Origin of the sequence: Flagellimonas alvinocaridis, assembly GCF_004916895.1 — a bacterium.
Classification (GTDB): Bacteria; Bacteroidota; Bacteroidia; order Flavobacteriales; family Flavobacteriaceae; genus Flagellimonas; species Flagellimonas alvinocaridis.
In genome coordinates this window covers 57672-110771 of the sequence record NZ_SNTZ01000009.1, presented here as the reverse complement: position 1 = coordinate 110771, position 53100 = coordinate 57672, and the positions used below count along the sequence as shown (strand labels likewise).

General features: G+C 40.9%; 32 protein-coding genes (1 of these 32 cut by a window edge). 15 read left to right on the top strand and 17 right to left on the bottom strand.

Annotated elements, in window-relative coordinates; translation table 11 throughout:
* Positions 1 to 3060, bottom strand: a 3060-nt coding sequence (locus EZV76_RS13640; protein ID WP_136567127.1) for a LamG-like jellyroll fold domain-containing protein, incomplete at its 3' end; no start/stop codon positions are given.
* Positions 3061 to 3242: 182 nt separating this feature from the next.
* Complete coding sequence (locus EZV76_RS13635; protein ID WP_136567126.1) at positions 3243 to 4901, bottom strand: glucosamine inositolphosphorylceramide transferase family protein; 1659 nt, start codon at positions 4899 to 4901, stop codon at positions 3243 to 3245.
* A gap of 342 nt (positions 4902 to 5243) precedes the next feature.
* On the opposite strand from EZV76_RS13635, the gene EZV76_RS13630 reads away from it, so the two are divergent.
* Positions 5244 to 6794: a pectate lyase family protein gene (locus tag EZV76_RS13630; protein ID WP_136567125.1), complete on the top strand. Its 1551-nt coding sequence runs from the start codon at positions 5244 to 5246 to the stop codon at positions 6792 to 6794.
* A 50-nt stretch (positions 6795 to 6844) separates the two neighbouring features.
* On the opposite strand, the gene EZV76_RS13625 is transcribed toward EZV76_RS13630, so the two are convergent.
* The 6 genes from EZV76_RS13625 to EZV76_RS13600 form a co-directional block, all read right to left on the bottom strand.
* Positions 6845 to 7975: an acyltransferase family protein gene (locus tag EZV76_RS13625; protein ID WP_161594423.1), complete on the bottom strand. Its 1131-nt coding sequence runs from the start codon at positions 7973 to 7975 to the stop codon at positions 6845 to 6847.
* An 11-nt stretch (positions 7976 to 7986) separates the two neighbouring features.
* Positions 7987 to 9003, bottom strand: a complete 1017-nt coding sequence (locus EZV76_RS13620) for an NAD-dependent epimerase (protein WP_136567123.1) — start codon at positions 9001 to 9003, stop codon at positions 7987 to 7989.
* 3 nt (positions 9004 to 9006) lie between these two features.
* Complete coding sequence (locus EZV76_RS13615; protein WP_136567122.1) at positions 9007 to 9600, bottom strand: sugar transferase; 594 nt, start codon at positions 9598 to 9600, stop codon at positions 9007 to 9009.
* Positions 9597 to 10805 (bottom strand): DegT/DnrJ/EryC1/StrS family aminotransferase, encoded by a 1209-nt coding sequence (locus EZV76_RS13610; RefSeq protein ID WP_136567121.1) that lies wholly within the window; start codon positions 10803 to 10805, stop codon positions 9597 to 9599. The genes EZV76_RS13615 and EZV76_RS13610 overlap by 4 nt, the downstream gene beginning before the upstream one ends.
* Complete coding sequence (locus EZV76_RS13605; protein WP_136567120.1) at positions 10795 to 11892, bottom strand: glycosyltransferase family 4 protein; 1098 nt, start codon at positions 11890 to 11892, stop codon at positions 10795 to 10797. The genes EZV76_RS13610 and EZV76_RS13605 overlap by 11 nt, the downstream gene beginning before the upstream one ends.
* A 115-nt stretch (positions 11893 to 12007) precedes the next feature.
* Positions 12008 to 18829, bottom strand: coding sequence for a PKD domain-containing protein (locus EZV76_RS13600; RefSeq protein WP_161594422.1), 6822 nt, complete (start codon positions 18827 to 18829; stop codon positions 12008 to 12010).
* 452 nt (positions 18830 to 19281) lie between these two features.
* On the opposite strand from EZV76_RS13600, the gene EZV76_RS13595 reads away from it, so the two are divergent.
* From EZV76_RS13595 to EZV76_RS13530, 14 genes are all read left to right on the top strand, one after another.
* Entirely contained in the window at positions 19282 to 21225 is a 1944-nt protein-coding gene (locus tag EZV76_RS13595; RefSeq protein ID WP_136567118.1) for a polysaccharide biosynthesis protein, read from the top strand.
* A 23-nt stretch (positions 21226 to 21248) separates the two neighbouring features.
* Entirely contained in the window at positions 21249 to 22025 is a 777-nt protein-coding gene (locus EZV76_RS13590) for a polysaccharide biosynthesis/export family protein (RefSeq protein WP_136567117.1), read from the top strand.
* A gap of 26 nt (positions 22026 to 22051) precedes the next feature.
* Entirely contained in the window at positions 22052 to 24439 is a 2388-nt protein-coding gene (locus EZV76_RS13585) for a GumC family protein (protein ID WP_136567116.1), read from the top strand.
* A 263-nt stretch (positions 24440 to 24702) separates the two neighbouring features.
* Positions 24703 to 26040, top strand: coding sequence for a UDP-glucose dehydrogenase family protein (locus tag EZV76_RS13580; RefSeq protein ID WP_136567115.1), 1338 nt, complete (start codon positions 24703 to 24705; stop codon positions 26038 to 26040).
* Positions 26041 to 26260: 220 nt separating this feature from the next.
* Positions 26261 to 27790 (top strand): MATE family efflux transporter, encoded by a 1530-nt coding sequence (locus tag EZV76_RS13575; RefSeq protein WP_136567114.1) that lies wholly within the window; start codon positions 26261 to 26263, stop codon positions 27788 to 27790.
* The gene (locus tag EZV76_RS13570; RefSeq protein WP_136567113.1) at positions 27783 to 28754 is read left to right on the top strand and encodes a glycosyltransferase family 2 protein; all 972 of its coding nucleotides are present in this window, start codon (positions 27783 to 27785) and stop codon (positions 28752 to 28754) included. The genes EZV76_RS13575 and EZV76_RS13570 overlap by 8 nt, the downstream gene beginning before the upstream one ends.
* Before the next feature lie 7 nt (positions 28755 to 28761).
* Positions 28762 to 29757 (top strand): glycosyltransferase family 2 protein, encoded by a 996-nt coding sequence (locus EZV76_RS13565; RefSeq protein ID WP_136567112.1) that lies wholly within the window; start codon positions 28762 to 28764, stop codon positions 29755 to 29757.
* A gap of 3 nt (positions 29758 to 29760) precedes the next feature.
* On the top strand, positions 29761 to 30858 hold the full coding sequence (locus tag EZV76_RS13560) for a glycosyltransferase family 4 protein (protein WP_136567111.1): 1098 nt from the start codon (positions 29761 to 29763) through the stop codon (positions 30856 to 30858).
* A gap of 9 nt (positions 30859 to 30867) precedes the next feature.
* Positions 30868 to 31986, top strand: coding sequence for an O-antigen ligase family protein (locus EZV76_RS13555; RefSeq protein WP_136567110.1), 1119 nt, complete (start codon positions 30868 to 30870; stop codon positions 31984 to 31986).
* 62 nt (positions 31987 to 32048) lie between these two features.
* Positions 32049 to 33146 carry a glycosyltransferase gene (locus EZV76_RS13550; RefSeq protein WP_136567109.1) on the top strand — a complete coding sequence of 366 codons (1098 nt, stop codon included), beginning with the start codon at positions 32049 to 32051 and terminating at the stop codon, positions 33144 to 33146.
* A 49-nt stretch (positions 33147 to 33195) separates the two neighbouring features.
* Positions 33196 to 35052 carry an asparagine synthase (glutamine-hydrolyzing) gene (gene asnB, locus EZV76_RS13545; RefSeq protein ID WP_136567108.1) on the top strand — a complete coding sequence of 619 codons (1857 nt, stop codon included), beginning with the start codon at positions 33196 to 33198 and terminating at the stop codon, positions 35050 to 35052.
* 39 nt (positions 35053 to 35091) lie between these two features.
* Positions 35092 to 36243: a glycosyltransferase gene (locus EZV76_RS13540; RefSeq protein WP_136567107.1), complete on the top strand. Its 1152-nt coding sequence runs from the start codon at positions 35092 to 35094 to the stop codon at positions 36241 to 36243.
* Between the two features lie 12 nt (positions 36244 to 36255).
* Positions 36256 to 38157, top strand: coding sequence for an asparagine synthase (glutamine-hydrolyzing) (gene asnB / locus EZV76_RS13535; RefSeq protein WP_136567106.1), 1902 nt, complete (start codon positions 36256 to 36258; stop codon positions 38155 to 38157).
* A gap of 26 nt (positions 38158 to 38183) precedes the next feature.
* Complete coding sequence (locus EZV76_RS13530) at positions 38184 to 39863, top strand: N,N-dimethylformamidase beta subunit family domain-containing protein (RefSeq protein ID WP_136567105.1); 1680 nt, start codon at positions 38184 to 38186, stop codon at positions 39861 to 39863.
* Positions 39864 to 39906: 43 nt separating this feature from the next.
* Here EZV76_RS13530 and EZV76_RS13525 read toward each other — a convergent pair whose 3' ends face one another.
* The 9 genes from EZV76_RS13525 to EZV76_RS13485 all read right to left on the bottom strand — a co-directional run.
* Positions 39907 to 41628 carry an efflux RND transporter periplasmic adaptor subunit gene (locus EZV76_RS13525; protein WP_136567104.1) on the bottom strand — a complete coding sequence of 574 codons (1722 nt, stop codon included), beginning with the start codon at positions 41626 to 41628 and terminating at the stop codon, positions 39907 to 39909.
* A 1-nt stretch (position 41629) separates the two neighbouring features.
* Entirely contained in the window at positions 41630 to 45316 is a 3687-nt protein-coding gene (locus tag EZV76_RS13520; protein WP_136567103.1) for an efflux RND transporter permease subunit, read from the bottom strand.
* Between the two features lie 128 nt (positions 45317 to 45444).
* Positions 45445 to 46614, bottom strand: coding sequence for an OmpA family protein (locus EZV76_RS13515; RefSeq protein ID WP_136567102.1), 1170 nt, complete (start codon positions 46612 to 46614; stop codon positions 45445 to 45447).
* A gap of 119 nt (positions 46615 to 46733) precedes the next feature.
* Positions 46734 to 47183: a hypothetical protein gene (locus EZV76_RS13510; RefSeq protein ID WP_136567101.1), complete on the bottom strand. Its 450-nt coding sequence runs from the start codon at positions 47181 to 47183 to the stop codon at positions 46734 to 46736.
* Positions 47184 to 47186: 3 nt separating this feature from the next.
* Complete coding sequence (gene bshA / locus EZV76_RS13505; protein WP_136567100.1) at positions 47187 to 48329, bottom strand: N-acetyl-alpha-D-glucosaminyl L-malate synthase BshA; 1143 nt, start codon at positions 48327 to 48329, stop codon at positions 47187 to 47189.
* Between the two features lie 29 nt (positions 48330 to 48358).
* Positions 48359 to 51271, bottom strand: a complete 2913-nt coding sequence (locus EZV76_RS13500) for a serine hydrolase domain-containing protein (RefSeq protein WP_136567099.1) — start codon at positions 51269 to 51271, stop codon at positions 48359 to 48361.
* A gap of 92 nt (positions 51272 to 51363) precedes the next feature.
* Positions 51364 to 51846, bottom strand: coding sequence for an ABC transporter ATPase (locus EZV76_RS13495; protein WP_136567098.1), 483 nt, complete (start codon positions 51844 to 51846; stop codon positions 51364 to 51366).
* Between the two features lie 2 nt (positions 51847 to 51848).
* Entirely contained in the window at positions 51849 to 52634 is a 786-nt protein-coding gene (locus EZV76_RS13490; RefSeq protein WP_136567097.1) for a (Fe-S)-binding protein, read from the bottom strand.
* A 10-nt stretch (positions 52635 to 52644) separates the two neighbouring features.
* A protein-coding gene (locus EZV76_RS13485) for a 4Fe-4S dicluster domain-containing protein (protein WP_136567096.1) crosses the window boundary here: on the bottom strand, positions 52645 to 53100 show its end. The gene runs 867 nt beyond the window's last position; only the last 456 of its 1323 coding nucleotides appear in the window; its start codon lies beyond the right edge, outside the window — the gene reads right to left on this strand; it ends in the stop codon at positions 52645 to 52647.

Genomic DNA, 53100 nt, shown 5'->3' with positions numbered 1-53100 from the left:
CGCCAAGGTGGAGCTGCCACCGTCGCCAAAGTCCCAACTGTGCGACACCACCCCCACATCGTCCGTGGAGCCACTGCCCGTAAAACTGACCTCCAATGGCGCATTGCCCGTCAAAGGGCTCGCCGTGGCAACCGCTACCGGGGCCGAACTACCACCTTCTGAAGTTACTTGCAACGTTAAAGTCACTGTACACCCTTCACTACTGGTAAGCAAATAATCACCACTATCCGAAATATCTACATTGCCTAAATTATAATCATCCCCCACAACCGTACCACCGGGCAATGTAATGGAAACTCCCAAGGTATTGGGTAAAATACTCAACATCACCTCTGTACCTTCTTCCACAGTAATATGATCGCTTCCACTCAGCCACTCGCCATTTATCCTGTATTCTTGAACTACTTGCGTTGTTCCGGGTGGGCAATCTGTAGAGGGGGGTATTTCCGTGTTCAGATTCACTACCGTTGGACATCCATCTGCTGTGGTAAGAACAAACTTTCCATAATTGGTAGGGTCTACCAGTCCATTATTTCTTTCAGGGTTGCCAAAATTATAGACATAGGTATCAACCTGATATGCATTGAAGGCATTGTGATTTGACAAATCGTCCACAGAACTGAATGTAGGTCCATCTTTCTGGGGAGTGGTCAAAAAGTATTCCCCGGAATAGCCCTTGGCTCTAATATATACCGTTTCACCATCAGAAACCTCAATGTTATTTCCTTCAATCCAAACACCATTATTTCCTATCATGTATTCTGCAACAATGCTGTTCTGGGAACAATCTGCAAGATTGGGATTGTTTTGTAATTGCCCTTGTAGGTATTGGGAAACAATCTCGTTTCTTGAAAGAACGCGATTGTATACCTTAAGTTCGTCTATTCGTCCATCCAACTCATCCGTTACGCCACTACCATTATAATTACCGGAAGGGTTCTGTAGTCTTTGATAAAACCCAGAAGTTGTAAAAGTGGAAAAATTGGACTCATTTGGATTTAGAATGAAATTTCCCTGAACGGGCATGCGGCTAATTTCTACACCATTGGCGTACAATATGGCATTATTTCCATCGTACGTAGCCGCAACATGAACCCATTGACCTGGAGGTGAATACCCTGCATAGCAGCTTGCCTCTCCTCCCGTATCTGTTGGAAACTCCCATTTGTAGAGACTATTGTGGAATCCAAAGAAAATGGATGGGTAATCATGACTGAAAATGCCCACGTTGTGCTGCACTTCATCTCTATTCACCCATGCCATGAGGGTAATTTTATTGGTTAGCGCACCCATTGATTGCGAATGTGAAACTTCTCCAATAGTATTGCTTTGAAACTCATATCCATCTGTTTCCATTGCTCCACCAAACAAGCCTTGACCCCAATTGTCGCTACTTGGGTTTTTAATGCCCAAGTTATTATCCGTATCAAAAAATGAGAGGTCATTTCCGAAACTGGAACGATCAAAAGACATTGTGCCTTGACCTTCATCAAAACCAATATCCAAGATTAAGCTCTGATCTTGATTATTGGCCACATTTGCTCCAATTTGTATGGTTTCGGCTATGGAGGGAACCCCATTACCATCCATTGCAAAAAGCATATAGTACCCTGGTGGCAGAAGGTTGTTTCCTGGAATATTGACATTGTACGCCCCTTGGGATTGTGTATGGCTAACTGGAATTCTTCTCTGCTCATTATTGGTGCTATGTGTAGCAGATGAAAATCTAATCAAACAGAATTCTTGAATATTGGCACTTCCTGAAACATTAATTCCTGTATTGTAATTTGCTTTGTCCGGAGCACTAATTATGGGCCTGGCGGCCAAAGAGCCATTACCATTGAAAAGATAAGGTGGACTGTAGATCTCTGCATCAAAATGGTTTACACAACCCGGAGTACTGTCACAAAGACCTCCGCCCCCAACAAAGACCCGACCATCTGTCATTAAAATAGCTACGCTATGATAGGTCCTAGGCGTTACCATTCCGGCAACCGTACGCCACGTATTGGTTGAAGGATTATATAATTCAGCAGTAAGTCTTGACCCTATATCTGAAAACACTTCTGCCCTATCAAGTCCTCCGGTGACCAAAACATCACCATTGGGAAGGACTGTGCTGTTGTGCATGGTCCTGGAAAAGGAAAGCTGTCCAGCACTTGTAACATTGGGTGCTGTGCCATAAGGAACGTTTATATCGATGACATAAGCATTATTTTTGGCTGGATGACCACTGGAATAAGATTCAGAACCACCCACTTTCAAAATTTTGTCCACATCGAACATTACCGTGGTTCCTTTCATGGAATACGAATCATTGGATCGTTGACCCGCGCTTACGATACTCCCATTTCCCGAAACATCGATCCAATGCATCAACTCGCTCGGTCCAGCATGAAAAAGACCTCCATTGGACGCAGGCCATAACCAAGCATGGTTATCCGCTCTGTAAACACCTTCCGATTCAGTGGAAAGATCTCCCCCTGTGTAAATGTCATCACCATCGATCCCAGATAACACAACCCATCCTGTACTCTCCGTCCATATTTCAGCATCTCTTGCCCCAGAGTTTCCATTACCGCTCCAAGAACCTCCCAACGTAAAAACAGAACCGTTGGACAAAGTGACATTACCTTGATATCCTCGAGGAATATTCATATCGTCTGCCACTTCCCATAGGCCTGTTACGGGATCATAAATGCTAGTTCGTTCACTGGAAGAACCTCCTGCCGATAAAATCCGACCATCTGGAAGATTGTTGATCCCCGGGCAAAACATGTCATGATTTGTGTTGGCTGTAAATTCGCCCAATGCCTGTCCATTGGCACCCAAAAACGGGTCGAATATTTCCGTGAAGGTAGCCCCATCTTGTCCCCCAAAGGTATCCCTGAATTTTGAAGACCAGGTAATGAGCCTGCCGTCGGGCAAATTGGCCACAGCCACAGGCACAATTCCAAATCCTACGGGATCACTCCATTGACCGTCTTGAGCTGGATTTTGGGTATAGACAAAATGAAAGCTGCAGATAGCAAGAATTGCTATATATGCACTCTTTTGCATGGTTGAAAAGGTTGATTTAGTTTAAAAAACGGGGAATTTTCTTAAAGCTACTCAATAGTCGAGCGCATAAAAATCCAGCAGTTGCAAATTTCGACAAAACACCAGTTTTATCGTTAAACGGATTTCAGGGATTACAATATTATGAAAACAGTTTCGTTGCCCTTATTTCCCAAAAAAGCATACTAAAACCTATTTCTCTTGATCATTGCATCAATGATTGTAAGTCTGCTTTTGGAATTAAGCGTGTGTGTGGCCAAGAGGTCTTTCTCCCAATTGGGGTAAATGGATTGCTCTTCCATTTCTTCATATTCCGTCTCTGTTAGTTTGGTGATCTTGCTCAATGTCATTCCGTGGCCATACCTTTTGGCACAATTTTGACCCGGTCTGTACAGATTTCCTTGGTACTCAATAACATTACCTGCCGGCCTTGCTTTTTTCACATCTGAAACAACGGGATTCATTGGATGCTCCTTCCATTCATCAAACAGGCCGTCTGCATAGAACAGGAAAAGCTCATCCCATGTAGAAGCTCCTTCATTGGTTCTGACATTGGCAAACATCCAATATTTTCCATCATATTGAAAAATTGTGGCATCATATGCACTGATGTTATCCAGAAGTACTTTTTTAAGTTTCCATTTTAGTGGGAATTCTTCGCACTCATAAAGCTCAACAGTGTTGTTATCAGCACTTTCGGGAATCATGTATATTTTGTCCCCATCTTCAAACAGGAAAGGGTACGAAAGATGGTAATCGGTTTCCAAAACCAATTGACAGTCCCCTACCATTCCCTTTTCATTTAACTCTATAACAGATATTACTCCTTTTCCTTTTTTGTATATGTATTCCTCCAGAAACACAAAATACTTATTGTCCTTTACCGCAATGAAAGGATCTGCCCAAAAACGATCTCTAGGAGGAACCAACCTCTTGAACCTAAAAAAAGACTGTGATATCTTATCCTGCTTTTCAAACTTATAGAGTAAAATCCACTGATCCAAAACAAAAAGTTCCCTTATCTTTTCTTTGATGGTATGCCATACTCTTTTTGTTATGTATTTCACCATGGTGAAATTCCCTGGAGTTATAAAAAGCTCATTATAATAAATGCTGGGCTTGTTGTTAAGTGGTGAAACACTTTTAAAAAAGTCTTTTTCCCCCATTTCATACAATTCTTTCAACTTTCTTGGGATAAAAGATTTTGCTTTCCAATAATAGTTGTTCCTGTTCCTTTGGATACTGGACTTATCAGTGGATGAATAGGATTCAAAAAGTTTCACTCCTCCATCCAAATCTTCGGTAAGTATCTGCAATATTACCCCAGTTTCATCCCAGCCTTTAATAACTTCCCAAACTCCCGCGGGACCGCCCCTATTCACATTGTTGTCCCCATGATGGTAAGACCATACACCATACTTGGAGCATTTTAGGATGTTGCCCCTTAAAATTCTAAATCCGAAGCGTAAGAAGACATCCAACTTGTAGTCTTTTATTTTGGCTATGTCTTCCTCTACAACCCTATCACTAAAAGCGGTTTCGGTGGTCTCAACTGTCAACTCAGGGACAGAAAGGGTTTCCCTAATGTCTTTGGGTTCAAACGCATCCGGAGAAAGGCTTATCAACCTTTGCTCAAGTTTCATGTATTGTTCATACAAAAAAACCCGACCGTATTTCTTTAATTTCTGAGAGAATGTATCTTGGGTTGTTTTACCCACCTTTTTTTTTACCAATACGGTTATCTCTGCATAAGGAGAGTTCACCAATTCTTGTAGTATGCTGTTTTCCCAAGAGGAAATTTGGTATTGGTCTATCAACACACCAATCTTTAGTTTTTGCTTCATTTTTTGGTTGGTCTCTTATTGAAAGTATGGTTTAAGGCAGTGGTTGTTTGGCTAGAATTATTAATTGTATTGTGCCAATTTCAATTAAAAATTTAGTGTAGTTCATCGAAAAACACATGAAAACTGTTAAATAAAGTTAAAAGGAAAATCCATAGTTCTTAATCGGTTCGTACAAGGCTTTGTTCACAATTTTTAGTAACAAAAAGACAGTTAAAAAGTTAAAAAGGGTGGTGTGCTGTGCATTTCATCGAAAAATCATGTGTTTTTATCGATTTAATTTTTTTACGAATTAAATTTACGCCCCGTGATGAAGTCTCGAACACCCCACAAATCTAGTTATTTATGAAAAAACCTCAAAGATTACTGATGAGCATTTTCTTAACCTACTTTCTGCTTATTACTTTTTCATCATGCCAAAAGGACGAGGATTTATTTACTCAAGCCATTGACGAAGAAATAGAAGAGACTGTACAGGAAGAAAATAAAGATGACAATACCGTAGACGAACCGGATACAGATTCCGATACTGACCCCATATTGGATGACGAGGTTTCTTATGGTGTTTTGGCATTCCCTTCCGCCGAAGGAGCCGGTGCTTACGCTACCGGTGGCCGTGGTGGTAAGGTTTTAGTTGTAACAACCCTTGCGGATAGTGGTGAGGGATCTTTCAGATGGGCCGTTCAACAAAGTGGTCCCAGAACTATTGTTTTTAATGTTTCCGGTGAAATTGAACTACGTAGCAGTATTGTGCTTAATGGTTCTGAACACAGTAATTTAACCATCGCAGGACAAACTGCCCCGCAAGGAGGAATCACCATCAAAGGAGCTCCGTTACAGTTTTACAGTGTTCAAAATGTTGTGATACGATATCTAAGGGTTAGACCTTTCAATTCGCAAGGTGCTGGTGAAGGAAATGATGCCATTACCTGTATGGGTTGCCGTTATGTGATCTATGATCACCTTTCTGTTTCAGGAGGTGGAGATGAAACCATAGATTTTTGGCACTTTGGAGGTTCACAATCTGGCAATGTTACCGTACAACGGGTTCTAACAGGCGAAAGTCAGAATGGAGGTTTGGCCGGTGGTGAGCAAAATCCAGATGTTTGGAGAACTCTGACTTATTTTTCATCGCACCACAATCTATCCATTCACGGATATAATAGAATGCCCTCGAATGCGGCTGGAGGTACCCACGAATATGTAAACAATCTTATTGGCAACTGGAAATTTAAACTTATCAGTGCCGAATGCAATGCAAGGGTAAATCAAATCAACAATTACTATAGACCTGGAGCCACTTCCAATACCAGTAAAGGAAATGGACTTAACATGTTAAGTGTAAAATCAGGTCACGACGTAAAAGTTTATGCCTCGGGTAATTACTATGAAGGTATGAATTTTGCCAACCAAGATAACCGAGATGGATGGACGATAACCATAAATGGACAAGCTGTAAGCCCTCCCAACCCTTGGGAAAGTTATTTTCAAAGCAGTCCGTTTAGCATAGAAGGGGTTCCTGTTACCGTAACTTCTGCCAGTGAAGCCGTAAACGATGTGACAGGCGATGTTGGAGCCAATAAATACCTAAAAGCTGATGGTTCTTATGGGACTTGGCAAGATGATTTGGATAAAGAATACATAAGTGATTTCCTAAACGACACCTACACCAACTGCAAAGGTTGTAGTGGATTTGTCTGGTATGATGGTGGAAGCTATGCTTACCCTAACATCCCAACCAACCAAAGAAGCAGTGATTACGATTCTGATTTGGATGGTATGGCGGATATTTGGGAAATGGCCAATTTTGGAACCTTGAATACTGGGGCCAATGATGATGCCGACCAAGATGGCTATACCAATTTGGAAGAGTTCTTGAACATGGTTGATAGATAGAAACTAAAAAAAGATTTTATTATTCCATCAAAAATAAAACTAAAGGAGGCTTAAGCCTCCTTTAGTTTTTTAGTATTCTTTTTTCCAATCTTCCCATACTTCTGGCTAAGTACCATAAATGGTTTTTCCACCAAAAGATAGTATCCTGTAATCACTACAATTGAAAGAGGAACAAAAATCAAAGCTTGGGAAATAAAGGTAAATTCATAAGAATCAATAAAAGTAAGTCTATCCGAAAAGATCTTCATCACCAAATGGTAAAACGGAAAGTGAAGCAAATACAATGAATAACACATTCCCCCTATGACCGTGACCCAATTATTGGTCACTACCTTTTTCAAAATAGATAGGTTAAAGGATGAAATCAATATCAAGAACAAGCTAAGTGTCCTTAGCATCCAATCGCCAAAAACAAAGAAAAACAGGAACAGGTTTACCACAAAAAAGATATCCCATACCCAAAATCTTTCAAACTTAACATTCTTATATACATCCGCTGCTATTATCCCGGCAAGGAAATACCTCAAGTAGTCATTTAAATCCAAATCCGGGGTAACATCCAAATGCAAAGAAAGCATCAACATTAAGAAATAGAGGAAATAACGCCAAACTGCTTTGTTCATCAAACAGAAACCTAGAATGAAAATTGGCATTAACAGATAGAACTGCACCTCAATTTCTAAACTCCATGCCGGAGGAAGAATGTATGAATAGGAGTGGTAAGCTAGATTGTGCACATAAAAAAATGAGGCTACATAACGATCCCATAAAAAAGCAAAGTCATGTTGTCCCATTATAAAAAGGTGCACCAAAAAGAACACTGAGATCGCAATAAGATAGGGCGGTTCAATTCTGATAAGTCTACGCAGAAAATAACTCCTAAAGTCCAACTCCTTTATTTTTTTCCCAAGAAAAGGAAGTGCAAGGATAAATCCACTAATACCAAAAAACAGTTCTACTCCCAGATTTCCTTGATACATAACATACCGAAGTAAACTTTCACTTTCAATCAGCTCGCGATCAAAATTGGTGTTGTATTCCAAAAAAGCTTGGCTACAGTGCGCAAACATTACAGGAAGTATGGCAAAAAACCGTAAAGCATCGATCTCTGGGATAAATCTTTGTGAAGATTTCCTTCTAAGAAGATCAATGGCGTTTTGTCTAAATAGTTTGAACTTCATGACACTTGATGTTAGATTTTGTAATAGGCCTTGAACCATTCCACAAATCGTTTAATCCCAACGGAAATACTTGTGTTTGGTTCATAATTGTATTCACTTACCAAATCATCTACATTGGCCCAGGTTTTTTTAACATCCCCTGGTTGCATGGGCAAATACTCTTTTTTGGCCTCTATGTTCAACTCCTTTTCTATAGTTTCAATAAAATCGGTAAGCTTAACTGAGTCATTGTTACCGATATTGAAAATCTTATATTTTGGCTCATCATCCGCAACTGGTTTTTCTATGATCCTTACAACCCCATTCACGATATCGTCTATGTAGGTGAAATCCCTTTCCAAATCCCCATTGTTGAATATTTTTATGGGATCGCCTTTTAGCATGGCATTGGTGAACAGAAACATGGCCATATCTGGTCTTCCCCATGGGCCATACACTGTAAAAAACCGTAGTCCAGTAGTCTTAAAGCCGTAGAGATGGCTATAGGTGTGTGCCATAAGCTCATTACTTTTCTTGGAAGCGGCGTAAAGGCTAATTGGGTGGTCCACATTATCAGTAGTCTCAAAAGGAACCTTTTTGTTCAACCCATATACACTGGAACTACTGGCATATACCAAATGCTTTATTTCATGGCGCTTGCAGTTATCCAAAATATTGAAGAACCCCACAATGTTGCTTTCAATATATGCAGAAGGGTTTTCCAAACTATATCTTACTCCTGCCTGGGCCGCTAAATTGCAAACTATTTCAAATTTATGCTCATTGAATAGTTTGTCCATCGAAGCACTATCCTCCAATCCCAAACGAATGAAGCTAAAATCTGGGTATGTACCGCTCTCTACAATAGTATTGAAATTTTTGGCCTTGTCTTCTTCAATACCCAACTGCTCCAGTCTTGAAAACTTAAGACTACGCGGATAGTAATCGTTGATATTGTCCAGCCCAACGACCCTATGTCCTTTGTCCAACAAAGATTTACATACATGGTATCCAATAAAGCCGGCGGCTCCTGTGACTAAAATGTTCATGAACTATTGTTTTTTTATGATAACGGTTATGGTTTTGAATATAATGGACAAGTCTTTGAACATGCCTTTCTCGGCAATATATTTTTTATTGAGGCCTAATTTGATGGGCATTATTTCCTCAATGTATTTTTTTTCGGGGTCTTCGGATTCTTTTAAAATATCATTTTCATTCCTGAAGGCAATAGAAGCATAGTCGGTTATTCCTGGTCTAACGGAAAGAACTTCCATATCTGATTCGGAATAGTGCTCAACATATTTTCTCACCTCCGGTCTTGGTCCTACCAAACTCATTTCACCCGTAAAAACATTAAAGAGTTGAGGAAGTTCGTCCAATTTGAATTTTCTTAGATAATACCCCACCTTGGTAACCCTAGGGTCTCTACCTCCTACTGTGAGCAGTCCTTTCTTGTCCGAACCAGTATACATGGTCCTAAACTTAAAAATCCTAAAATCCTTGTTTCCTTTACCAACCCTCACTTGCCTAAAAAAAACAGGTCCTTTGGATGAAATCTTGACCAATATGGCAATGAGGACAAGTATTGGCGACAATACAAGTATCCCAAAAGAAGACAATATTATGTCGAACAATCTTTTCATTTCAGGACATTTTCCACAGTCTCGGAAACCACCTTTACTATATAGGCAATATGTTCTTGGGACAATTGTGGGTATATGGGCAATGATATTTCATTTGTGTACATCTGCATGGCCATCGGATACGCTTCTTCTTGATATCCCATTTGTTTAAAAAGCGATAATCTGGGCAATGGCTGAAAATGCACGTTTACGGCCACCCCTCTTTCTCCAACTCCTTGAATGATCAAATCTCTTTGTTCTTCGGTTGCTCCTTTGATTCTAAGCGGATACAAATGGCAAGACGATTGTTGGTCGTCCGTACGAAAATGTGGTTCAATGGCCCAATCCTTTTCCTCAAAAAAGGAATTGTACTGCTCAAAAATCTCTTTTCGTTTTGGCAATATGTCATCCAAATACACCTCCATTTGACCTACACCAATTGCAGCCAAAACATCAGGAAGATTAATCTTAAGCCCTGGGTAAATAATATCGTATTTCCAGCTCCCTGCTTTGGATTTGGCCAAAGCATCCTTGGTCTGTCCATTTAAGGAATAACATCTCAGGGTACGATATAACTCATCGTTATTGAATGGCTCTGGAAGATTTAAGCATATTGCCCCACCTTCTGCTGTGGTGACATTCTTTACTGCATGTAATGAAAAAATAGTGATATCCGTTAAAACACCCGTGCTTTTACCTTTATACATCGCACCTATGGAATGTGCAGCATCGGCCACCACCAAAATACGACCCAGTTTTTCCTGAACTTCACCTTGTGGAACAAACAATTCCCTCTTTTTGGACACCAAGTCATTGATTCCATCATAATCGCAAGGCCAGCCCGCAAAATCAACAGGGATTATGGCCTTAGTTCTGGGCGTAATTGCTTTTTCAATGTTCTCAATGGCAATATTAAAATCTTCACCAACATCTACCATAATTGGTCTCGCCCCTGCATGAATCACAGACATGGCCGTGGCTGCATACGTATATGCCGGTATGATCACTTCATCACCTTCACCTACTCCTAACCATTTTAAGACCAAAATGGCACCAGAAGTCCATGAGTTTACACAGACTACTTCGGGAGCATCTGTTGCTTCCTTGATTTGTTCTTCAAGCTTGCGTACTTGCGGACCAGTGGTTATCCACCCTGAATCCAAGGATTTAAGGACTTCCTCTTTTACTTTGTCGTTAATAAACGGAGGCGAAAAATCAATTTTCATATGCTTTTTGATATAGGTCTGAATAGGCTTTACTTACAACTTCCATGCTGTAATTCTGAACATTGAGCAGCGCATTCTTAGAAAGTTCGTCCGCTAACGTTTCATTTTCATATAAGGCAATTATGGCTTCCGCCAATGCCTCAGAATCCTTTGGTTTTACAATCAACCCTTCTTTCATGTGCCTTGCGATATCGGTAACTCCGGGTACATCTGTGGTCACCAAGGGTAATCCATATGCAGATGCTTCCAACAACACCCTTGCAAAACCTTCGCGATAGAAGGTAGGCAGCACAAAGACATCAGATCCCAATAGCAGATCTGGAACATCACTTCGTTTTCCCAACCATTCTACATATGGCGCATATTGGTTTAGGATTTTCTCGTTCAGCTTTTCTGAATTCTCTTCCAATGGGCCAACCAACAAAAACTTAAACCCAAATCCTTTGTCAGCACACATTTTAGCGGCTTCCAAATACTGGATGATTCCTTTGGCATAGACCAACCTTGAAACGCAAATTGCGGTAAAGGGGCTTCTGCTCCTGGCAGCCTTCTCTTTAATGCTTTTTAAATCTATGCCACTACCATAGATCATGGAATGGTTCTTTTCTGTTACCAACGCTTTTTCAAGAAAAAAGTTGCGATCATCCAAATTCTGGAAGGTAGTACAGAACACCCTTTTTCTGGCCAATGTATGCAAGAAAACGTATACGGATTGGGCAATACGTGTTGATAGACCTTTGGAAACAAATAATTTTCCCAAACCAGTTATGGTACGTACCACCTTGTGGGGTTGTCCAAACGAAGCCAAGGGTACCAAGAAAGCAGGTTTGGTATCAAAGGTTTGTACAATATCAAACTTATGCTCCTTGAAAATTTTTCTGTATTGGAAAATGGATGCTATATCCGAGAACAGGTTCAATTTCCTGTTCAGGTTATATTTTATGAACTGGATATGTTCTGGGTAGTCATAATCCTTGGTGCCCAAAATGGTAATCTCAAAACCATGTTGAAGCAAATAATTTGAAAGCTCGATTCTTTTATGGGCGTCTTCCCCCCCAACCAAACATAATTTAATTTTTTTCTCCATTTGGATTTTTATTCTCTAAACTATTCCTTGATTGTTTTATCTGAAGAGCTTCAAAGGTATTGCAGGGCTGTCCAGAACATGGACAGCCTGCTTACTTTTTTAATTATTCCTGTTATTAGTTTCGAACAATGAGTCTTAAAGGTACTGTGTCCCCACTGTTTAGAACCAACTGCACTGTATACACGCCATTTGAAACCGCAAATATGGGCAGCTCGTATCCTCCGTCAACTTCTACTTCGGAAGGAACATAGGATGTAATATATCTTCCACTAGAGTCATGCAAATGAATTTGCGTGACTGTTATTTCATCAGCTGCAGTATCCACATATATCCTTGCGGTTCCTGTTGCAGGGTTAGGAGCCAAAATGGAAACCATTTCCGCGGATGGTTCTACCACTATGGTTATTGTGGCTGTATCCGTTAAACCTTCGGCATCTTCAACAGTCAATGTTACTTCATAGGTTCCTGAAACCTCAAATATATGAGTAGGATTTGCTTCGTCTGATTGGCTACCATCGTCAAAATTCCAAGCGTAGGATACCACTTCTACATCGTCCTGTGAATTTGATCCAACAAAATTGACTTCCAATGGTACGGTTCCGTTTGCAGGGTTGGCATCAATCACTGCAACCGGCGGCTGGTTTTGGTTCGCAGCGGTAACCGTTACCTCCAATTGAACTTCACAGCCCTGGTCTGTAGTGAAGGTATACACGCCAGCATCGGCTTGCGCTATATCCGTTAGTACCAAATCATCCGTACTCAGAGCTTTGTTATTTCCATTGGGGCCTGCTAAGGAGAAGGTAAGTCCATCAGGGAAAACACCCAAGGACAATTGGTCACCTTCCTCTACGCTAACTGTGGCCTGTCCTACAACAGCCGTATCACCGTTCAGGCTATACTCGGTCTGTAATCCTAGTGAAGTACAAGGATCGCTTACAGTAACTTCCAACTGGACTTCACAGCCCTGGTCTGTAGTGAAGGTATACACGCCAGCATCGGCTTGCGCTATATCCGTTAGTACCAAATCATCCGTACCCAGGGTTTTGTTGTTTCCATTGGGGCCTGCTACGGAGAAGGTAAGCCCATCAGGAAAAACACCCAAGGACAATTGGTCACCTTCCTCTACGGCAACTGTGGCCTGTCCTACAACAGCCGTATCACCGTTCAGACTATACTCGGTCTGTAAGCCTAGTGCAATACATGGATCGCCTACAGTGACTTCCAACTGGACTTCACAGCCCTGGTCTGTAGTGAAGGTATACACGCCAGCATCGGCTTGCGCTATGTCCGTAAGTACCAAATCATCAGTACTCAGGGCTTTGTTGTTTCCATTGGGACCTGCTATGGAGAAGGTAAGCCCCCCAGGGAAAACACCCAAGGACAATTGGTCTCCTTCCTCTACGGCAACTGTGGCCTGTCCTACAACAGCCGTATCACCGTTCAGGCTAAACTCGGTCTGTAAGCCTAGTGCAATACATGGATCGCCTACAGTGACTTCCAACTGAATTTCGCAACCCTCAGCGGTAGTGAAGGTATAAATTCCAGCATCGGCTTGCGCCATATCCGTAAGTACCAAATCATCCGTACTCTGGGCTTTGTTGTTTCCATTGGGACCTGCTATGGAGAAGGTAAGTCCATCAGGGAAAACACCCAAGGACAATTGGTCTCCTTCCTCTACGGCAACTGTGGCTTGTCCTACAACAGCCGTATCACCGTTCAGGCTATACTCGGTCTGTAAGCCTAGTGCAGTACAGAATTCAACTACATTCAAGTCCAATTGAACTTCGCAGCCCTCTGCGGTAGTAAAGGTATATGTTCCACTATCAGCAAGAGTAGCGCTGCCTAGTACAAGGTCGGTAAGATCCAATGGTTTTGTATTTCCGTTGGGGCCAGCCACAGAGAATGTACGTCCGTCAGGAATAATTCCAAGCGAAATGTTATCTCCTTCGACTACAGAAACTGAACTAGATCCAGTAACTGCCGCCTCGCCATTGAGGACGTATTCAGTTTCCAAACCAATGGTAGAACAGAAGGTGTTGACCGTTAAATCCAACATGACTACACATCCGCTACCTGTTGTAAAGGTATATGTGCCACTATCCGCTGTGGTTAAACTTGGAATAGTCAAGTCATTGACTCCCATAGGTTTGTTGTTCCCATTAGGTCCATCGATTGAAAAAGCTGCGCCAAACGGTTCTATGCTCAACACAAGATTATCTCCTTCAATGGCCTCCAAGGTACTTGCTCCTTCTACAAATGGTCCACCATTTAAACTGTATTCCGTAACCACACCATAGGTGGCACAATCAACCGGATTTACAGTTAAATCCAGCGTAACCTCACACCCACTACCGCTTACAAATCTGTACAGACCACTATCTGCAGGAACTAACGTAGTAATGATAAGATCATCAAAATCGAAGGGTTTATCATTGCCATTAGGTCCGATAATGGAATAAGGCAATCCTTGAGGTTGAATACTCAATTGCAACTTGTTTCCTTCATCCACCGTAAGCTCGGTTGCTCCTTCAAAAAATGAGTTATCATTTATACTGTATTCTGTAACCATACCCAAAGTACCACAGTCCACTGGGTTCACAGTAAGGTTGATTGAAACCTCACAATCTCCGCCCGCAGTAAAGGTATATGTTCCAGAGTCTGCGGGAACCAAGTTGGAAATGGTTAAATCATTAAAATCGAAAGCTTTATTGTTTCCGTTTGGTCCAGTGATAGAAAACGGTAGATTAGGAGGCAGGATACTTAGAAAGAGAATATTGCCCTCATCAACGGTAACATCTGTTGCTCCCTCGATGTAGTTTTCACCATCCAAACTATATTCTGTGACCAATCCAAGTGTGCCACAATCAACATCATTTACAGTAACATCCAGGGTAACAAAACAGCCACTTCCTGTAGTAAATGTATATGTACCACTATCTGCGGGAGTTACATTGGGAATAATAAGGTCATCAGCGTTCAAGGGTTTATCATTACCATTAGGCCCTGTAATGCTATATGGAATTCCTTGTGGTTCCGCTCCTAAATAAAGAACGCTGCCTTCGTCAATGGTAATATCCGTTGCGCCTTGCACATAGTTATTTCCATCCAAACTATATTCGGTGGTCAAGCCCAATGCTACACAATCCACTTCATTAACGGTCAAATCCAAAGTGACGAAACAACCGTTACCTGTAGTAAATGTATATGTTCCACTATCTGCCGTAGTTAGGCTAGGAATGGTAAGATCGTTTAAATCATAAGGTTTGTCATTGCCATTAGGCCCTGTAATGGTAAAGGGAAATCCGCTGGGTTCTATACCCAAGATAAGAGAAAATCCTTCATCCACTTCCAGTTCACTAGCCCCTTCTACATAAGTATCCCCATCCAAACTATATTCAGTGACCAATCCAAAGGTTCCACAGTCTACTGCATTTACCGTAAGATCTAAAGTTACAAAGCAGCCATTACCTGTTGTAAAGGTATAGGTGCCACTATCTGCCACTGTAAGGTTTGGAATGGTGAGATCTGCTTCATTAAAAGGTTTGTCGTTTCCGTTGGGTCCTGTAATTGTGAATGGGTACCCCCCTGGCTCAATACCCAATATCAATGGTAATCCTTCATCCAAAGTAAGCTCACTTGCTCCTTCAACATAATTGTCTCCATCCAAACTATATTCGGTGACCAATCCCAAGGTAACACAATCCACTGCATTTACGGTAAGGTCCAAGGTCACAGAACAACCATTGCCCGTGGTGAACGTATAGGTTCCACTGTCCGCAGGAGTTAGACTGGGGATGGTCAAGTCATTTTGATCAAAGGCTTTATCATTGCCGTTGGGTCCAGCGATTGTAAAGGGATATCCACTAGGCTCAATACCCAAAATTAGCGTAAGACCTTCATCCAAAGTAAGCTCACTTGCTCCTTCAACATAATTGTTCCCGTCAGTACTATACTCAGTTACAAGACCAAATGTACCGCAGTCTGGTGTAGTCACTTCAATCTCCAATGTTGCAGTACATCCTTGTAATGAAGTAAATATATAGGTACCTGCCTGAATTGTAGAAATTGGACCTAAGTCGTAATCATCTCCCACCTCTGTACCATTGGGGAGTGTTATGGTAATATCCCCAACTTCATTAGGTGCTGCACTCAATACCACGGTGGTGCCTTGCTCAACTTGGATAGTTTCACCCGACACACCATCACTCCAAACACCATTTAACTGATATTCAGGATAAATAGGGGTATCTCCAGGATCACAAGACCCGGCAACATTTAAATTAATTACCGTTAAACAACCTTCTGCCGTGGTAAGTACGTATGTTCCCTCATTTCCGACACTTACCAAACCGTCATTCTTTTCAGGATCCCCGAATGGAAAAATATTAGTGTCTATCTGATAAGCGGCATCTGCATTAAATCCTGGTAAATCGTCCACCGAGCTAAAGGTTGGTCCATCCACTTCCATGGTAGTGACAAAATATTCCCCAACATAGTCTTTTGCCCTAATGTATATCTCACTGCCTTCTACGGCATTAATATTGTTGCCTTCCGTCCAAGTGCCGGCAGCACCTACTTTATATTCTGCTACAATGGGGTTTCCACTACAGTCCGGAATATTAGGGTTGCCTGTCTGTACGCCTTGCTGATAATACGCATCTATTTCACTGGGTGAAAGCGCAATATTAAACACCTTTAACTCATCAATTCTACCATCCAATTCATCGGTTACACCACTATCATTGTAGCTAGGGTCAGGGTCGGGATTGGTTTCATAAAATCCAGATGATGTAAATGACGAGAAATTAGGATCTACAGAATTCATGTTGATATCCGAGGTTATCTCCACGCTGCAAATCTCTACGCCATTGGCATAAAGCTTGGCGGTATGCCCATCATAGGTTGCGGCAATGTGTACCCATTGGCCCGGAGGGGTATATCCTGAGTAACATGAAGCTTGTCCTAGAGCAGTCATGAACTCCCATTTATACAAATTGTTATGGAATCCAAAAAACATGTCTGGATAATTATGACTAAACACCCCGGCATTATGAACCACTTCGTTTCGATTTACCCAAGCCATCATGGTGATTTGCTGCCTTATTGTGGACATAGACGAAGAATACGGCACCTCAAAAATCGTGTTACTTTGGAATTCAGCACCATCAGTTTGCAAAGCTCCTCCAAATACACCTGTACCCCAATTGTCAGTACTAAGTACTTTGGTAGCGGCGTCATTATCTACATCATAAATGGTTCCGTTGTTTCCGTATTGTGAATCATCTGCTGCTGTAGAGCCTGAACCTTCATCAAACTTAACATCCAAAACCAAACTTGGGTTGTTGCTAAGAGGAATATCCGATCCTATCTGAACGGCCTCAGCTACAGAAGGAACTCCATTGGAATCGATGGCAAACAACATGTAGTAGCCTGGAGGCAACAATTCCCTTCCAGGAATATCAACCGAATAATCTCCGGGAGTTCCTGGAAAAAATGTAACCGGTATTCTTCTTTGTTCATTATTGGTACTATGTGTGGCAGCCGAAAATCTAATCAAGCTGAATTCTTGAATATCAGTGCTTCCTGTTACATTTATAGAAGTATTGTAATCCGCAGTGGCTGGTGCACTTATGGTTGGCCGTGCGGCCAAAGACCCATCCGGATTGAACAAATAGGGCGGGCTGTAGATCTCAGCGTCGAAGTGATTGTAACATTCATCCAGGTTAGATGAATCACACAAACCACCACCACCTACAAAAACTCGGCCATCTATCATCAAGATGCCAACACTGTGATAAGTTCTAGCCATTTGCATCCCGGCAACGGATCGCCAGCTATTTGTGGTCGGATTATAGATTTCAGCCGTAAGTCTGGCCCCATCATCCGTAAATACTTCTGCGTGGTCCAAACCTCCAGTAACCAAGACCTCTCCATTAGGCAAAACCGTACTGTTGTGCATGGTTCTGGAAAATTCCAAATTATTGACTGTCTGGGTTACTGTTGGTGTACCCCCATAAGCCACCCCGTTCAAGTCAATCACAAAGCTGTTGTCCTTGGCAGGAGGCGCTCCCACCAAATCACTATCCCCATACGATTCGGCACCGCCCACTTTCAATATTTTTCCGATATCGAACATTACGGTGGTGCCTTTCATGGAATAAGTATCATCTGCCCTAAGGCCTGCGTCCACGATAGAACCTGTCCCCGAAACATCGATCCAGTGCATCATTTCACTAGGTCCTGCATGGAAAAGGTATCCGTTGGGTGCTGGCCAAAGCCACACATGGTTGTCCACTCTATACAAGCCTTGTAGTTCCAAGGCCAAATCGTTGGCGGTATAAATATCCTCCCCTGTAATTCCTGGCAAGGACACCCAGCCCGTTGCTTCTGTCCAAAGTTCTGCATCTTTACCGCCATTGGTTGCAGGTGTATCCGCATCGCTCCAAGAACCCCCAACTGTAAAAACGGAGCCATCTGTCAAGGTTACATTACCCTGATATCCTCTGGGGATGTTCATTTCATCAGCCACTGCCCAATCTCCTGTGACCGGGTCATATATACTGGTACGTTGACTGGTAGTACCTCCTGCGGAAAGAATTCTTCCATCAGAAAGGTTATTGATTCCTGGACAGAACATATCATGATCTGTATTGGTGGTAAATTCACCAAGCGCCTGTCCATCAGGTCCCATAAATGGGTCGAAAATTTCAGTAAAAGTTGCTCCATCACCAGAACCCGTCCATGTGTCCCTAAACTGTGACGACCACGTTATCAAACGTCCGTCGGGAAGGTTGGCCACCGCAACTGGTACAATGCCAAATCCGATGGGGTCGCTCCATTGACCTACTTGATCAGGAGACTGAGCCTTGAGGTTGGTTGCAAAAAAGGTGAAAAAGCAAATTAAGATAAGTGAGATTGAAGGGGTAATTTTTTTCATTTCCATTTTTTTGAACAACCAAAGTTAACTTTAACAAAAAACTCTTCTCTATTAATACGTCAAAAGCGTTCAATTCTTCGATTAAAAACCACCCCAAAAGAAAAACCGCATTTCATCGTCAAAAATCTCAGGATGAAACTCATTGGCATTCAGTTTAGGTACCAAGTGGTATCCTTTTCAACCTTTCCTTACTACTTTACAACCTCTAGTACATTTATTGAAAGAAGAATCTTATATCTCTTGGAGTTTTGTTGGATTCCCATGAAAACAAAAGCTTAAAGCTCCATTCATTTGCAAACAGATTTATCATTATTCTTAACCAAGGCTTTAGGATTTTTTTTGCACTTAAACGATAATATCTCGGCTTTAACGAAATTACATTTCAAACTTAATCAGGAGAATTGATCATTTGTATCTTCACCATGGCTTAACCCAAAAACCCAATCAAACAAATGATTTCAAAACTACTTGCAGAAACCACTAAAAAGCATATTTCCAAGTGGCTGGTATTAGTTATTGATTCCATAATAATCTCATTCTCCTTTGTCTTATCCTACATCATCAGGTTTAATCTTACCTTGGATTTTGATGTACAGCAACTTTTCTATCAGCTTCCTTTGGTTGTGTTGATTTCATGTGCTGCAATTTTGATTATTGGGTCTCACAAGGGAGTTATAAGACATACTGGTGTAAAGGATGTGTATAATTTGTTCAACGCAACTTGCTTGGCAAGTATTTTCACCATCTTTTTTGTGGTATTGATCAAGCAGTACGAGTTTGTGGAAGGGTTTACCATTCCGCTATCCATTATTATTATACACAGTCTTATCTCTTTCATGGGATTAACGGCATCGAGGTTTCTTTTCAAGTATTTGCACCACCAATATCAAAGCAGGAACAACCTCAAAATCACAAAGAACGTTCTCATCTATGGTGCCAGCGAATCTGGGATCATAGCCCACAATGTTATCACCAACAGTCCTTTGAACACTGCCCGTGTCATAGGATACATTGACCACGATGGCAGAAAAGTTGGGAAACAGATCAATGGTGTCAAAATTTTCGGTAAAGAAGAACTGACGGAAAGCTTTATCCATAAAAACAAAATTTCCGAAGTCATCTTTTCCATACAAAAGATTGGACCAAATGAGCTACGGAAAGAAGTACAAGAATTGGTAAATCTACCTATTCAAGTAAAAATTGTTCCACCCGTGGAGGATTGGATCAATGGTGAGTTAAAGCCTTCCCAGATCAAAAAGGTTCAGATTGAGGATTTGTTGGACAGGCCACCCATTGACACCAAGAACAACAAAATTGGCGAAGCGCTTAAAAACCAGACCATTTTGGTGACCGGGGGCGCTGGATCCATTGGAAGCGAGCTTGTTAGGCAAATTTGCCTGTACGATTATACGTCGTTGATCATTATTGACCAAGCGGAATCGGCTTTGTATGACCTTCAGCAGGAATTGAAACAAAATGGTCACCACAACTATATTGCCTTAGTGGCCGATATCAGGGATAAAAATAGGATGAGCATGCTGTTCCAAGAGTATAAGCCAACCATGGTTTTCCATGCTGCCGCTTACAAGCATGTTCCGCTAATGGAATATAATTCTTACGAGGCCATTAAAATAAACATTGCAGGAACCAAGGTAATTGCAGACTTGGCCATTCAGAACAATGTGAGCAAGTTTGTTTTTGTGTCTACGGACAAAGCGGTAAACCCAACCAACGTCATGGGTGCCACCAAGAGAATTGCTGAAATGTACATCAGTTGTCTTCAACAAGAGAACAAAACCAAGTTCATCATAACAAGATTTGGCAATGTTCTGGGATCAAATGGGTCTGTAATTCCATTGTTTAAAAAGCAGATTGAAAAAGGTGGTCCGCTTACCGTTACCCATAAAGATATAACCCGTTATTTCATGACCATACCCGAAGCCTCGCAACTGGTTTTGGAAGCAGGGTCCATGGGCAATGGAGGTGAAATCTTTATTTTTGATATGGGAGAATGTGTAAAAATATTCGATCTGGCCAAGAACATGATAAAACTCTCCGGATTATCCTATCCGCATGATATCGACATAGAAATCACAGGTCTGCGCCCTGGTGAAAAACTTTATGAAGAGTTGTTGGCCAATGGCGAAAACACAATGCCGACCTACCACAAGAAAATATTGATCAGCAAAACCAAATGTATCGATTATAATGCTGCAAGAACCAAAATAGAGGAGCTTTGCCTTACCAATATGTTCTTTTCGGGGAATACCGTTAGATTAATGAAGGAAATCGTACCCGAATATGTCTCTAAAAATTCTAAATTTACCCAGCTAGATCAAGAAAAGAAATTGGACACCCCCCACTTGTCCGATGTCAAAGAAAAAAACCTTACGTGAACTTTTACTAAAAACCTTACTTCATGCACAAAATTAAATCTTCAATCAAATGCTTAGGCATCACATTAGTCATTGGTGCCCTTCTTGCTTCATGCGCTTCTAAAAAAGATGTAGTCTATTTTCAAGATGCAAAGGATTTTGAAACTTTGGTGAGCAAGAATACTTTTTCATCCAAGTTCAAGGTAGACGATGTTTTAAGTATCCACGTCTCTACATTGGATCCGGAAGCAAGTGTGCCCTTTAACCTTTTTAAAGGTGCTGAGGAAGGTGGTTTTACCCCACAACAAGTAGATTATATTGTTGATAAGGAAGGAAATATTGACTTTCCCGTTATAGGAAGTGTAAAAATTCAAGGGCTTTCGCCGGAAGAGGTAAAAGTCTTATTGAAAGATAGGCTCAGCGATTATTTGAAAGATCCCATCATAAACGTCAGGTTAAAGAATTTTACCGTTACCGTATTGGGCGAAGTCAACAGACCTGGCACTTATCCCGTAGTAGGTGAGCAGATTACCATTTTTGAGGCCTTGGGATTGGCCAATGACCTTACCATTAAAGGTATGCGGAACAATGTTCTTGTTATCAGGGATTTTAACGGTACAAAAGTCTACAACAGAATAGATTTAACCAAGAAAGATGCCTTGAACTCCCCTGTGTACTATCTTACACAAAACGACATTGTCTATATTGAACCCAATCAATCTGCGGTTACATCGTCTACATTGGACAATAGGGCCGGTATTGCAGTATCCATTGCATCCTTGTTGATTACATCTACGGTTCTTATTCTTACAAGAAATTAATTTTACCCCCTCATCTTTTATAAAAAATGGACAAGACGTATTCTTCACCATTAGATAAAAAAACAGAATTGTCAGAAATTGTTTCCAGTTATACCAAACATTGGAAATGGTTTGCTCTTTCAGTGTTTATATGCTTGGTAGTTGCCTTCCTTTACTTGAGGTATGCAACTCCGATTTTTTCTGCCAGTGCACAGATTCAAGTTCTGGATGAGAATGCAGCCTCATCTGAATTGGGCGTTTTCAGGGAACTGGAAATATTTACCGGTGGCAACAAAACCAAGGTTCAGGACGAAATCGACATTTTTAAATCCCGTTCTAATTTTATTGAAGTTGCCAAACAACTAGGGCTTAACATTAGAATGACCGTACTTGGAAAAATTGCCGATACGGAAATTTATAATGATGCTCCTGTAAACATCAATTTTATTCCATCAGACTCCATAGTAGAGCAGTCCAAATTCAGTTTTTTCCTTGATTTGAGCAGCGAGACCCAATTTGGGCACAAAAGTGAGGAGAACGAATCGTTTAAATCGTATGTGTACGGAAAACAGGTGTCCACCCCAATAGGCAATATGGTTATTACACCCAATGATAACTTTAAAAGATACAAGAATGAGAATTTAAGGGTAGATATAATGCCTATCCACGAAGTGGGCCAAAATTACATGAAGAAAATCAAGGTGTCCATGAAGGATGAGTTCTCCAACGTACTCAGCATAACCATTACGGACCCTAATCAAGATAAAGCCGTAGACATTCTTAATGCGCTCATCAACACCTATAACAACAATGCTATTGCGGACAAAAAGGCTGTAGCCGATAAAACTTCGCTTTTTATTGATGATCGTATTGCGGACATTTATTCAGATCTTTCATCAGTAGATCAATCTGCAGAGGATTTCCGTACGGATAGGGGAATTGCAGACATAGCTTCCCAATCCAACATCAATTTAAATGTAAGTGCCACTGGCGAACAAGAATTGAGGGATGCCAATATTCAATTGAATATTGCTTCTTCTATGCGGGATTTGATTGAAACCCAAGAGAGTTTTGACATTATTCCATCCAATATTGGACTTTCAGACCCTTCCATTGCCAATGCAGCAGCCAAATACAACCAGCTGGTCGCGGAGAGGAACAGACTTCTTAAAAGTTCTAATGAAAAAAACCCTGTAATTGTAAACCTTGACGAACAGTTAAGAGGACTGAAAAGAACCATGCAGTCCAGTTTAAACAGTGTGGAAAACAATCTAAACCTACAGGTAAATGATTTGAGCAAACAGCTCTCCAGGGTGAACTCCAGAATTTATTCTGCTCCAAAAAATGAAAGGGCGTTAAGGGATATTACCCGTAAACAGCAAACAGCAGAATCGTTATACTTATACTTGCTTCAAAAGCGTGAAGAAGCACAAATATCTTTTGCTTCGTCCGCACCCAAGTCCAAGGTAATTGATTGGGCCTATGCAACCAGTTCCAATCCAGTTGCGCCCAAATCAAATATTATTCTTTTGGCCTCTCTCCTATTTGGTTTGGCCATTCCATTCTCTATTTTGTACACAAAGGATTTGCTGGATTCCAAAGTCCATAACAAATCAACATTGGAAAAGTTCATCCGTGAGGTTCCCGTACTGGGAGAGATTCCAAGATTGAAAAAGAACGAGTTGAAAATCATCAACGACCAAGACAGGTCTGTACTTGCCGAATCGCTTCGTATTTTAAGGACCAATTTGGACTATCTCATCAAATCCAAAAAGAACAAGTCCAAAAACAACATCATCTTTGTCACTTCGGGTGTTCCCGGAGAAGGTAAGACCTTTGTTTCGTCTAACTTGGCCATGGTCTTGGCCAGTACCAATAAAAAGGTCATTCTTATTGGTGCGGATATTAGGAACCCAAAAATTTACTCTTTCTTCAGCGGTGCAAATGTTGATAAGTTGAGTTTAGGGAAATCACAAGATGGAATTGGTCTTTCGGAATTCCTACATGACCATAGCATTTCTTTATCAGATATGATCAATCCCATGTTGGCCTATTCCAATACCATTGATGTGGTATACTCCGGAAAAATTCCGCCAAACCCGGCAGAATTGTTAATGAGTGAGCGATTAAAGGAACTTTTTGATGAAGTTTCTGAAAAGTACGATTATGTAATTGTGGATACTGCCCCCCTTATGGTGGTTTCAGATACTTTATTGATAAGCACCTTTGCAGATTTCACAGTGTATGTAACTCGATCTGGAATGACAGAAAGAACTTCACTGGAGTTTCCCCGAAACCTTCAAAAAGAAGGTAAACTAAACGGATTGACATTTGTTGTAAATGGGGTTAAGCAATCTGAACTTGGATATGGTGGCAGATACGGATATGGGTATGGCGCTACGGTAAAAAAATGGTGGCATTTCTCAAGAACCTGATACTTTATACAAAATCTACACTTAACACCTATTCAGAAACGGATTCGAAAACGATAAAAGCGTATCTAAAAACAAACAAGGTGATTAACCATGTTTTTTCATAATAATCCAACATTCACGGCGTTTACAAAGTGGTCCACAAGTATAACCCACATTAGTAGAAGGGCAATCTTGGTGTTTTTTAGACCAAAACAATGGACAGAACTTTCTTATAGCCTTGAACACAACAATAGTGCAATAATTTTAAACGATAAAAAATCATTATGAACTTGACTGTAATTGGTACCGGTTATGTAGGACTTGTAAGTGGAACCTGCTTTGCCGAAATGGGCAACAAAGTAACTTGTATCGACATAGATAAAGCTAAAATTGAAAAGCTAAATGGCGGTATAATCCCCATTTATGAGCCTGGTCTGGAACCCATGGTAAAACGTAATATTGAAAACAAAACCCTTTTCTTTAGCACAGACCTTTCCAGTAACCTACAAGGTTGCGATGTGGCCTTCATAGCCGTGGGCACACCAATGGGTGAAGATGGTTCGGCCGACCTTCAGTACGTTTTGCAAGTTGCCAAGGAAATTGGTCAAAACATGGAGCACAGCATTATCGTTGTTGATAAATCCACTGTACCTGTAGGAACTGCTGATAAGGTCAAGGAGACCATCCAAAAAGAATTGGACAAAAGAAACAAGGACATCGAATTTCATGTGGTGTCCAACCCCGAATTCCTTAAGGAAGGCGATGCCATAAACGATTTTATGAAACCCGACCGCGTTGTGGTTGGTTCGGACAATGAAGAGGCTTCCAAAAAAATGAGAAGTCTTTACAGCCCGTTTTTTAGAAGTAGCACAGACCGTCTAATTACCATGGATGTCCGTTCTGCTGAAATGACCAAATATGTTGCCAATGCCATGTTGGCCACCAAAATCTCATTCATGAATGAAATTGCCAATATCTGTGAATTGGTAGGTGCCGATGTGAACAAGGTAAGGATAGGGATAGGTTCTGATAGTAGGATTGGCTATAGCTTTATATATCCAGGAAGTGGGTATGGAGGTTCTTGTTTTCCAAAAGATGTAAAAGCACTTAAGAAAACCGCTGAGCAAAACGGATATTCCCCAAAACTCATTGGGGCCGTGGAAGATGTGAACAATAAGCAAAAGCTGGTGATTGCCGAAAAAATCATTGAACGCTTTGGTGAAGACCTTTCTGGAAAAACATTTGCTATCTGGGGACTCTCATTTAAACCAGGTACGGATGATATGAGAGAGGCACCAGCTATTTACATCATTAAGGAGTTGACCAAAAGAGGAGCCAAAATACAGGCCTATGATCCAAAAGCCATTGAAGAGGCCAAAGAATTTTACCTGAAGGATGTAGAGGGAATCACCTATGTCAACTCCAAATATGAAGCTCTTCACGGATGCGATGCCATGGTATTGCTAACCGAATGGAAAGAATTCAGAGCACCTGATTTTGGAGAATTGAAAAAACAATTGAAGGAGCCGCTCATTTTTGATGGAAGAAACCAATACAATGACGAAATGCTTTTAAGTCAAGGCTTTGAATATCATCAAATTGGCAAAAAAAGAGTCGGGTAGATTGATGCTACGTTACAAATCGGAGACGTGAAATCAACCCGTATAAACCTTAAACCCTGAAAACGATTTCCACATACATTTAAAAAGGATATTTTTTTCAGGGTTTGGTTTTATTATATGAATGAATGCATAAGTAAAAAAATTGCAGCATATTTTGGAGAAACCCTTACCCCGAGAGGATTTAGCCAATAGACCACCAACTAAACCATAGAACTACCGAATGTCCAGGGTAAAACATGCTTTAAAGAATATCAAGGTAAATCTCATATTTTACCTTATCTACACTTTTGTTGGTTTTTTCAGCAGAAAAATATTCCTTGATTATCTTGGTGATGAGTTCGTTGGCTTGGTAGGTACTTTACAGAGTATTCTACGGTTTCTGAACTTAGCGGAACTGGGTATAGGTACCGCTATTGGTTTTGCACTTTATAAACCTATTTTTGACAACGACAGGGAAAAACTGAACAAGATTGTTTCCCTTTTGGGTTATCTCTACAAAAGGGTGGCCTTGATCATGTTGGGGGTTGGTATTGTTTGTTCATTTTTCTTTGGCCATTTTTTCGAGGAAACCACATTTTCCCTTTGGCTTATCCTCTATTGCTTTTATGCATTCCTTTTTTCTTCCCTATTGGGATATCTGGTCAATTACCATCAAAGTTTGCTTCAGGCCGACCAAAAAGAATACTTGGTTACCTCATATCTGCAGACCTCGAACATCATACGCCAAATTATACAGGCTTGTGTGGCCTATTACTTCCAGAACCTATATTTATGGGTAAGCTTGGAACTTTTCTTCTCCATTGTATACAGTATTATTATACGAAGAGTAATCAAGAAGCAATATCCGTGGCTACATCTTAACCAAAAAGCAAGTAAGGATATTTTAAAGGAGTTCAAGGAAATCATCACAAAGGTCAAGCAGGTGTTTGTCCATCAAATATCAACCTTTGTTACCTACGGTACTGACCAACTCCTAATCTACTATTTTGTGAACATCCAAAGTGTGGCCTATTTTGGGAACTATTTCCTGATCTTTTCCATGATCCAGAACATTGTTGGTAAAATGTTCACAGGAATCAATGCGGGAATTGGAAACTTAATTGCGGAAGACGACCAAAAGCAGATTGAAAAGGTTTTCTGGGAGATGATGTCCCTCCGATTTTTCTTGGCGGGTTTCACCACATTGAATATTTATTTTCTGATCCATAGTTTTATATCCATTTGGGTTGGAGACAAATATTTGTTGGACAACGACATCATAATCTTCATGGCGCTAAATTATTTTGTCCTAATAGCAAGGTTGCCCATAGACAGTTTTCTCCATGCCTATGGTCTCTATAAAGACACTTGGGCCCCCATGGTAGAAATCGTATTGAACCTTGGTATATCGCTCATTTTTGGAAGTCTTTGGGGCATTAAGGGAATTGTGTTCGGAACCACCATCAGCGTAACTACTATTTTGATTCTTTGGAAACCCTATTATCTATATACCTCTGGGTTCAAAAAATCGCTACGCAAAGATTTCTGGCCCCATTTCCTAAAGCTGATACTGGTCTTTTTGGCCTCGGCATACATCACCCATCAATTAAAAAACATGGTATTGGACTATACTCCAGTAAATTATTGGGAATGGTTCCTATATGCAGTAAAGTTGAATGTAATCATCATTCTTGTATTTGTTCCATTGATCTATTTCTTTGGAAAAGGCTTTAAAAGTTTAATCGAAAGAATAATTAAACGAAATGGTTGATCAAAGTCCTAAAATTACCGTAATCGTTCCTGTTTATAAGGTAGAAGACTATCTTGAAAGATGTTTGGACAGCATAATTGCCCAAACCTATAAGAACTTGGAAATCATTGTGGTAAATGATGGTTCTCCCGATGGTTGCGGTGAAATTTGTGACCGCTATGCAAAAATGGATGATCGGATAACGGTTCTCCATCAAGAAAATATGGGGCTTAGTATGGCCCGAAACAATGGAATGAAATTGGCCACAGGTAAATACGTTGCCTTTGTGGACAGTGATGATTACATTGAAAAAGAAATGTATGAGTCCATGCTAAAAGTAATGCTGGAAAACAATCTCAGGATGGTAGAAAGCAGTATGAACCTAAGTGGGGAATTCTTTTTTGAGCAAGACCCGAACGCCTTTTTTATCCAGACCATAGATGATGCACTGGAACGTGCCAAGTATGCCGGTTTCAACAGCGCCATCAACAAACTATACGAATACGACCTCATCAAGGACATCCCTTTTAAAAAGGGCAAATTATACGAGGATATTATTTTTAATTCAGAGGTTTGGCAGAAACTGGACAAAATAGGTTTTGTTCCCATGGGTTATTATGTTAACCCGCAACAGGGAGAGAGCATCCAGCGTAGCGGATATAGCCTAAAAAAAGTAGAGGGACTTTGGGTTATCCATGAAGCCAACCAAAATTTTATGGCCATGGCCAGTACAGAAAAGGCAAAGGAAACCCTCAGAAGTAACTTCATGAACGCCCTTCTTTTTCATTTTCATTCTCTCTTGGAAGTAAAGCACCTAGATCCAGATAGAAAAAACCTGAAGAAAATGAGAAAGCTCATCAAAAAATATTCAAGGTTTAAATTTACGAACATATACCTTCTCTTGATCAACATATTGCCGTTACCCCTATACGAATTGTTTTTTGCAGTCAATTTGTACAGACAAAAATTGTTTAACCAGCAATAAGGATACAATGAAAGAAAAAAGCAAACATGCAGACCTGCCAAAAATAACTGTCATTGTACCCATATACAATGTTGAGCCTTATCTGGAGCGCTGCGTTAACAGCATTTTGAATCAATCTTATCAAAATCTGGAGATTATTTTGGTTGATGATGGTTCGCCGGACAATTGTGGCGCCATCTGTGATGAGTTTGCCAAAAAAGATGACCGAATTGTAGTTATCCATCAAAAGAACAAAGGCCTGAGTGGTGCCCGAAACACAGGCTTGGAAAATGCAACTGGGGATTACATAGGATTTGTGGACAGCGATGACTGGATAGATAAAGAAATGTATGGAGAGATGATGGATGCCATGCTCCAAAATGATGTAAACCTTGTAGAATGCGATTTTATCTTCAGGACCGAATATGGTGAGAAAGAACCTGAAGAGGGAACCTTGGAACATCAAACTAAACTACAGGCCCTACAGCGTATTTTGCGTAGAAGACAATTTTCTGTTTGCAAAAGGCTTTATGAAAAAAGCCTGTTGGATGGATTGAAATTTCCTGAAGGTAAAATTTCTGAGGATGTATATTTTACCAGCTATGTCTTTAAACGGGTTGATAAGATTGTTTACCTGAGCAACCACTTCTACAACTACTACCGAGCTTCGGAAAGTATTACTAGGGGGCCCTACAATCCAAAAAACCTAAAACAGTCCATCGAGGCAGCATTCTTTTTAAGGGAAAATATTGGCTCAGTACAGCAAGACCCAGAATTACAGAGACTGGCCAATACCTTTTTAATGGACATTCTCCTTTACAATTATAAGTTGTTGCACCACAACCATGACCAAGATGATAATTTTGAGCTACGCATTTGGGTAAGAAAATTGTTCAAAGACATCAATGGTTCACTACCCATACAACATTCCATGGCTAAATTATTGCCGGTACGGTTATACTATGGCCTCATACGGACTTATACTGGACTTAAAAATGTACTCTCCTCAAAAAACCAAGCATAGCCTATGTCCAAAAAACAATCCATAGCCTTTCTTTCATTTAACCTCACTTCTGGAGGGGCCGAGCGGGTATTTTCCAATTTGGCCAATGAATTTAGTGCGGATTATCCCGTAAGTATGATCACCATTGAAAAATGTACCCCTTTTTACGAATTGGACCAACGGGTACAGCGATGGGATTGTGGTCTCAGTATAGCCAAAAAAGGACCTGTTAGCAGGTATTTCAGCTATATTACCACTGCCATAAAACTGAGAAAACTTATAAAAGAGAAAAAGATAGATTTAGTGGTGAGTGCTTCGCCAACGGTAAATGTGTTTGCCATTTTGGGTTGTATGGGGACCAATACAAAGTGCGTTATCAGTGAAGTGAACAATCCAATCGTAGACCCACCCAATCTATTTTGGAAAACATGGAGAGACTTGCTCTACAACAAATCGGATTGCCTTATTTCCCAAACACAATCCAGCAAGGATTTCTTTTCCAAAATCATGGACAACAACAAAATTGTGGTACTGCCCAATCCATTGAACCCCGATTTTCAAAGTCAGCGTGTACTTCCCATCAAAAGGCCTGGAAATAAAACTATATTGACCGTAGGGAGATTAGATTCGAACAAGGCGCAAGACATACTGATTCGTGCCTTTGCCAACATTCCCCACAAGGATTGGACCGTTAAACTCTTGGGAGATGGGGTGGAAATGGAAAGTTTAAAGCAACTTTCCGAAGAATTGGGAGTTGGTGAGCAGATTCACTTTGCGGGCAGACAGTCCAATGTGGCCAACTATTACAAAGAAGCGGATATTTTTGTGTTCACCTCTAGATCGGAAGGATTGCCCAATGCCTTGATTGAAGCCCAATATTTTGGATTACCTTGCATCTCAACGGATTGTCCATTTGGGCCTTCGGAAATTATAGAGGATGGAACCAATGGATATCTCATTGAAGTTGATAGTGTGGAGCAACTCGAAGAAAAGCTTGTCCATCTTATCAATGAGCCCGGCGTTAGGGACACTTTCAGTGAAAACTCCATTAAAGCATCGAAAAAATATGAAATGGGTTCTGTGAAAAAACAATGGGAAGAATTGTTCAACTCCCTAGCATAATAAACATCTGTGGCGAAAGTTTTAAAATATATCATCCTTATACTCACTATACTAAATGTGCCCTCCACTTTTTTCTTTTATGTGAATCCGGCCATCAGTACGGTATTGAGCTATCTTATATATGCCCTTTTAATGGCCTATTTTATCGTTGCCGAAAAACATCGCCCCAATCTTTGGATGATTGCCATTGGGGTTGCCTACTTTGCCATAGGAGGACTAAACTTTGCCGGCGATAAAGAAAGTGACTATTTCATCACCTTTACCAAGTACATTATAATGATCATCTGCGGAAGTGCTTTGGTAAAAAAGGTAACCAAGGACGATATTTTCTTTTTATATTTTTTGGGTTCCATCAGTATTATTGTCCATGCGGTGGCCTTTCCAGACAACTATGGAAGGTACAGTGGCTTTTACATTGACCCCAACCAAGCTGGTTTTGTGTGTTTAATGGCCTATGCCCTGACCTTTAGAATAAAAAAATTCCCTTTCCGGACGCTACTACAGGTTATTATTACCGTAGCAGGAGTTTTTACCTTTTCAAGGACCTTTATTCTCATCTGGTTGTTGATCAATCTATTGTCCGTTAAAGTAGAGTTCAAAAATATTAGAATCATTGGTGTGGGTGTTGGTCTGATTATTCTTATTGCCGCGATCGGCCCTCTCTTAAAATTGAACACGGACAGATTGGAAACATTTACTGCCGTGGTGAACCAAAACGAAGGTGCATTGCAAAAAGCAGGGGAAGCATCCCGATCAGAGACCTGGTCCTATTACTACGAACCTTTGAAGGAAAGCCCCATTTTAGGAAATGGTTACGGTTCATTCATGGGTGGTGTCTTTCAGACTTTTGGAGTACACAACACTTATATTTTGGTGCTGGGTGAAGCAGGTATCATTGCCTTTATCCTTCTCACCTCCCTCTATCTATATTTTTTATACATGGGAGTGATCATGTTCAAAGAAGAGCACCATGTCTTAATGCAAAGCATAGCCTTGTTCCTGTTCTTATTGACATTTCACAACTATTTCACCACAGACCATGTTTTGATAGCATCTCTGTGGATAGCCAACCAAATTTCAAATTACAAGAAGAAAAAAAGAGCCGATGCCCTACCCCAACCATCTTAAACTGCCAACAAATTCTATGTTGTACAAAACGAGAAGTATGTTAAAAGACAGTTGCTCAAAATATGAAGAGTAAACGTAGTATGGCAAACCAGAAAATAAAGATTTCCATTTTTTTACCAAGCCTAACCGCTGGCGGTGCAGAACGAATAATGTCCTTTATTGCCCAAAAGCTGGACCGTTCCATTTTTTCTGTGACCCTTGTAGTGACCGGTTCAGAAAATGAGGTAAAGTATGATCTTACTGGGGTAGATGTAGTTTTCCTTAATAAAGACAGGGTCCTTTTTTCCATCCCCAAAATCATAGGATACCTGAGACGCTCCAAACCAGATATTTGTTTTAGTGCCATACGTCACCTAAATATTGTCATGGGTGCAGTGGCCTTTTTCTTCCCGAAAATAAAATTTGTGGCCCGTGAAGTAAACGTCATGAGCGTCCTAAAGGACTACCCAGAAGAGAAAACCAGAAAATATCCTGCATTTATCTCCAAAATGAGTTTTACCCAATTGGATGCAATCATATGCCAATCCAATGACATGCTCAACGATATTCAATCTGAGCACCCTAACTCAAAAGAAAAGCTATTTGTAATAAACAATCCAATCACAGATGGTTTTTTACCCAAAGAGGAGCGCACAATAAACACCCCTCCTTATAAGTTCATTACAGTGGGAAGTCTTGAACCGAGAAAGGGTCATCAAAGAATATTAAAAGGTCTTGCCAAACTTGATATGGATTTTGAGTATACCATGGTTGGAAGCGGATCACAAAAGAAACATTTGGATGGGCTCATTGACCAGCTTGGACTTGGAGGTAAAGTAAGACATGTCCCTTTTACCAAAACGGTAGGTAACTATCTAAAGGAAAGCCACATCTTTATACAGGGCTCATATGTAGAAGGATTTCCCAATGCGTTGCTGGAGAGTTGTGCAGTAGGCACTCCTATAATCGCCTTTAGGGCGCCAGGTGGCATCAATGAAATTGTGGAGGAAGGCATAAATGGATATACTGTGGACAATGTGGAAGACTTGGTGAAGGCTATCCATAAAATCCTAGAATTGGATTTAGACCCAAAAGAAGTGAGTCAGTCGGTATACAAGAAATATGATTCCAAGATTATTTTGGACAAGTACCAAGACTTTTTTGTAGAGCTAATGCGTTAAAAAAAACCATAACCCCAATAAAAAACACTAAACACCCAACTATAAACACATGTGCGGAATATACGGATCAACCATAGGTTACACAGAAAACCAAGTAAAGGAAAAACTGGAAAGAACCAATTTTAGGGGGCCCGACAAATTGGATTGGAAGATCATTCCAACCCAAAGTGGAAATGGAAAAGTTGCATTTGGCCATAATAGGCTATCCATTATCGACTTGGACCCCAGATCTAACCAGCCTTTTAATTACCAAGGTTTGGTGGATATTGTGTTCAATGGGGAAATCTATAACTTCAAAACGATTAAGGAGACCTTGATCAAAGATGGTTTCGAGTTCAAGACCACCAGTGATACCGAAGTGATATGTGCCGCCTATCTAAAATATGGGGAAGAGTGCGTACAGCATTTAAATGGCATGTTTGCCTTTGTTATTCTGGACAAACAAAAAGAGAAGCTCTTTGGCGCAAGGGATAGATTGGGGCAAAAGCCATTCTACTATTATCACAATGGCCTGGATTTTGAATTTGCCAGCCAAATTTCATCCATACAACTTTATAACGATAAACTATCCATATCGCAACGGGCCATTTTAGAGTATTTAAAATGGGGAGCTATTCCCGATCCTTTGTCCATTTTCAACGAGGTGAAAAAATTACTGCCTGGACATCAGTTTAGCTTCGACCTAAAAACTGGTAAACTTTCAACTCGAAAGTACTGGGATATTGATTATTTGACACCTCCAAGTTATAAAGGTTCGTACAATGATGCCTTGGCAGAACTGGAAGATTTGTTAAAGGATGCTGTCAGTACCAGAATGTATGCCGATGTACCGATCGGAGTGTTTTTGTCTGGTGGCGTGGATTCTTCATTGGTTTCCGCCTTGGCTACAAAAACAGTCGCCAATAAGGTCAAAACATTTTCGGTAAAGTTTGATGAAAAAGGTTTTGATGAAAGCGGATATGCACAACAAGTTGCGGATCACCTACAAACTGATCATACCGTAATCCGCTGCAATTATGAGGAAGGCTTGGATTTGATCAGCAATTTTAGCCATTATTATGATGAGCCTTTTGCAGACCCATCGGCAATTCCATCCATGTTGTTGGCCAAATATACCCGAAAGCACGTTACGGTGGCCTTGTCTGGTGATGCAGGGGATGAAAGTTTTATTGGTTATCATCGGTATAACTGGATGAAGAAGGTGAAATTTTTATACTCCATGCCAAGTGCAGTCCGAAAACTAGGGGCCAATATTGTAGAATTGGCACCCAACTATAGGCTAAAAGCCATCGCCAAAGGTTTACGACATGAAAGTTTAGAGTCGCTATATATGGCAACCTTGACCAATATTGATATGTCATGGATAGACCATCAATGGGACGAAAAGGACGTAATGGAACATGAATACCTGTTCCATAATAAGAAGAATCTGTATGAACGTATTTCAGATTTTGATTTAAAAGCATATCTCAATTGGGACATTAACACAAAAGTGGATAGAGCCACCATGGCCTATTCATTGGAGGCAAGGTCTCCCCTTATTGATCATAGGGTAGTCGAGTTTTCAAGATCGCTCCCAACAGAATTTAAATTTAAAGGAGCCAATCAAAAAAGAATCCTAAAAGATTTGTTGTACCAGCATGTGCCAAAAGAGATTTTCCAAAGGCCCAAAGCAGGGTTCACCATGCCTTTTCAGGAGTGGTTCCGTGGCGAACTAAAAGATATGGTCCTCACAGAACTCAATGAGCAAAGCCTTAAGGAAATCCCAGGGATAAATCCGCCGAAGGTTAAAAAAATGATTGATGAGCATTTGAGTGGCAGTTGGAACAGATACCCCACCATATGGAAATTATTGGTCTTAAAACAATGGTTGAACACCAATGGTAAGGGACTGTCCATAAAATAAGGCAAGGGATTTTTGACAACTTCAAAAAACATGATTTAAATGGATTCGTCCAAACCAAACCTCAGCATACTTGATATAAGTTTTACCAGTGGCGGTGCTGAAAAAGTCATTAGCCTACTGCTCAAGGAACTTATAAAGGATTACAATGTGACCCTCATTCTTTTTTACAATGAGATTCACTTTCCCATTCCCAAAGAGGTAGATACCATACTGTTGTCCCAAAAAGGACCGGACCGCAGATACTATCAAAAAATAGCGGATTTATTTCGATTTATCTTCAAATACCGATCTATCGTTAAAAGAAAGCAAATCCAATATGCAGTATCTTTTCTTCCTTTTCCCAATTTGGTGAACGGAATCATAGGTATTTTTAACAGGAATGTGAAAATTCTGATCAGTGAGCGGGGGTTTCCTTCAGACAATACCACAAGTAAGTTGTCTTTGGGAATAGCCAAGGTTTTCTACCCTATTCTATATAATAAAGCGGATAGGCTTTTTTCAAATTCTGTTTATATCAACAAGGATTTAGAGGAAAATTTCAATATCAAGATTCCAATGGATGTAGTTTACAATCCCATTGAAGTTCCTTCGACCACCATTGACCCCATTTCTTTGGGTAAAACGGAAGATGTCTTTAAGGTAATAAACGTTGGGTCTTTGAATGTGAGGAAAAACCAACGTATCATCATCGAAGCTTTGGATAAACTGAACCTTCCAGACGTGGAACTTGAGATTTTGGGTGTGGGTGATTTGCATGAAACATTGGAACAGGAAGCCAATGATCTAGGCTTGGAAAAGAAAGTGCATTTAGTGGGACGGAAGAAAAATGTAAATGATTACTTGGCCAACAGTCACTGCTTTGTCTTGTCTTCCAATACTGAAGGTTTTCCCAATGCGCTGCTCGAAGCACTTGCCGTAGGGTTGCCCAGTATATCCACCAACTGTCTTTCAGGGCCTTTGGAATTGCTCAACGACAATGAACCGGTACAAATTTCCAATGAAGAATTTTACAAAGCCAAATACGGTATCCTTATCAACAACGGTGATGCCATTGCATTGGCAAAAGCTTTGGAGTTTCTTCATTCAAATCCAAATGAGAGGGAGAAATATGGTCGTTTGGCCCTGGAACGAGCCAAAAAGTATCATTTAAGCAATATTTATACGGAATTTAAAGAATTTGTTCACAAATAAACTTAGCCAACCATGTGCGGTATTAACGGTTTTATAAAAAAAAGCGACCCTGGTAATACAGAACTGAAGGCGCAAATAAATACCATGAACGATCTCATTTTCCATAGAGGTCCGGATGATGATGGTGTTTTTTGCAAGACTACCGGCAACTATGCGTTGGCCATGGGAATGAGGCGATTGTCCATTATTGACCTTTCTACAGGAAAGCAACCCATTTCAAACGATTCCGGTACCATTACCATTGTGTTTAATGGGGAAATATACAACTATCAAGTCCTACGAAATGAATTGCAATCCAAGGGAGTCACTTTTAAAACAAAGAGTGATACCGAAGTCATCCTAAAATTATATGAGTTGGAAGGGGAATCCTCTTTTAAAAAGTTGGATGGAATGTTTGCGTTCAGTATTCATGACAATGAAAGGGGAAAAGTTTTTATTGCCCGAGACTTTTTTGGGGAGAAACCACTGTATTACTCCAAATCGGACAATCAGTTTATCTGGGCATCTGAACTTAAGTCATTGGTGCCTTACTTGGAAGAGAAACCTAAAATAAGTGCCACTGGGGTAAATCTTTTTTTTAGGCTTACCTATATCCCCCCTCCGTTTACCATCTATGAAAATGTGCATAAACTGGAGGCTAATCATTATATCGAATATGATTTGGGAACCCATACCTATAGCACTCATCAAATAGAACCTGATAAACTGTCCCAAAAAAGCTCCATTGATTTCAATACGGCAAAGAACACAACAAAAGAGCTTGTAAAAGAAAGTGTGGGTTCACGATCTATTTCAGATGTTCCCCTGGGGACTTTTCTGTCGGGAGGTGTGGATTCATCCATTATCTCACTATGTCTTGCCCAATGCAAGGAGGAAAAAATCAACACTTTTTCAATTGGTTTTGAAAAAAAATCTTTTGATGAAACCGATAAATCCAGGGTTGTCTCCAAGCTCATCAACAGCAACCATAACGAGTTTATCATTGGGGAAAACGATTTAAAGGACAGCATCCATGAAATCATCATCAATTTTGATGAACCCTTTTCCGATACTGCTGCCCTTCCCACCCATTTGGTCTCAAAAAAAACTAGGGAGCGCGTTACCGTTGCCCTCACCGGGGATGGAGGGGACGAGATGTTCGGAGGGTACAACAAATACTATATTGGCAAGCTCAACCGAAGATATACCCGATTGGTTCCCAAGGGTATCCATTCTGCTTTTATGGGCATTGGTTCCAAGCTATTGAAAAGCAACAACGACCAAAGAGGGCTTAAGTTCAAAATCAACAAGCTGCTCAATTCCATAGATTACAATGGGCAATTTTACTGGGATATCATTTCTCTTGCCAACACCTCGGAACAAGCAAAAAAACTACTCCTGAATGAGATCCATGATTCCAATATCTTTAAAAGTTATATGGACCGGCATAACATACAAAACCCACGATCGGTGCATGATTTTAGGTATGTGGATAAGTTTTTGAGCTTGGATGGGGGTATGCTGGCCAAAGTGGATAGAACCAGTATGCAAAATTCCTTGGAATGCAGGGCTCCATTTTTAAACAAGGAGATTTGGCATTTTGCCAATAGCCTTCCAGAAGAATACCTAATGAAGGGATGGAGCAAAAAGCATATTTTAAAAGAAGCTTTCAAGGACGAATTCCCGGAAAATTTTCTGGAGCGTGGAAAACAAGGATTCGGTTCTCCTGTGGGTGATTGGCTACGTTCCAATCTCAAAAAAGAACTTTTGTCCTATATTGAACCGGACTTTTTGGCCCGCCAAGGCCTTTTCAATATTGACTATGTAAATACGCTGGTCAATGACCACATTACAGGAAAAAAAGACAGTACCTACAGTGTTTGGGCCTATTACTGTTTTCAAAAATGGTATAAAAACATCTATCAACAACTATAACAACCTCTTTAAACCCATTGTCATACATGTCCGCCAACAATCCCATAATTATTGAAAATCAAAAAGAAGGAGATGAAAACTGGGGGTTGACCCAACCTGCCATACATCGTGAGATTGAAGGATATGCTTCTAGAGCCAGTGTAACTTATGGAGAGTCCATTGCACTATTCGTTAGCACAAAATCTGAACAGTTTTCCCTTACAGTTTTCCGAATGGGGTGGTACAATGGCAAGGGCGCTAGGCAAGTTTTGGAACCGATAACGCTGAAAGGGAGTCATCAGGAAAAAATAATTGCCGATCCAGAAACCGGAATGGTAAAATGTGATTGGACAGCATCATATGCGCTAAACATTGAACAAGCATGGACCGCAGGTGTTTATTTGGTAAAGCTTGAAGAATTAAAGGAAAACAAGCAAAGCTATATCATTTTTGTTGTACGAAACGACGCTGAGCCAAATGATGTTTTGTTCCAATTGCCCGTAACCACCTACCAAGCCTATAATTTTTGGGGTGGTAAATCGCTATATGATTGGGGAAGTGGTTCTGATACGGAATGGGGAACCATTGATGGGGCAAGAGCAAGTAAAGTGTCCTTTGACCGTCCCTATATTGCCAGTAACAATCCCTCAGCAGCGTTTGGCATGGGTGCAGGGGAATTTTTGACCAATGTACAACCCGTTACCACCCATGGATACCCAATAAATAGTGCTGCTTGGGATTATAATATGGTACGATGGTTGGAAAGACAAGGTTATCATCTGGGCTATACTACAAGTTTGGATACACATGAAAGACCTGAGCAGTTACTTTCCACCAAAGTTTTTTTATCCCAAGGACATGATGAATATTGGTCTTACGAAATGCGGAAAAATGTGGAAAACGCTAGAAATCAAGGAACAAACCTTACTTTTTTCTCCTCCAATTCCATGTTCTGGCAAGTACGGTTTGAAAAAGATTCAGATCAAGAAGAACCAAGAACCATGGTCTGCTATAAAGATTCCGACATGGACCCCATAAAAGGGGAAAGAAGCACCCTAAATTACAGGGATATCAAGGAGCTTAAGGGTGAAGCTGAAATTATTGGGGTACAGTATATTGCCGACCCAGTGATTGGTGATATTAAAGTCTCCAATGCCCAACATTGGATCTTTGAGGGAACCGGTCTGAAAAATGGTGATACCCTAAAAGGCCTATTGGGATATGAAGTGGATTCTGTTTGTGGTGATTCCCCTTCGAACGTGGAAATTTTAGGCGCCACCCCAGCAAAAAAGATAGATGAGTACAACACCAAGTACATCCTCACCTATATGGGCGCCAAAATTGCTGGAATATTTAAATCCGTAGGTGAAAAATTAATAGGTGTCCGAATTGGAAACAAAGCCTTATTGGCCGTTATGCTAGTTTTAGGTGGATTTGGAAGTTTTGTTTTCATTAAGTTTATTGGTCTACCTTTCTTATTGGCCTTAATTGGGTTGGGCGCTCTGGTAATGATTCTTTGGTTTTTAAAGATTTACTATTCCAAAAATATTGTGTCCAACATGACCCTCTACAAGGCAGATAGCGGTGCCATGGTTTTTTCAACCGGTAGTATGCAGTGGTCTTGGGGACTTGATGATTTCAATGTGGGAACATTGCGTAAAAGTTATCGTTCCGAACAAGCGGAAAAAATAACTGCCAATATTTTGGATAAGTTTATCGGGAATTGAGTTTTGTGGAATGGCAGTGGCTTGGTTTCAATATAAGATTGACTTATTTGGCCAAGACCTGTTCTACTCTTCCACAGGTTAACATGGCATCACCAAAATAGGGATTTAAAATATTCTCTTGGTAGCTGACCCAGCTTCCTCCCTTAAAATTGTCAGCACAATCACAGTGCTGCACATATAACGTATTTGTGGAATTTGATATCGCTGGCAACAGAGCTATCAAAGATTCCGAAAGATACTTAAACTCATACCGCTGCTCAGTAATATCCTTGGCTCGTCCAATATTTTGTAAATGGGTCTTAATATGCGTAAAACCTTCCCCGTGGGAATTTTTCAAAATTGAATTGTCATTGGTAAAAAGCACCAACAAAGCTTTTGCCTTATCCTTGGCTTGGTTTGCATCAGTGGCCACCAAAGCATCCTTTAAATCGATATAGCCATCCATGAATGGCGCAAAATCCCCTTCAAGACCAATGGTCATGGGCATATCTTTGTTTTGATGTCCCGGATGGTCCATTGTCTTTTCAAGATTTTTTCCTTCAACATGCTCTAAAGACATCATGGATTTTTTTCCATTCAACTGGGCGGCTGCATCAACAGTGAATGTTCCTTCAGCCACTACAATGTCCCCATTTTTTAATCCATCCAAAACTTCATATTCTCCATTGGCCATGTGTCCCAATTCCACTTCGACCATTTCAAAAACAGGTTTTCCATCCATGGGTTGTTTATAGACCACAGAGCGCTTACCTGTCCAGAGTACCGCAGATTTGGGTATTCGGATAACATCTTCCGGTAATTTTGCCGATACTGTGGCTTCTATAAAGGTTCCCGGTCTCAACTTTCCGCTTCGATTATCCAAGACAGCCCTTACAGAGACTGTTCTCTTTTCCTTGTCCATGACAGGTTCGATAAAATCTATTTTTGTTTTAATGGCCCTGTTAGGGAGTCCTTTTGGACGTATTTCCAACTCTTGGCCTACTTCCAACAATTCCAATTGACTTTCATAGCTGTCCAATACTGCCCAAACCGTTCGCAAATCCGATATTTTAAAAAGAGGGTCGCCTTGGGAATAGTATTTTCCTTCAGATGCCAAAACCTCCGTTACCGTACCCGTTACATCGGCATATAGTGGAAAATTCATCATTGGCTTACCGCTTTCCAAAACGGCATCAATCTGTGCATCGGTCATTTTCCATAGACCTAGTGTATTCCTGGCCGCGTTGAACAGTTTTTCATGTGTGCCCCTGTAGGAAGCAGATGTGATGAGCTTATCTTGGGCCAAATAGAGTTCTGGAGAATATATAAACCCGATTTCTTGGCCTTTCACTATTTTCTTACCTACATAATCTGGATACAATTTATCTATTCGCCCATCAAAAAGTGTGGTCTGTATCGCATCGGTTTCCCTGTTTGTTGCAATAAGTCCTGACAAATGTATGGTTGCTTCGTGATGTTCTGGGGAGCCCACCCTAACGGTTTGGATATTGGAAAGAGCCAAAGCGCTTTCAGACATTTTAAATTGATTCATGGACATATCCGCCATCTCATTTTTGACAAAGACCAGATCCATGGCACAAAGCGGACATTTTCCATTTTCCTTACCATCTACTTGTGGATGCATAGAGCACGTCCACACACCACTTTTTTCTGCAACAAGGTTTTCCGTGGTTTTGCCTTGAGTGTCATTCTTGCTGAAAACAAGATAACCCAAAAGTAATCCCAAGGCCGTCAACAATGTGTATGTGCCAATTCTCTTCAACATATTAAAGTTCGGTTTTTGCACTATTTAAAGTTACCTCTTTTTGCCAACAATACAGAACAGGTACGACGAAGAGCGTAATCAATGCCATGAACATGCCCCCAAGTGCCGGAATGGCCATTGGAATCATAATATTGGCTCCCTTACCATCTGACGTCAACACAGGCAGTAGAGCCAAAATGGTTGTAGCTGTGGTCATTAAACATGGTTTAACGCGTCTTTTACCAGCCTCTATTACGGCACTTCTAATGGCATCCTTACTGTTCAAAGGCTTATCTTGAAATGATTGGTTTAAATAAGTGGCCATGACAACCCCATCATCTGTAGCTATCCCAAAAAGAGCTATAAAACCAACCCAAACGGCCACGCTCAGATTCACTGTTCCAACATTGAGCAGTTCCCTAATGTTTATCGATCCCATCTGAATATCCAAAAACCAATTTTGACCATACAGCCACAACATGATAAATCCTCCTGCAAAAGCCACTGCCACTCCAGAAAAAACCATGAACGATATGGAAACCGACCTAAATTGCAGGTATAGCAAAACAAAAACGAGTAAAAGCACGGCAGGTACTACAAATTGCAATGTTTTTTGAGAATGGATATGGTTTTCATAAGTTCCGCTAAACACGTAATGCACACCATCTGGAACAACAAGTTCTCCTTTATCCTCCAACTCTTGTAAGGTGGTTTTGGCCTCCTCAACAGCCGTAACTTCGGAGATGTCCCCTTTTTTATCAAAGATGACATAGCTCACCAAAAAACCATCCTCACTTTTTATACTCTGGGGCCCTCTTTGGTACTTTACTTCAACAAACTCCGTAAGAGGAATTGTGGACCCATTGGACAAAGTCATGTAGACCGACGCCAAATCTTCCGGGGTTCCACGCAATTCTCTTGGGTAACGTACCCGTAACGCATAGCGTTCCCTACCTTCAATACTATTGGAAAGGGTCTTCCCTCCAACTGCTACTTCCAAAGTTTGTTGAACATCTTCTATGGACAGTCCATATCTGGCTATTTTCTGGCGGTCAATATCAAAAAGAATATAGGGTTTCCCTGTAATCCTATCAGCAAAGACAGACTCTGGGATAATACCATCTAACGTCTTCAATTGTTTTTCCAACTCCAAGGCAAAGGCTTCCACATCCTTTAAGTTTTGTCCTTTGACCTTGATGCCCATTGGCGCCCTCATTCCTGTCTGAAGCATTACCAAACGGGTTTCTATGGGTTGGAGTTTAGGAGCGGAAGTTACTCCTGGTAGTTGGGTTGCTTTGGAAATTTCTTGCCAAATATCATCCACATTTTTAATATGCGGTCTCCAATTTCGGTAATACTCCCCTCCCCTGTCCAGAATTAAATCGCTTTGGGATACATCTTCACCAGAAGCTATAAAATTTCCTTCCTTTGTTTTAAAGAGTCCTTCCTCATTTACCTCAAAACGCAAAGGAGTACCTTCTGGGTCCAAAATATATTCGGGCTTATACGAAATTAAGTTTTCATACATGGATAACGGAGCGGGATCCAGCGGTGATTCCACTCGACCAGCTTTACCAACCACATTGCCCACTTCTGGTATTGCGGCTACGGCCATATCCAATTTTTTCAATACCTGTTGATTCTCTGAAACACCAGCATGTGGAAGCGAAGTAGGCATCAGAAGAAAATCGCCTTCTTCCAAGCTAGGCATAAATTCTTTCCCCATATTCAGCATAATGCCCAATCCCAATATCACAAAAAATGATGGGATGGAAACACTGATCCATTTGTTCCGTAACACCCATTGCAACATATCCTCATACTTTGTGATAAAAAGCATTAACGGCAACAACACCAAACCAATGAGGAGTAAAACAAACAGGCCATTAAGTATCAGGTTATGTGAGAATCCCAACGGTCTCCAATACACTGCCAACATGGTTATAATGAATAATAACATCACACCATATGGAATGTACTTTTGGAACTCCTTATCTAAAATATTGTAGTGAACAAGTAGCTTCAACAGTCCGAACAATGCAATGAATGTCAACACAAGGTAAAATCCAGAAACTAGGGATATTGCCCCAAGAACAATCAATAAAATTGATAGGAACGGAACATTTCGGCGTTCCTTTTTCTTGGTCATTATGATTGCAGCCACAGGGGGTAGGGCAAAAAGAGCCAAGCCAATGGCAGCGCACAACGCAACAGTTTTAGTAAAAGCCAAAGGAATAAACAACTTTCCCTCTGCCCCTGTTAAGGTAAAAACAGGTATGAAACTCACTATAGTGGTTAAGCCAGCCGTTAGTAGGGCTCCGGAAACTTCATTTGAAGCATTGAGAATCGTTGTTTGTACATTTTGTTCAGGGTTGGCCCTAAGATGTCTGGTAATATTCTCGGCAAGGACAATGCCCATATCCACCAAAGTTCCAATGGCAATGGCAATTCCTGATAATGCCACAACATTGGCTTCAACATTGGCTATTTTCATAGCAATGAAAACACTAAGGACGGCCAAAGGTAATAATCCGGAAACCAAAAATGAGGCTTTTAGACTTCGCAGCATAACAATGACCACCAAAATCGCTATAATGATTTCAAAAAGAAGGGCATCGCCCAAGGTGTCCAGGGTTTCATGTATTAAGACGGATCTATCGTAAAAGGGTACAATGGTCAACTGGGATATGGTACCATCTTCCAATGTCTTTTTGGGCAATCCCTTGCTTATTTTATCAATTTGGGCAGTAAGATTTTGAGTCACCTGCATAGGGTTCGCCCCGTATTGTGCCGTAACCACTCCTCCTACAACTTCAGCCCCTTCTTTGTCTAAAATCCCCCTTCTTTCGGCGGGGCCCAAGGAAACTTTGGCTATGTCCTTGATCAAAACCGGGGTGAAATTTTTTACAGAGACACTTGTGTTTTCAATATCCTCTGTGGAAGTAACATACCCCAAGCCCCTGACAAAGTATTCTGTATGGTTGATTTCCAAGGTCTGGGCACCACTACTCTTGTTGCTCTTTTTCACAGCATCAACCACTTGGTTCAATGAGATGCCATACTGCCGCATAGCTTCTGGGTCAACATCGATATGGTATTCCTTTACAAAACCTCCTACGGAAGCTACTTCTGAAACCCCCGTGGTGGAAGCCAACGCATTTTTGATATAAAAGTCCTGAATGCTACGGAGTTCCTGTAAATTCCATCCCCCTGTGACCTTTCCTTCGGGGTTTCTTCCTTCTAGTGTATACCAATAAATTTGTCCCAAAGCAGTGGCATCTGGTCCTAATTTAGGCTGCACTCCTTCCGGAAGCAATTCTTTGGGTAAAGTGTTCAGTTTTTCTAGGATTCTCGTCCGGGACCAATAAAACTCTACATCGTCCTCAAAAATGATGTAGACACTAGAAAACCCAAACATAGAGGTACTCCGAATGGATTTGACCCCTGGAATCCCCAAAAAACTAGATGTTAAGGGGTAACTGATCTGATCCTCGATATCCTGGGGAGATTGACCATCCCAACGGGTAAAAACAATTTGTTGGTTTTCGCCAATATTTGGTATGGCATCAACACTGACAGGATTGCTGGGAAAAATATCTGTACCAAACTTAAATGGTGATGTAACCACTCCGAAGAAAATGATCAGTGCGATCCATACGAGAACAATGACCTTGTGTTTAATTAGGAAGTGGATACCCTTGTTCAACATTATATGAGGTTGGGTTTAAATCAAATTTGGGTGAAGTTAATCAACTTATTCCTGTTATTGCTAATCTCCATTAACCATAAAAACCATAAACGAATGTTTATGGTTTTTATGCAGTTGAGATTTATATTTTACATCTTGATTATTAAAAACTCTGATCTTCTATTCTTTGAATGCTGCTCTTCGGTACAACGCACCCCATCTTTACAATCGTTCACCAATTGTGTTTCACCAAAGGCTTCATGCTCAATTCGCTCTTCAAAAATACCTTTGGAAATCACGTATTCCACTGTCCGTTCTGCCCTTCTTTCGGACAGCCATTGGTTATAGGTATGGGTTCCTCTGGAGTCTGTATGCGCCGTAATTCTGATATTCAATCCGGGCTCACTTTCCATAATGGCAACAAGCTCATCCAATAGTTCTTTATCCTTGGTAGTCAGATAAGAGGAATTTAACCTGAAGTATACATTGCCCAAATCGTTGATTTTATTTTGAAGTGCTGCCCTTCTTGCATCCTCTGCCGCTTTTTTAGCTTTTTCGGCGGCGGCGAGTTCAGCAGCTTCTTTCTCTCTCTGTAAACGCTCAGCAAGCAAACGTGCTTCTTCCTCTGCCTTTGCAATGGAATCTTGCACTCGTTGCTGTTCTTTTTCCATCTCTTCCAACAAGGCCAATTTTTCCAGTCCCTTTCTGGAAAGCCCTTTTTCGACCTCAAATCTGTAAGCTACGCCCAAAGCATGCTGTATGTGGTTTGTTGCATTGTCAATGCTCATGGCCCACTTCCCTGTAGTGTTGAAGTCCAATCCCCAGTGATCGGAGAACCAGGTCCTAAAACCTAATGTAGCGTTGTAAGTTCCCCTACCCTGGTTATTTGCATCGGTGTATCCTGCACCAATCCCAATGTAAGGGTCAAAAAAACCAGTTTCTCCCAAAATCATGTTAAGATCATAACTTACCCTAAAATCCAATCCAAAGTAATCTACATCTTCAGGGTTAATGGCCCTATCGATGATTTTTCCTTCCTTGTATTTATTATAGCTTCCAATAGCCTCAAGTCCAAGCCCGTTCTTAAAATAACGGCCTACGCTTATTCTGGACGGGTATGGAACCATGTTCCAAGCATTCTCTATGTCAAAAAGCCTGCTAAATTCGTGGCCTGAGTCATCCACCATATTGGTTCCCAAAGAAACCAACCAATAGCTCTGTACAATACTGTCTTTCTTGGTCATTTGGATATCCTGTGCAGAGATGGTCAATGCGAAGAAGCATACCAATACCGCAAGGGCCGGTTTTGAAGTATTCATGATAATTGATTTGAGGTTATCGTTAACAAAGCTATGTTAACTATACAAAAAGGTGAATTTTGCACTTTCAAGTGCTTTAATTTTCGACAAGACGCAATAAAAAAGGAATCTTTCGTTATTTACCACCCAATCTTTTTAAAACTGATCTCTTTTGAAACAAGTGGCATTTTGTAGACATAAAAAGGATAGGAGATAACTTGACTGTTTTCGGTACTTTTCTTTATTGTTGAGAGTTCCACGGCGATTGAAAGTACATCATCCGTTTGTTCAATTTGTGATAACATTGGGTCCCTTTGCCCTTGAATCTCTCCCAAACAGACCACTAGAAGCATTTCCTTTGAAAAGTCGACTGTAGGTACCGGAAGTCCTGGTTTTCGCGTCTTATTGATTTGTGCATAAAACTTGTTCAGGGATTTTTTGTCCTTTATGACACTTGTTTCATATTCCGAAATGCCACTATAACCATCTTGGGCAATTAAAATCAAATCTTCCATTTTTTCACCATACAAGGACTGGGCCTTACAGGAAAGTAAACATATCAACAATAAGGAAGACCAAAGGAATTTCATAAATCAGACTGTATTTTTAAAGCGGGAATTGTAGGCCTTTTCATATATCTCCTCATAAAGTGGCAATATATTGACAATATCAAATTTGGAGGCCACATTGTAAGCATTTTGCTTGAACTTCTCCAAAGTTTTGGTATCCCCTAAAATTTGCAAGGCCTTGCTGGCCATGTCGTTCACATCTCCAACATCGGACAAAAAGCCGGACACCCCATCAATATTTACTTCGGGAATTCCACCAGTATTGCTAGAGACCACAGCAACCTTATTGATCATGGCTTCCAAGGCTGCCAAACCAAAGCTTTCTGTTTCCGAAGGCAATAAAAACAAATCTGAAAAGCACAGAATTCTGTCAATCTCGGTACTATTCCCCAAGAACAATACCTTTTCCTTTAAGCCAAGATCATCACACATTTGTTCGGCCCTTTCCTTTTCAGGTCCTTCGCCTACCATGATAAGTTTTGCAGGCAGCTTTTTCTGAATACGGTCAAACACGCGAATCACATCTGGGATGCGCTTCACTTTTCTAAAATTACTGATATGTGTTATAATCCGCTCATTATCCTTGGCCATCAGCGAACGCTGGCAATCTGTATATTCCGTACTATATTTTGATTTTTCAACGAAATTCGGGATAACTTCTATCTCCTTCTCAATATCAAAAATCTCCAAGGTACTTTTCTTCAAGGCTTCGGATACCGAAGTGACGACATCCGATTTATTGATACTGAAGGTAACCGCAGGTTTGTAAAACGGGTGTTTCCCCACTAGGGTAATATCTGTTCCGTGCAGGGTTGTGATCATAGGGATAAAAATCCCATACTCCTGAAGCATTTTTTTGGCCATGTACCCTGCATAAGCATGCGGAATAGCGTAATGCACATGTAAAAGCTCAATATCGTACATTTTAATGGTGTCCACCAATTTACTGGACAAGGCCAACTCGTACGGTTGGTAGTGGAACAGGGGATACTCCGGGACATGGACTTCATGAAAATGGATGTTATTCCCCAAAAGCCCCAAACGAACGGGCTGTTTGTAGGTAATAAAATGTACTTCGTGCCCTCTTTCTGCCAAGGCTATACCTAATTCGGTGGCCACAACACCACTACCTCCAAAAGTGGGATAACAAACAATTGCAATTTTCATGAAAACAAAGCTACGGTAATATTTGTTTCTTAATTGATAATGGAATCATAAATAGCTTGTTGAATCCTGGTCCTAAGACCTGACTTAATCAACAAGGTATTGGTAGCCGATGGATAGGTCCGGTTAGATAAAAACACGTACACCAGCTCCGCATCGGGGTCTGCCCATGTGTAGGTTCCTGTAAACCCGCTATGGCCAAAACTCTTGTGTGATACACATCCACAAGTGGGTCCTTTTTCCTCTAGCTGAGGCTTATCAAACCCCACTCCTCTTCGTACATTTTTGTTGCAGAAGTAACAGGTATTGAATTTTTTCACCGTCCTGTCGTTCAAAAAACGTACTCCTCCATAATATCCACCTTGTAAATACATTTGCATGATTTTGGCCACATCGCTGGCTGTACTGAACAATCCCGCATGTCCTCCTACTCCACCCTGCATGGCAGCTCCCATATCGTGTACATAACCTTGCAAGGTCTGATATCGGAAATAGTTATCTTCCTCTGAAGGCACAATATCCTCTTTAGAAAACTTGTGCAATGGGTTAAAGGCAGTGTGTTGCAAGCCCATAGGCGTAAATAGAAATTCATCTATCAGTTCATCAAGGGATTTGCCGTAAGTTTCCTCTATATACTTTTTAAAAACATAGTAGCCCACATCGCTATACCGGTACCTATTGGATTTTAGGCTTTGCCTACCTATTCTGTTGTAAATGGAATCTTTATAGGCATTGGAAAGGTACAAGTGGTCCGCAACTTGATAAGAAAACCCCTCAGCTGGTGATTCTCTATAAAACTCTTCGGAAGGTTGCCTATCCTTGGTCAAAGTATCCAAATAAAAAGCTATCCACGCTGGAAGCCTACCATAATGTGACAATGCCTTCAATACGGTAACATCTTTTAATTCCGTATCTCCATATTCGGGTATCATCTCCTGAAACGTATTGTTAAGGGCTATCTTCCCTTCTTCCTCCATTTTCATTATCAAGGGTAGAGTCGATAGTATCTTAGTCAGCGAAGCCAAATCGTAGATAGAGTTTACATCTACTTGTTGAGTAGAATCGTATGTGGGTTTCCCAAAACTCTTATTATAGACTACCTTACCCTTTCTAGCAACCAAGACCTGTGCTCCTGGAAACATAAGGGAATCCAACCCGGAATGGACCAGACTGTCCACTTCGGCAAGCCTTGTGGAACTTAATCCCACCCGCTCAGGAATACTGTATCCCAAACGTTTCAAGGATTCCATTTTTTGTCCTGTGTTTACCGGAAACTCAGGATGCGCTGATACTGGTAACTTACCATTAGCCCCAATTGCCCCAAAAATGACCTCTGCTGCCTTTTCTTGCGCTATCTTACTATTCTGATAAGCCATGACCACGCCATCAATCGCATCAAAATTCAACACATCCAACAACGCATACGGCCTCGCAAAAACTGTTAAAATGGTATTACTGGTGCGCAATCTGGATATTTCTTGAAGCCAAAACAGCTCGTTTTTGGAAAATTTATATCCTTTCCATGGGTTTTGGTTGCTTTTGTGAAATCCTATGATGACCAAGTTATAGTCCGCCAATTCCTTTCGATACCCTGCCAAATCTTTGGCGTTTATTGCTGTTACTTTAAAATATTGATTTAGCGCATCCAAAAAAGGTTCGCCTTCGGCATCGCCAAAATGGACATAGGCAATTTTCTTGTTCTCCAGTTTTTTGATGGGCATCAAGGAAAAGTTGTTCTTCACTACTGTTATGGCTCCCTCAATAGCCTCTTCATACAGCACATCGTTCTCTATATCGTTTAAATCTTCATAGAGATTTTCCAAGACAACGGGTTTATAGTTTGACAAGCCTGCTTTATACTTGGCCATCAATATCTTTTTTACGGAATGCGAAAGACGTTCCTCGGTAATGGTCCCTGCTCGATAGGCTTCCACTATCTTTTGCTTGGCAGCCATTACGTTCACGGGCATCAACAACATATCATTCCCAGCTAAAAATGCCTGTAATTCCACCTCGCCATCCGGGGCAAATTCAGAAACTGCCTTCATGTTCAATGCATCCGTGAAAACGAGTCCCTTGAACCCCATTTCCTTCTGAAGCAGGTCCAACACAATATTTTTAGAAAGTGACGAGGGAAAACCTTCTCTTTGCTCTACGCTTGGAACCGCCAAATGGGCAATCATCACAGAACTCAAACCACTATCAATGGCCCTACTGAAAGGATAGAGCTCAATGGAATCCAATTGCTTCCTGTCTGAAGCGATAATGGGTAACGACTTATGGGAGTCGGTTGCGGTATCGCCATGTCCCGGAAAGTGTTTTCCACAAGACAGAACACCTGCCTGTTCCATCCCCTTTGCAAAGGCCATTCCCTTTTGGGCTACATTCAAAGGGTCTTCTCCAAAGGAGCGGTTACCAATAATAGGGTTTTGTGGATTGTTATTGACATCTAAATCAGGGGCGAAATTAATATGTACTCCCAATCGTTTCGCATGCTTTCCAATTTGATACCCAACCTTTTCAACAATATCATTATCCTGTATGGCCCCCAAGGTCATGTTCCAAGGAAATGCATACGTGGAATCCAAACGCATGGCAAGCCCCCATTCCGCATCCAGCCCAATCATCAATGGAGTTTTGGATTGCGATTGGTACGTATTGGTTAACATGGCTTGTTTAACAGGACTGCCCGGTAAAAAAATAACCCCACCAATACCTTCTTCTTTGACCAACTTGGTAATCTTATCCGTAGAAGCTTTATCTTGATTTGAAGCAATGCTCACCATGAACAGTTGCCCAATCCGTTCTTCAAGAGACATCTGTCCATATTGGTTTTCCACCCAATTCATTTGGGCAATGGAATCTTTGGTGACCAAAGGATTGTTCTGACCGTTAAGGCACAAACAAAAGAATAAGAAAAGGGGAAAGTAGAGGTTTCTTCGCATAAATATCTTGTCTATGACATGAACTTATCGCAGATAAAAATATTGCATTTCATCGAAGAATGTACTGAAATTAAGATAATTTAAGACTTTTGTTACACAAATCGGGCATGCCAACTTTCACTGGCGGGGACTTCCCAGTTCTCCAAATATTCCAGTTTACTGGCTACCAAATTGTTAAAAACAATGGTGTTTTTTGATACCGCCTTCTCTTTGGCCATTCTTTTAAAATCCTTCAACGGTTTATATGCGATATAATCTCCTTGCTTAAAGGAAACATTCATCCTGTCCAACAATGTCACATCGTATTTTTGCTCCAAAGTTTGGATAAAATGTACCGAAGCATCTATGGAACAACCTGAAGCACTGGCATTCGACTGATCTAATCCTACAATGATAAATCTCTTGTATTTTATCTCAAATCCGGCATGCAAATCACTTCCATGAGCTGTCCATTGCTGTAGAAAATTGGATAATGCTTCCTCAATTTCTTCCTGTTCCGCATCGGTAAAGCTTCTATTGGATTGATAAATCCATATTCTTGAATGACCCGGAAGGTCTTTAAATTCTGTCAACATAACTAAATGGAGTTTGCTAAAAGCTCGGCCACATCCATGACCGAAACACTATCTTCTTTCTCATGGGCTTTAATCCCATCCGTCATCATGGTATTGCAATAAGGGCATCCTGTTGCGATAATATTGGGTTGGGTCTCCAAAGCATCTTTCGTTCGTAAAACATTAATGTCCATATCTCCCTTTTCTGGTTCTTTGAACATTTGTGCCCCTCCAGCACCGCAGCACAAAGCCCTACTCTTGTGCCGTTTCATTTCTACCAATTCGGCATTGGTTTTGGAGAGCACGTCCCTGGGAGCTTCAAAAACTGAATTGGCACGACCAAGGTAACAGGGGTCATGGAAGGTTATGCGTTTTCCTTTGTACTTCTCGCCTTCTATTGTTAAACGCCCAGAATCCAACAATTCCTTTAGAAATTGGGTATGGTGCACTACCTCGTATTTTCCACCAAGGCCCGGATATTCATTCTTTAGGGTATTGAAAGAATGCGGGTCGCAGGTTACAATTCGCTTTATTTCGTAGCCATTCAACAATTGAATGTTCATCATGGCCTGCATTTGGAATAAAAACTCGTTTCCAGCTCTCTTGGCCACATCTCCAGTAGAACTTTCCTCTGATCCCAAGACAGCAAAATCCACCTTAGCTTTGTTCAGCAACTTTACAAAGGCCCGGGTTATCTTTTTGGCACGATCATCATAACTGCCAGCAGAGCCCACCCAGAACAATATTTCCGGCTGCTTTCCTTCCGCCATAAATTGCTGCATGGTCTTTACTGTCAATTGCTCGCTCATAGTCCTAAAATTATTCGTTCACCCAATTTAAACGATCCATTTGGTTGTACGGCCAAGGGGCTCCATTGTTTTCTATATTGGACATCATTACGTTCAATTCAGATGGTGCGGCAGATTGTTCCATTACCAAGAACCGCCTCATCTCCATAATAATGGACAAAGGGTCTATACTCACTGGGCAAGCCTGAACACAAGCATTACACGTAGTACATGCCCATAACTCTTCCCTGCTGATATAATCATCCAAGAGTTGTTTCCCATCCGAAACAAACGTTCCCTTGTTGGCATCCATTACCTTTCCTACTTCTTCCAAGCGATCTCGGGTATCCATCATAATCTTCCTTGGAGATAGTTTTTTCCCAGTCTGATTGGCCGGACACTCCGAGGTACACCTTCCACATTCGGTACAGGTATAGGCATTGAGCAATTGCACCCAATTTAAATCCATTACGTCCGATGCCCCGAA

Coding starts and splice junctions, on each gene's coding strand:
- EZV76_RS13635 (WP_136567126.1), bottom strand. CDS start 4,901: ATGAAGCAAAAACTAAAGATTGGTGTGTTGATAGACCAATACCAAATT.
- EZV76_RS13630 (WP_136567125.1), top strand. CDS start 5,244: ATGAAAAAACCTCAAAGATTACTGATGAGCATTTTCTTAACCTACTTT.
- EZV76_RS13625 (WP_161594423.1), bottom strand. CDS start 7,975: ATGAAGTTCAAACTATTTAGACAAAACGCCATTGATCTTCTTAGAAGG.
- EZV76_RS13620 (WP_136567123.1), bottom strand. CDS start 9,003: ATGAACATTTTAGTCACAGGAGCCGCCGGCTTTATTGGATACCATGTA.
- EZV76_RS13615 (WP_136567122.1), bottom strand. CDS start 9,600: ATGAAAAGATTGTTCGACATAATATTGTCTTCTTTTGGGATACTTGTA.
- EZV76_RS13610 (WP_136567121.1), bottom strand. CDS start 10,805: ATGAAAATTGATTTTTCGCCTCCGTTTATTAACGACAAAGTAAAAGAG.
- EZV76_RS13605 (WP_136567120.1), bottom strand. CDS start 11,892: ATGGAGAAAAAAATTAAATTATGTTTGGTTGGGGGGGAAGACGCCCAT.
- EZV76_RS13600 (WP_161594422.1), bottom strand. CDS start 18,829: ATGAAAAAAATTACCCCTTCAATCTCACTTATCTTAATTTGCTTTTTC.
- EZV76_RS13595 (WP_136567118.1), top strand. CDS start 19,282: ATGATTTCAAAACTACTTGCAGAAACCACTAAAAAGCATATTTCCAAG.
- EZV76_RS13590 (WP_136567117.1), top strand. CDS start 21,249: ATGCACAAAATTAAATCTTCAATCAAATGCTTAGGCATCACATTAGTC.
- EZV76_RS13585 (WP_136567116.1), top strand. CDS start 22,052: ATGGACAAGACGTATTCTTCACCATTAGATAAAAAAACAGAATTGTCA.
- EZV76_RS13580 (WP_136567115.1), top strand. CDS start 24,703: ATGAACTTGACTGTAATTGGTACCGGTTATGTAGGACTTGTAAGTGGA.
- EZV76_RS13575 (WP_136567114.1), top strand. CDS start 26,261: ATGTCCAGGGTAAAACATGCTTTAAAGAATATCAAGGTAAATCTCATA.
- EZV76_RS13570 (WP_136567113.1), top strand. CDS start 27,783: ATGGTTGATCAAAGTCCTAAAATTACCGTAATCGTTCCTGTTTATAAG.
- EZV76_RS13565 (WP_136567112.1), top strand. CDS start 28,762: ATGAAAGAAAAAAGCAAACATGCAGACCTGCCAAAAATAACTGTCATT.
- EZV76_RS13560 (WP_136567111.1), top strand. CDS start 29,761: ATGTCCAAAAAACAATCCATAGCCTTTCTTTCATTTAACCTCACTTCT.
- EZV76_RS13550 (WP_136567109.1), top strand. CDS start 32,049: ATGAAGAGTAAACGTAGTATGGCAAACCAGAAAATAAAGATTTCCATT.
- asnB (WP_136567108.1), top strand. CDS start 33,196: ATGTGCGGAATATACGGATCAACCATAGGTTACACAGAAAACCAAGTA.
- EZV76_RS13540 (WP_136567107.1), top strand. CDS start 35,092: ATGGATTCGTCCAAACCAAACCTCAGCATACTTGATATAAGTTTTACC.
- asnB (WP_136567106.1), top strand. CDS start 36,256: ATGTGCGGTATTAACGGTTTTATAAAAAAAAGCGACCCTGGTAATACA.
- EZV76_RS13530 (WP_136567105.1), top strand. CDS start 38,184: ATGTCCGCCAACAATCCCATAATTATTGAAAATCAAAAAGAAGGAGAT.
- EZV76_RS13525 (WP_136567104.1), bottom strand. CDS start 41,628: ATGTTGAAGAGAATTGGCACATACACATTGTTGACGGCCTTGGGATTA.
- EZV76_RS13520 (WP_136567103.1), bottom strand. CDS start 45,316: ATGTTGAACAAGGGTATCCACTTCCTAATTAAACACAAGGTCATTGTT.
- EZV76_RS13515 (WP_136567102.1), bottom strand. CDS start 46,614: ATGAATACTTCAAAACCGGCCCTTGCGGTATTGGTATGCTTCTTCGCA.
- EZV76_RS13510 (WP_136567101.1), bottom strand. CDS start 47,183: ATGAAATTCCTTTGGTCTTCCTTATTGTTGATATGTTTACTTTCCTGT.
- bshA (WP_136567100.1), bottom strand. CDS start 48,329: ATGAAAATTGCAATTGTTTGTTATCCCACTTTTGGAGGTAGTGGTGTT.
- EZV76_RS13500 (WP_136567099.1), bottom strand. CDS start 51,271: ATGCGAAGAAACCTCTACTTTCCCCTTTTCTTATTCTTTTGTTTGTGC.
- EZV76_RS13495 (WP_136567098.1), bottom strand. CDS start 51,846: ATGTTGACAGAATTTAAAGACCTTCCGGGTCATTCAAGAATATGGATT.
- EZV76_RS13490 (WP_136567097.1), bottom strand. CDS start 52,634: ATGAGCGAGCAATTGACAGTAAAGACCATGCAGCAATTTATGGCGGAA.